Here is a 47341-nt window from a genome sequence, read left to right as displayed (position 1 = left end):
CTAGGGGTGGTTTATGAAGCGCTTGATATTCGCCATAAGGGAGCGCACATTGAAAGAGGAAACACGGGCGTCATCGGAGTGGTTTTTTTGGCTGACTTGAGCGTCCGAGGTGAGGCATCCCGCTATGGTCCTGGTGTTGCAAACGTAACGCGCAGCAGGGGAGTGCGAGCCGGGGTTTCTGAGTTCTTGGGCGTGCAAAAGGATCAACTTGCGGTTAATCACGATGAGCCATCGGAGCTGCAAATGTCCAAAGCGGAGAAATTAGTCCAAACTTTGATCGAATTTTTTCCTATCAAACGGCTTGGAGGGCATCGGGAATTTGCGCAAGCTGCGGGCAGTAGCAGGGCATGCCCAGGAATTTACGGAATAATCATTGCGGAGCAATTGCGTAAAAAATTTGGTCTTGCAAAACCTTGATATGACAAAAAAATCTTATTTTTTGTCGGCACACTTTCTTTGTTTCTGACTGCATGGCTTTTTGTTGGGTTTGATCGATACGTCGGAGACCATGAAGTGGGGAGTGCATGGAATCCTTTTATAAAGACAGTCCCAACGTTTCAAGTTCTTTTCAGGAACCCTGCGCAATATACCCTCGACCGCGATCCATTTGATTCACTTGACAGCATCCGAAAAAATCGATTTTTGGAGTATTGCGGTATCCGATATGGAATTCAAGATCCTCACCGCTGTGAGGAATATATTGAACAAACGCGGGTCAAGTAATAACTAGACGAGCGCCCTTGAAATAGACATACAGTATTCAGTGCAGACGACTGGGCGCCCGGCCGCCTCATCGTCGCACTGCGCCAGCCAGCGGCGCACCGCGCTGTCAACCAGATCCAGATCCTTGCTGACCTGAGCCACGCTCAGATTCTGTTCTCGGACCATCTTGACCACTTGCAGCTTGAAGGCTGCATCAAACGCCCTGCGCGCTCTTTTGTCTACATGTTCGTCATTTCCTCTGGGGTCTAGGGGCTCCTATCGAGGTGTCCTATTTCTTTGGACCATTACAGGTTGGACCAACTCGGTCTATGGAGATGAGTAGCCACCAATAGGTGGCCCCGAGATGAGGGGCCGCGTAAGCGACTCCTTGCAGCCGCTCCGAGTGGCTCACATCCCGAATGCCCCCGGCTTTGCCGGGGGATGGCTACCTACTGGCGAGCGCTACGGGCAGGTGGGCCGCCTGCCGTACTCACCTTGCAATGGGTTGCACTCGCCCCACCACACCCGGCTGGCCGCACGCGCCAATACAGCCACCCCACAATCGACAGATTCAGCAGATTCCACCCCATGCCGTTGATGAACGCCGCCTGGTAACTGCCCGTCACGTCAAAAATCCAGCCCGACATCCAGCCCCCCAGCGCCATGCCGATCAGCGTGGCCATGATCACCGCGCCCACGCGGGCACCGGCCTCCTGCAGGGCAAAGTACTCGCGGATGATGATCGCGTAGGCCGGAACGATGCCGCCCTGGAACAGCCCGAACATGGCCGAGATCACATAAAGCGGCACCAGCCCGTCAAACGGAAGAAACAGCGCCAGCCCCACGCCCTGCAAGGCGGAGCCCAGCAGCAGCGTGCGAACGCCGCCAATGCGGTCGCAGATCACGCCCGACACCAGGCGGCTGACAATGCCGCACGCCAGCATTAGCGACAGCATCTCGGCCCCCCGCGCCGCGCCAAAACCCAGGTCGGTGCAATAGGCCACGATGTGCACCTGCGGCATCGCCATGGCCACGCAGCACGCTACCCCCGCCACGCACAGCAGCAGCTGCGCATGCAGCGGGCGCAGGCCAAACGGGCGGCTGCGGTCGAGCGACAGCGCTGTGGGCGCCACACCGGCTGCCGCACCATGCACCGACGCGGCCGGTGCAGGGGCTGCCTCCATCTGCACCACCGGCGCGCGCTGGCGCATGCGCAGCGCCAGCAGCAGCATGCCCACGCCACACACCAGCCCCATCAGCACATAGGTGTGGCGCCAGCCAATCGACTCGATGCCGTGCTGCACGATGGGCGGCCATAGCGCGCCCGCAATGTAGTTGCCGCTGGCACAGATCGCCACCGCAATGCCGCGCCGCCGGTTCCACCACAGCGCCGTGTCGGCCAACAGCGGCGCAAACGTGGCCGATGCACCAATCAGCCCCATCAACCCGTGCGCCAGCCCAAACCCCCAGATGCTGCCCGACAGCCCCGCCCACACAAACCCGCCACACACGGCCACCGCGCCCACGCACAGCACCGGCATCAACCCGTGCCGGTCGGCCATGCGCCCCGTCCAGATTCCGCCCAGCCCCAGGCACACCATCATCAGCGTGTAGGGCAGCGACGCATCGGCACGGCCCACGCCAAACTCGGCCTGCACGGCGGGCAGCACCACCGACACCACATACATGCTGCTGTTGCCCAGCACCACCAGGCCCAGCGTGGTCAGCAGGCGCCACGCGGCCGTGCGCGAATCAATCAGGGATGCGGGGGCGGCGACAGAGGAGGACGAAGAGGAGTTCGGCATGCGGGGCAATTTACTCCACGGGGCCGCAGAGGCGAGAAGCGTGCTGCCAAGGCGAGCGTGCTGCGGCGCTGCGTGGTAGGGGTTGATATGGTTTTGATAGCTGCTCGCGCTTGATGGATAAGCGCCAAAGGCCAATTTGGCTTGAAATTTTCACTGCGGGCCTTGCGCCACAGCAGTGAGCCAGCACACCGGCCGAATCCCCCGGCTTGGGTCTTCAAAGGTTGCGCCCTGCCTAACCAGCCCCTACAGTGCCTTACAAATGCATGCACGCTCAAGCATGGAGGCTACAACGAAGTCAAATCTGGGAGGCAACCGACGGCATGGCGACACTGATACCAGCACTGGGCGCATGCGTTTCGCGCATGACTAGTGGCGAGCGGCGCCTGGCAGAGCGGTTGGAGCAAAAGCTCGACGATGACTACGACTTTGACAACCACCTGTTTGAGCTGCACACCGGCACGCTCGCGCAGCGTCTGGCTCGGTGCGCGCAGGGGTAGGCGGTGGGGACCTGCAGCGTTGCCATCCGGTAAATTGCTTCTACTTTGATAGCTGTTTGCGCTGATTTTTAAAGCGCTAGCCGCCTATTTGACCAAAATGTAGGCGGTATTCCGTCCGCCACCTTCCAGCCGCGCAAGCACACCGTGGGTTAACAGGTCGTTGATGTCGCGCAGCGCCGTATCAGGTGAGCATTTGCCCATCGCCGCCCACTTGGCGTTGGTCAGCTTGCCTTCCATTCCATCGAGCACGCGGTTCAGCACCAGCGTTTGGCGGGCATTCATGGGCGTGCCTGCCCAGCGCTGCCAGAACTGGGCTTTGTCCAGCACGCCCGCCAGTGTGGCGTCTGTGCCTTGCACGGCGCGCAGCAGGCAGCCCAGAAACCAATGCAGCCACGGGGTGACGTCCAGCGGGCCCTTTTGGGTGGTCTCTAGCTGGTCGTAATAGTCTTTGCGCTCGCGCTGTATCTGGGCGCTGAAGCTGTAGAAGCGCTGGTGTGTTCCCTCCGCTCGGGCCAATGCCATGTCGCCCACAGCGCGGCTCAGGCGGCCGTTGCCGTCGTCAAACGGGTGCAGGGTGACCAGCCACAGGTGGGCCAGCCCGGCTTTGATGATGGCGTCGCCCGCTGGGGCGGCCTCAAACCAGTCAAAAAAGGCCTGGGTTTGCGCGGGCAGGGTGGCGGCGGGCGGGGCTTCAAAGTGCACTTTCTCTCTGCCCACAGGGCCGGACACCACTTGCATGGGGCCGCTGGCATCGGTGCGCCATGCGGCCACGGTGATGCGCGTGCGCCCGCTGTAGCCGGCGGGGAACAGTGCTGCGTGCCAGCCAAACAGGCGCTCGGGGGTCAGGGGTTGGTCAAAGTTGCGGGTGGCGTCCAGGACCACGTCCACCACGCCGTCCACATGGCGGTCGCTGGGGGCCAGTGCCCCGATGTCGAGGCCCAGCTTGCGGGCCACGGAGGAACGCACGGCGTCCAGGTCCAGCCGTTCGCCTTCGATGGCGCTGGTGGTGATGACTTCTTGCGTCAGCACTTGCAGGGTGGCCTGGTCGCGCTGCGCCAGCCCCAAGTCGGCCATACGCCCGGCCAGGCGGCCCTGTGCGCGGTGCACTTCAGCCAGCGGAGCGGCCAAGGCTGCCGCGTCAAAACGCCACTGCGGCCAGTCGGGGCGTTGCCACAGATAGGTGCGGCGGCGAGGTGCATTCTTTTCGGTCCACATGCGGTGATTATGGCGCTTATTCACCGCAAATTGTGCGGCTAATAAACGGGCTTTTCACCGCATGAACCTCAAGCGCTGGATCGTATTTCCCATTAGACGTGTTAACGACGCCCTGCGGGTGGGTTCGACAAGCTCAGCCCGAACGGATAGGGTCACATCTGACACGCATAGCCAGCAGTTACTCTTGTTTTGATAGCTGCTAGCGCTTATCCCATAGGTGCTGTCGGCCAATTTGGCTCCAAACATGGCGCTTGACCCCAGCCTCAAGCTGGCTGCGCACGGCCAGCACGAACGCCGTGTCCGGGCCATATGGAGTGGTACAGCGCCACGCAGGTGCGCGTGGCGGCGGGCCGATCACCCGTTTGCGCTCGCCGTCTTGCACGGGGCGGCCGATCTGATGGAGCCGACAGCGCCAGGCACGTGAAGCCCTCTGGTAAGGCAAGGGTGACATCGCCCCGGAGGCGCCGGACCCTGCAGGCGGGTTAAAGTGCCCGGCGGCGCAACAGGCGGCGCGAACCAGTCGCTTCCAAACCCATTCCACACGAGCCTGGCAGCCCTCGGCCTTTTGGCGCGACGGCACCCCTGGCTTTTCCCCTTTTCACCACTCACCGGACCACCCCATGACCAGCCCCATGTACTCCCACTCGGTTCCCGTCCTCAAGCAGATGCTGACCGCGTTGAAATCCATTCTTGCGCAAGCGAGCGAATACGCAACCACCAAGTCGATCGAGCCCGACGCCTTGCTGCAGGCACGGCTGGCGCCCGACATGTTTCCGCTGCTCAAGCAGGTGCAGATTGCCGCCGACTTTTCCCGCGGCATCGCGGCGCGGCTGGCGGGGGTGGATGTGCCGGTCTTTGCAGGCGAAGAAAAAAGCTTTGCCGATCTGGATGCGCTGCTGGCGCAGACCCTGGCCTTTTTGGACAGCGTGAACGCAGCACAGTTTGAAGGCAAAGAAGGTGTTGAGATCGTCCTGCGCCCTGGCACGCCGAAAGAGAAAAAGCTCAGTGGGCAGGCCTACCTGGCGAACTATGGTCTGCCGCAGTTCTTCTTTCATGTGACAACGGCCTACGACATCCTGCGCCACAACGGGCTGCCCATTGGCAAGCGCGACTACATGGGCGCTTATTGATGATCTGAACATGTTCGGCACGGCGCTTCACAGAACGTTGTGCTGGGCATTGCGGCCGGGCTTTGTGCAGGTGCTGCCCGCTATGCTCCCCCACCAACGAAACACGCTACACGGTGACCGCCATGCACGACATCATCTGCCCCCACTGCAACAAGGCGTTCAAGGTGGACGAAACCGGGTATGCCGACATCCTCAAGCAGGTGCGCGACGCGGATTTCGCAGCGCAGCTGCACGAGCGGCTGGAGCTGGCCGAGCAGGACAAGCGCAATGCGGTGGCGCTGGCACAGGCCCAGGTGGCCAATGAGCTGCAAAAGGCGGCAGCGGCCAAAGATGCCGAGATTCTGGCCCTGAAGGCCCAGCTGGGCGCGGGCGCGGTGGAGCGCGACCTGGCGGTGGCGCAGGCCCTGAGCGCAGTGGAAAAGCAGCGCGATGCGCTGGAAAACAAGCTGGTGAGTGAGCTGGAGCGCGCGCGGCAGGCGCAGCAGGCAGCGGACCAGCTGGCACAAGCACGGCTGGCGCAAGAGCTGCAGGGCGTGGCTGCCAAAAAAGACGCGGAGATTCAGCAGCTCAAATCACAGCTGGACGCTGCCGAAGTGGCGCGCAGATTGGCGGTGACCGAGGCGGTCACCGTGGTGGCCCGCGAGCGCGATGAGATCAAGAACGACCTGAACCTGGTGGTGGTGAAAAAGCAGCTGGAGGAGGCCGCCATCAAGGAGCAGTACGCCTTGCAGCTGCGCGACCGCGATGGCGAGATTGCGCGCCTCAGGGACATGAAGGCGCGCCTGTCCACCAAGATGGTGGGCGAGACGCTGGAGCAGCACTGCGAGACGGAGTTCAACCGCATCCGCGCCACGGCATTCCCCCGCGCGTATTTCGAGAAGGACAACGACGCACGCAGCGGCAGCAAGGGCGACTACATCTTTCGCGACGCGGACGAGGCGGGCAACGAGATCGTCTCGATCATGTTCGAGATGAAGAACGAGAGCGACGAAACCGCCACCAAGAAGCGCAACGAAGACTTCCTCAAAGAGCTGGACAAGGACCGCAACGAAAAAGGCTGCGAGTACGCGGTGCTGGTGTCGCTGCTGGAGCCCGAGAGCGAGCTGTACAACACCGGCATCGTGGACATGTTCTACCGCTACCCCAAGATGTACGTGGTGCGGCCGCAGTTCTTCATCCCCATCATCACGCTGCTGCGCAACGCTGCGATGAAGTCGTTGCAGTACAAGTCGGAGCTGGCGCTGGTGAAGGCGCAGAACCTGGACATCACCAGGTTCGAGTCGCAGCTGGAGGAGTTCAAGGGCGCGTTCGGGCGCAACTGGCGCCTGGCGTCCGATGGGTTTGAAGAAGCCATCAAGCGCATTGACGAGGCGATCAAGGACCTGGAGAAGACCAAGGAGGCGCTGCACAAGTCGGCCAACAACCTGCGCCTGGCCAACGACAAGGCCGAAGACCTCACGATCAAGAAGCTGACCCGCGGCAACCCGACGATGGCGGCCAAGTTTGCGGAGCTCAAGCAGTTGGGGATTGCGGACGGCCAGTGATGCAGGGCCGGGCACTCATTGCCAGCGCCCGCGGCACCCTACCAGGCACGCGGCACCTTGTCGGCCTTTTTTTCCACCGGGTTGGCCAGCAGCCAGTTGGCGGCGTACTGGCGCATGAATTCCTTGGCTTTTTCGGGCCGCGCTGTCAGCCAGGCGTCGTAGGCGCCTTCGTTCAGGATGGCGGGCATGTTCTTTTCGCTGCCCGGCTGGCCGTAGCGGTGCAGCAGGGCGTGGTTGTTGGCGTTTACCGTGAGCAGGCAGTAGCTGATGATGACCTCGCCATCGGAGTCCTGCCAGCGCGCCCACAGGCCCGCCACGCCCATGGGCTTGCCGTCCACGCGGGCGATGCGCGTGGGCACGGCCTTGCCGCCGTTGCGCAGGTCGTCTTCGTAGAACGCCATCATGGGCACGATGCAGCGCTGGCCGTTCAGCCACGCATCGCGGAACGCCGTGCCCGTGGATGCGGTGTCGGACTTGGCGTTGACCAGCTTGGGCGCGCGCAGCTTCGCGTCGGACGCCGACTTGACCCAGTGCGGCACCAGGCCCCACTGCCCAGTCACCAGCACGCGGCTGGGGTTGGCGTCTGCGGCAGCGGCCTCGGGCACTGTGGCCGAGGGCGGCTGCGCAATGGCGGCCGCCGTGGCCGCATGCACGATGAAGCAGCCCGGCTTGCGCGGCCACAGATGGCGTTCGACCGCCAGGTCGGCGGGCTCGACCGCGAAGGCCTCGCGGTAATTGTCGGCAGCGGGCAGGGTTTCGTAGTGGGTGGTCATGGGGCGATGGTAGCGCGTGGCGCACAAGCAATTTGCATCAAACAGGCCTCAAGCGCTTGTCTGACATGCGCGAACAGCTATGAATATCGTAGCTTTTGCAGCCGTGTGAACCCGCAGCACCGGCCGTTGCGTGATGTACATCAAGCCGGTTGTCGCCTGCGTTGTGACGTGCGTCGGCGGTGTTTTCACAATGGCTGCATGGACTTCGCACCTTCTCCCCTGGCCCGGCAACTGCGCGATCGCCTAGTGGCGTTCATGGACCGCTACCTTCTGCCCTACAACGCCGCCTGGCATGCCGCAGTGCAGGCCGGCGACTACCCGCCCCCGTTTCTGGAAGACCTCAAGGCGCTCGCGCGCGAGGAGGGGCTGTGGAACCTGTTTTTGCCCACGCTGCGCGATGACGAGCCCGGCACGCGCCTTGCCAACCTGGACTACGCGCCGCTGGCCGAGACCATGGGCCGCCTGCCCTGGGCGGCCGAGGTGTTCAACTGCCATGCGCCCGACACCGGCAACATCGAGCTGCTGCACCGCTTTGCCACGCCGGCACAGCGCGCCGCGTGGCTCACGCCGCTGCTGGAGGGGCGCATACGCTCGGCCTTTGCGATGAGCGAGCCCGATGTGGCCTCGTCCGACCCCACCAACCTGCAGACCACGGTGCGGCGCGATGGTGGCGACCTGGTGCTCAACGGCCGCAAGTGGTTCATCACCGGGGCCGCGCACCCGCAGTGCCGGCTGCTCATCGTGCTGTGCCGCAACGCCGATGCAGATAGCGCCGACAGCCACCGCCGCCACAGCATGGTGCTGGTGCCCGTGGACACGCCGGGCGTGCAGATCGTGCGCAACATCAGCGTGCTGCACCACCATGCGCCCGAGGGGCATTGCGAGATCCTGTTGCAGGGCGTGCGGGTGCCTGCGGACCACCTGCTGGGCGACTGGGGCGCGGGCTTTGCCATGGCGCAGGCGCGCCTGGGGCCGGGGCGCGTGCACCACTGCATGCGCACCATCGGACAGTGCGAGCTGGCCCTCACCCTGGCCACCGGCCGTGCGCTGGAGCGCACGGCGTTTGGCAAGCCGCTGGCCGAGCAGGCCAATGTGCAGGAGTGGATTGCCGAGTCGCGCATCGAGATCGACCAAGCGCGCCTCTTGGTGCTGCACGCGGCCTGGCTGCTGGACCAGGGCGAATCAGCCGATGGGGCCGATGCCCGGCAGGTGCGTGCCCAGGTGGCCGCCATCAAGGTGGTGGCCGCGCGCCTGCAGCAGCGTGTGGTAGACCGTGCCATGCAGATATTTGGCGCCATGGGCCTGTCGCCCGACACGCCGCTGGCGGCGTTCTGGACATGGGGCCGCGCGCTGCGGCTGATGGACGGGCCGGACGAGGTGCACCTGCGCACCGTGGCGCGGCACGAGCTGGCGCAGGCGCGTGCGCAGCTGGGCGGCTCGGCGGCTTGGTTCACCACGCCCGAGCAGTTGCGCGCGCCGCCGCACCTGAGCGCGTAGGTCAGGAGGGCCTTGCGCGCGCCCCCGCGCGGGTGTGGCAAACCGGGCAGACGTCAGGACTGTGCGCTGTGCGCGGCTGCAGCGCGCGGTGCCGAGGGCGCCAGCACCACCCGGTTGCGCCCCAGCGACTTGGCGGTGTACAGCGCCTGGTCAGCACGCTCCAGCGTGTGCTCGATCGTGTCACCGGGCAGGTGCAATGCCAGTCCTGCGGACACCGTCATGCGCAGCACGCCCGTGGCGTGCGGGATCTCCATGGCCGCCACGGCCTGGCGCACACGCTCGAGCAGCTCGCGCGCATCGGCAAGGCGGGTGTCGGACAACAGCAGCACGAACTCTTCGCCCCCCAGCGCGACAGCACATCGGTGTCGCGCACACTGGAGCGCACCACGCCCGCAAAGGCCTGCAGCGCGCGGTCGCCCGTGGCGTGGCCATGGTTGTCGTTCACGCGCTTGAAATGGTCGATATCGAGCTGCGCCAGCACCATGGGCCGCCCGCTGCGCTGGCTGCGGCGGCGCTCCAGGTCCATCAGGTCCTGCATGGCGCGGCGGTTGGCCAGGCCGGTGAGTTCGTCGCGGGTGGCCAGCTCGCGGTTGACGGCCAGCGCCTGGGCCAGTGCCTCACGCTTCTCGTGCAACCGTGCACGGATGCGCTGGATGCGCAGGTTCAGCGTGATGCTGCCGCCCAGCACGATCAGCACCATCAGGGCGTAGGCGGTATCCAGATAGCCTGATGGGCTGGCGTTGAAACGCATCGTGGCGGCCACCGCACACACGAAGGCGAGCAGCGCATACACACCGATGCCGATCACCTCCGCCACGGTCAGGCCGAACGTACCGAAGAAAAGAATCATGGCCAGCACGGCGGGCACCACCCCGCGCGCATCACCGGCAATCACGTAGGCCACGGCGCCGCTGGTGATGGTCCAGACCATCTGGGGCACGGTCAGGGACGGGTCGTTGAGCCGGGCGGTTGCGCCCGAACGGATGAACGCGGTCATCACCGCCAGGCCGCCCACGGACAAAGCCACCCACCAGTTGACCGCCACCGAACTCACGGAGCGGCTGTACGCCGCCACCATGAGCATGACCCCCGAGCTGCAGACCATCAGCACGAGGGCCAGCAGCGCCATGCCCACCAGCGTACGCCGCTGTGGATCGGTGGAGAGGATCACATCCGTGATGCGTTGCCAGCTGGAACGTGTGCGCAAGGGGTGCTCCTGTCGAAGCGGTGACGCCATGGGGGTCGGGGGGCTGGCACTGTGGGGCGGTGCGATAACCGACGGTTTTAGTCTGCCATTCTAGGCGCGGGGGTGGCCTGCGTACATCCCCACGCCTGCGGCGCGCTGCCTACGACTGCAGCGTGAGCGCCGCCAGGGCTGCCAGCGGCGCCGTCTCGGCACGCAGCACCCGCGGGCCCAGCGTGACCGGTGCAAAGCCATGCTGCAGCGCCAGGTCTTCTTCGGCCCCACTCAGCCCGCCTTCCGGGCCGGAGAGGAACACCACCGGCCCGGAAGGCGGGCTCAGGGCGGCCGCCGTGTGCAGCGGCGCCGTGCCCGCGCGCAGCGACAGCAGCAGGCGCTGCACGTCCAGCGCGGGAGCCTGGACCTGGGTGCGCATCCAGGCAGCCAGGTCCACCGCGTTGTGCACCACCGGCACGCGGTTGCGGCCGCACTGCTCGCAGGCGGCCACGGCCACGGCCTGCCAGTGGGCGATTTTTTTCTCGGCCCGCTCGCCCTTGAGCTTGAGCACGCTGCGCTCGGCCACCAGCGGGGTGATGCTGGCCACGCCAAGCTCGGTGGCTTTTTCCACCAGCCAGTCCATGCGCTCGTTGGCGGTGATGCCCGCCAGCAGGTGCACGGCACGGGGCGCCTCGCGCTCCACTGCGTGATGGGTGCCTACCAACACGCGCACGTCGCTGCGGCCCATCTTAAGCACGGTGGCCTCAAATTCGCCGCCCTCGCCGTTGAAGAGCATCAGCGCGTCGCCCGGCTGCAGGCGCAGCACCTGCACGTGGCGGGCGGAGCCCGGCGGCAGGTCCAGTTCGAGACCGGTGGCCAGGGGGGCGGGGCAGTGAAAGCGCGGCATGTGCTAGCTTATTGATAGCTTTAAGCGCTTGTCACATAAGCGCTGGAGCCTGATTTTTATTGAAACTGTGCTGGACCTTTGCCAGGCTACATGCGGCCGTAGGCAAAGCCGGTGACCGGCTCGGTGCCTTCGATCTGGTCGAGCATCTTGAGCAGCGGGCCCAGCTGGCGGTAGCGGTTGGCGGTGGCGCGGATGTAGGCCATGAACCGCGGCGCGTCGGCCAGGTACTTGGGCTTGCCGTCGCGCAGCGTGAGCCGCGCAAAGATGCCCGCCACTTTGAGGTGGCGCTGCAGGCCCATCCATTCCACCGCGCGGTAGAACTCGCCAAAGTCATCGCCCCAGCCGCTGGCGCTGCTCGCGCCCAGCAGGCCGGCCTTGCGCGCCTTTTCCCAGTAACGCACGGTGATGTCGATGACGAATTCTTCTTCCCAGCTGATGAAGGCATCGCGCAGCAGGCTGGCGATGTCATAAGTGATGGGGCCGTAGACGGCGTCCTGGAAGTCCAGCACGCCCAGGGGCCCGCCCTGTTCGGTGGGGGCCATCAGGTTCCGGGTCATGAAGTCGCGGTGCACATACACGCTGGGGGCAGCCAGGTTGTGCGCCACGATGGCGTCAAAGGCGCTGCTCAGGGTCGCCTGTTGCTTGTCATCCAGCGTGACGCTGCGGTGCTTGGCCAAGTACCAGTCGGGGAACAGCGCCAGTTCGCGGCGCAGCAGCGCCTCGTCGTAGGCGGGCAGCACGCCGGGTTGCGAGGCTTTTTGCCACTGCAGCAGCACATCGGTGGCCTGCTGGTACCAAGCGTAGGCGTCCTGGGGTCTTTCGGGGTTCAGCCGCTCGATCACGGTCTGGTGGCCCAGGTCGGTCAGCAGCATGAAGCCGGTGGGCTCATCCCAGGCCAGGATCTGCGGCACGTTCAGCCCGGCGGCGGCCATCAAGCCCTGCACCTGCACGAAGGGCTTGCAGTTCTCCTTGTCGGGCGGAGCATCCATCACGATGCGGCTGGCACCCGTGGCGCTGTCGATGCGCAGGTAGCGCCGAAAGCTCGCGTCCGCCGAGGCCGGGCGCAGGGTGGCGGGCAGCAGCTGGTGCGGGCCCGCCAGGGGCGCCAGCCAGGCCTCAAAGGCCGCCCGGCGCGCCGGGTCGGGCCAGGTGACGGAAGCTGCTGCAGGGGTTGCCACGGCCGTGCCCAAGGGCGGGCAGGCGGGAGAAGGTGAGGATGGGTGGCTCATGGATAATCTGATTTTACAAACCCGCTCCCCCAGCCTCTGGGGTGGGCGGGTTCCTCCGTTGATCTGCCCCTGCCCATCGCCCCACGTGCCACGCTGCCACCCCCCCACCGTGCAGACCTCCTTCCTCCGGCCCCGGCCCGCACGGCTGCGGCCACCCGTTCCCCAGGTTCTGGCCTGGGGCGTGGCGCTGGCCTGGTGTGGGCTGCCGGTGCAGGCCCTGGCACAGGCGGGGCAGGTGCCGCCCGCCAGCGCGTGGGATGCGCCCGTGGCGCTCAAAAGCTCGCCCCTGCTCCAGGAAAAGATTCCCGAGGCCGTACGCCCCCAGTTGCCGGTCTTCGTGACCGGTGACCGCATCGAAGGCCAGACCGACCTGAACGCCGTCATCGAGGGCAACGCCGAGCTGCGCCGGGGCGACACGGTGATCCGCGCGGACCGGCTGGACTACAACGTGCCCGAAGACCTGGCCCGGGCCCAGGGCAAGGTGCGCATCAACCGCGCCGGCAATGTGTATGAAGGCACAGCGCTCGAGCTGCGCGTGGACGCTTTCGAGGGCTTTTTCAGCGACGCGCGCTACCAGTTTCTGGCCACCCAGGCGCACGGCGACGCCACGCGCGTGGATTTCATCGACCGCGACCGGGCCGTGGTGCACAACGCCACCTACACCACCTGCGAACGCGGCAACGAGGCGAGCTGGCAGCCCGACTGGGTGCTGCGCGCCGCCACCATCCGCATCGACAACGTGGAAGAGGTGGGCACGGCCGAAGACGCCGTGCTGGAGTTCAAGGGCGTGCCGATCCTGCCCGTCCCGTACATCACGTTTCCGCTGTCGGAAAAGCGCAAGTCCGGCCTGCTGCCGCCCACCATTGCGCTCGACAGCCGCGACGGCCTGGCCTACCTGCAACCCTATTACTGGAACATTGCGCCCAACCGCGACGCCACGCTGCGCGCCGCAGTGATGACCAAGCGCGGCGCCAACCTGGGCGGCGAGTTCCGCTACCTGGAGCCCAGCTATACCGGCCAGATCAGCGGCGACGTCATGCCGTCTGACCGCTTGCGCGACCGCCTGCGCTGGAACTTCTCGGGCCAGCACCAGGGCCACTTTGACACCGCCATCGGCGCGCTGGGACTGAACCTGAACGTCAACCGCGTGAGCGACGACAACTACTGGCGCGACTTTGGCCGGGCCGCCGAGCCACTGCGCCAGCGCCTGCTGCCGGGCGATGCCTCGCTGCACTGGGGGCGCGATGACATGACGGCCTCGGTGCGCACCCTCAAGTGGCAGACCCTGCAGGACGTCAACTCACCCATCGTGCCGCCCTATGACCGGCTGCCGCAGCTGCGGTGGCGCTATGCGCCTTCGCAGCTCGGTGGCGGGCTGGATGCCAGCGTGGAGCTGGACACCACGCGATTCCAGGCGGCCCGCGAGCTGACGGGCCAGCCCAATGCGAACCGCAGCTATGCGATGGCGCAGGTCAGCCGGCCATTTCTGGCGCCTGCGGGTTTCATCACGCCGCGCCTGCAGGTGCACGCCACGCAGTACCAGTTTGATTCGGCACTGTCGAACGGGCAGCGTTCGGCCCAGCGCACCCTGCCCACCTTCAGCCTGGACAGCGGGCTGGTGTTCGAACGCGATGCCGCGTACTTTGGCCGTGCCTTCTTGCAGACGCTGGAGCCGCGCGCCTTCTACACCTACACGCCCTACCGCGACCAGAGCATGCTGCCCGTGTACGACACGGCCGCCAACGACTTCAACTTCGCCACCATCTACACCGAGAACGCCTTCGGCGGCAATGACCGGCTGGCCGACAACAACCTGCTCACCCTGGGCGTGACCACCCGCCTGCTGGACCCGGACACCGGTGCCGAGGCAGCGCGTTTTGGCATGGCGCAGCGGCTGCGGTTCTCGGACCAGAAGGTCACGCTGCCCGGCGGTGGGCCCGTGAGCGAGCGCCTGTCCGATTTGCTGCTGGGTGCCGGCATCAACTGGACGCCGCAGTGGGGCTTTGACTCCACCGTGCAGTACAACCCGAAGACGCGCCGCTCGATCCGCTCCACCATCGGCGCGCGCTACAGCCCGGGCAACTACCGCACCGTGAGCGCCGCCTACCGCCTGCAGCGTGGCACCAGCGAGCAGATCGACATCGGCTGGCAGTGGCCGCTGAACGACCTGTGGGGCGACAAGGGCAAGGATCTGGGTGCGGGCCGCGGGCAAGGTGGCGGGCGCTGGTACAGCGTGGGCCGCCTGAACTACAGCCTGCAGGACAGGAAGCTCGTGGACACCGTGGTGGGCCTGGAATACGACAGCTGCTGCTGGATTGGCCGTGTGGTGCTGGAGCGCCTGCAAAGCAGCGTTACCACCTCGAACACGCGCCTGCTGTTCCAGATCGAGTTTGTGGGCTTCTCGCGCCTGAGCCTGGGCGCAAGCCCGCTGGAAACCTTCAAGCAAAATGTGCCGCGCTACCAGAACCTGCGTGAGCAGGTCACCACGCCCAGCCGTTTCAGCAACTACAACTAACGCACAACGCCCAACGCCATGAATCACCGTGTCATTGCCCTGGCCCTTGCCACCCTGGCCTCCCTGCTGTCCCAGGGTGCCCTGGCCCAGGGCCTGCGTCCCTCTGGCGCTCCTTCGGCCTCCGGGCTGACCACGCGTCCGGCGGCCACGCCCTCCATCACGCTGCCAGCCCCCACCCAGGGCAGCAGCAGCTCGGCGCCACGGCAGGCGGATTACATCGTCGCTGTGGTCAACTCAGAGCCGGTGACCAACAACGAAGTGCGCGCGCGCCTGGCACGCGCCGAGGCACAGCTCGCACAGCAAGGCGGCGCCATGCCACCGCGCCAGTTGCTGGCCCGCGAGGTGCTGGAGCGCATCATCGTGGAACGCGTGCAGCTGCAGCAGGCGCGCGAGCTGGGCGTCAAGGTGGATGACTTTGCGATCTCGCAGACTGAGCAGGCCGTGGCGCGCCAGAACAACCTGTCGGTCGAGGACCTGCACCGCCGCCTGGCGCGCGATGGCATCACCCAGGAACGCTTTCGCGAGGACCTGCGCAACCAGCTGCTGCTGCAGCGCCTGCGCGAGCGTGAGGTGGAAGCCCGCGTGAAAGTGACCGACCTGGATGTCGACCAGTACCTGCGCGAACAGCAAAAGGGCACCGACGTCACGTCGATGGAAATCAACCTGGGCCATGTGCTCGTCCTGGTGCCGGAGAACGCCACCCCCGTGCAGGTGGCCGAGCGCCAGGCACGCGCCCAGAGCGCGGCCGACAAGGTGCGCGCAGGCGAAGACTTTGCGGCGGTGGCCCGCGAGTTTTCCGACGCGCCAGAAGGGCAGCGTGCGGGCGGCCAGCTGGGCCTGCGCCCGGCCGACCGGTACCCCGAGCTGTTTGTGACCTCCACGCTGGGCCTGCCCGTGGGCAGCATCGTTGGGCCCGTGCGTTCGCCTGCAGGGTTCCATGTGCTCAAGGTGATCGAGCGCGTCACGGCCGGCGTACCCTCCACGGTGGCGCAAAACCGTGCGCGCCACATCCTGCTGCGCACCGGCCCGCAACTGTCTGAATCGGCGGCCGCCGAGCGCCTGGCCGAATACCGCCGCCGCGTGCAAATGGGGCAGGCCGACTTCGCCACGCTGGCCCGCGAGCATTCGCAGGATGGAAGCTCCAAGGAGGGTGGGGACCTGGGCTGGGCCACGCCGGGCCGGTATGTGCCTGAATTCGAGCAGGCCCTGAACGCGCTCAAGCCCGGCGAGATCAGCGAACCCGTGGTGTCGCGCTTTGGCGTGCACCTGATCCAGCTGCTGGAGCGGCGCGAGGCCAGGCTGAGCCAGCGCGAACAGCGTGAGATGGTGCGCGACACGGTGCGCGAAAAGAAGCTCGACGAGGCCTACGCCACGTGGGCGCAGGAGCTGCGCGGACGGGCCTATGTCGAGTACCGCGACCCGCCACAATGAAGCATATTCCCCGCAAGCGCTTCGGGCAGCATTTCCTGTCCGACAAGGGCATCATTGAAGACATCGTGCAGGCCATTGCGCCCCAGCCCGGCCAGCCCATGGTCGAGATCGGGCCGGGCCTGGCGGCACTGACCCAGCCGCTGGTGGAGCGGCTGGGGCGGCTCACCGTCATTGAGCTGGACCGTGACCTGGCCTTGCGCCTGCGGCTGCATGGCCAGCTCGACGTGATCGAGTCCGATGTGCTGAAGGTCGATTTCACCGCGCTGGCACAGGTCATGCGGGAGAAAACCGCGCAGCCCGCCCTGCGGCTGCGGGTGGTGGGCAACCTGCCCTACAACATTTCCACACCCATCCTGTTCCATCTGCTGGACCATGTGCAGGTCATCGAAGACCAGCACTTCATGCTGCAAAAAGAAGTGATCGACCGCATGGTGGCAAAACCCGCCACCGGCGACTACGGGCGCCTGTCGGTGATGCTGCAGTGGCGCTACGCGATGGAAAACGTGCTCTTCGTGCCGCCCGAAAGCTTTGACCCGCCCCCGCGCGTGGACAGCGCCGTGGTGCGCATGGTCCCGCATGCCGAACCAGCACCGTTGTCGATGCCACTGCTGGAAGAACTGGTGCAGGTGGCCTTCAGCCAGCGCCGCAAGCTGCTGCGCCACACGCTGGGCCGCTGGCTCGAAGCCCGCCAGTTTGCCGGCCACTTCGACACCCAGCGCCGCGCCGAAGAAGTGCCCGTGGCCGAATTTGTGGCTCTGGCGCAGGAATGCTCATAAATCAATAGCTATCAGCGCTTACTGAATAAGCGATGAAGCCTAATTTGACCAAAAAGCGTAGCAACTAGCGCGCCCCAAGCCTGCGACCGCCGCGCAAGGGCCGCCCCGCCGCGCTGGCGGTGTCCCCCTTCCCGGCGAAGCCGAGAGAAGGGGGAAGGCGCAAAGCGCCTCAGGGGGATGGTCCGAGTTACGCGGCGTTCAGCCAGTAACTCGCATTGAATGGGCTGCTCATGCGCAGCGCCATGGGCGACACATCGACCAGTTTGTCGGTGGGCATCTTTTCCACGGGCTCTGCGCCCATATCGATACCCTGTACACCGTGGATGTCGCTAGCCTCATTCGCCCGTTCTGCTTGGCTGGTGGATGCAGAACGGGCTACAGAAAAGAATAGAAACACCTGAACGGTATCTTGCGGTCGCCCCAGTAATCGGCAGCGTCGCGGAAGATGTCGAGCAGCTGCTCGCGGGCTTCCTTGTCGAACTTGCCCGTGGCGGGGATCTGCTCCAGCACCACGATGAAACCGGGCTGCGGGCCCGATTTGTGCAGAGGGTCCGTCATGCAGTCGTACAGCGCATCGAAGTTCTTGCCGAAGTGCGACGGAAAAGTGAATTGCCCGGCAATCAGGTCCAGCACATCCTGCTTGGACTGCGCGTGGGCCAGATTGGCGTACAAGAAATGGTGACCCATGGAGGTGGCTGCATCCTGCAGGTCCTGCACGCGGAAGGCGCGAATGGACTGCACGATGTTGGTGCGCACGCCACGCAGTGGCGTTTCCTGGTCTTTACGAAGTGGCGTCTGCATCTCCGCTACTCTTTCTTTTTAAAGTCCACAAACTTCTGGCATTTCGCAGGACTGCGGGATGCAGCCTGCGGGTGGGGGATTCAAGGGGGCGCGCTGCCCGCTGCCAGCGTATCTCTGGCCTGCGTGCAGCGCAACGGGGTCACTCGACGATTTCGCGAAAACTGGCGTAGTGATCGCTGGTGTAGTAGCAGGCGTCCGGCGTCCGGGGCTTGCCGCCACACACAATGCGCCGGGCTCCCCGGTTGCGCGATCCTGGTGTTCTGACGGTGTACTCACGGTAGTAACCCCGCTTGTGGGCGGGCAACAGCCGCTCGCGATTGCCAAAAACCGTTCCGTCCTTGTCATACGGAAAGGGCCCTCCTTCATGAATCAGCGCGTAGGTTGCGCGCCCTTGGGGCGGCAACTCGGCCAATGCAATGGGGGGAATGGAGCCGGTGGTGGACGGGGAGTTCCGGGCATGCCCCGCAACCGGGGACAACACGAACGCAACACCCAGAACACACAAAAACCCTGCTTTGCGCGCCCGGGTGGCTACAGCCTTCAGCATCAACGAACCTTTCACACGACTTATGCAATTCGGGGACGGGCAGTCGCTCATCCTCTAAAAACGCACTTCATACGCCCTTGTTTGCATAAGTCCAGCGTCCAGAAACCTACGGGTTAACCCGAAATTTCGAGCCGCTAGTGTCGCTCAACAGCCCCCAAAAAGCAAGCGCCTGCACAAAGATTGGGCAGGCGCTGAAGGGAAAAGCAGGCACTTAAAGTTAGTGCTTGCTATTGTTCACAGGCTTATCTTGACGCGTTGGCGTCCGCCACCGTCAAAGCTGTCATGTTGACAATCCGGCGCACGGTGGTGCTGGCCGTCAGGATGTGCACCGGCTGGGCCGCACCCAGCAGCACCGGGCCGATGGCGATGTTGCCACCCGCCGCGGTCTTGAGCAGGTTGTAGGAGATGTTGGCGGCGTCAATGTTGGGCAGCACCAGCAGGTTGGCATCGCCAATGAGGTCACTGTGCGGCATGAGGACCGCGCGTGCCTTGCCGTCCAGGGCCACATCGCCATGCATTTCGCCATCCACCTCCAGCCAGGGCGCCTGCACGCGCAGGAGCTCCAGCGTCTGGCGCATCTTGACTGCGCTGGGCTGGTTGCTCGAGCCAAAATTGGAATGCGACAGCAACGCCGCCTTGGGCTTGATGCCAAAACGCATCATCTCCTCGGCCGCCATGACGGTGATCTCGGCCAGCTGCTCTGCGGTGGGATCGTAGTTGACGTGCGTGTCCACCAGGAACACCTGGCGGTCGGGCAGCAGCAAGCCATTCATGGCAGCGTAAACGTTCACGCCGGCGCGCTTGCCGATCACCTGGTCGATGTAATTGAGGTGCAGCGCCGTGTGGCCCCACGTGCCCACAATGAGGCCGTCCACCTCGCCCTTGTGCAGCAGCATGGCGCCGATGAGTGCCAGACGGCGGCGCATCTCGATCTTGGCAATGGAGACCGTCACACCCTTGCGCTCGGTCATGCGATGGTAGGTCTGCCAGAAATCGCGGTAGCGGTGGTCCTGCTCGACGTTGACGATGTCGTAGTCGCGCCCTTCCTGCAGGCGCAGGCCAAACTTTTCGATGCGCTGGGCAATGATGGCGGGGCGCCCGATGAGCGTTGGGCGGGCAATCTTCTCGTCCACCACGATCTGCGCGGCACGCAACACGCGCTCTTCCTCGCCCTCGGCATAGGCCACGCGCTTCTTCACGGCGGCCTTGGCAGCGGTGAAGATGGGCTTCATGGTGGTGCCCGAGGCATAGACGAAGGTCTGCAGGTGGTCGCGGTACGCATCCATGTCCGGGATGGGACGCAACGCCACGCCACTGTCTGCGGCCGCCTGGGCTACCGCGGGCGCAATCATCATCATCAGGCGCGGGTCAAACGGCTTGGGGATGAGGTAGTCGGACCCGAACGCCAGCGGTTCGCCCACGTAGGCGGCCGCCACCACCTCGCTCTGCTCGGCCTGGGCCAGCTCGGCGATGGCGTGCACCGCGGCGATCTCCATCTCGGGTGTGATGGTGGTGGCGCCACTGTCCAGCGCACCCCGGAAGATGTACGGGAAGCACAGCACGTTGTTCACCTGGTTGGGGTAGTCGGTGCGGCCGGTGGCCATGATGGCGTCGTCGCGCACAGCCTTCACATCCTCGGGCTGGATCTCGGGGTTGGGGTTGGCCAGTGCAAAGATCAGCGGGCGCGGGGCCATCTTGCGCACCATGTCCTGCTTGAGCACGCCACCGGCCGACAGGCCCAGGAACACGTCAGCGTCAGCGATCACCTCCGACAGCGTGCGCGCTTCGGTCTTCTGGGCAAAGACGATCTTGTCCTCGTCCATCAGCTCGGTGCGGCCCTCGTACACCACACCGGCCAGGTCGGTGACCCAGATGTTCTCGCGCGGAATGCCCAGCTTGACCAGCAGGCCCAGGCAGGCCAGTGCGGCGGCCCCGGCACCGGAGGTGACCAGCTTGACCTTACAAGGATCCTTGCCCGCCACCTTGAGCCCGTTCAGGATGGCCGCGCCCACCACGATGGCGGTGCCGTGCTGGTCGTCGTGGAAAACCGGGATCTTCATGCGCTCGCGCAGCTTGCGCTCCACGTAGAAGCAGTCGGGCGCCTTGATGTCTTCGAGGTTGATGCCGCCAAAGGTCGGCTCCAGGCTGGCAATGATCTCGACCAGCTTTTCGGGGTCTTTCTCGTTGATCTCGATGTCAAACACATCGATGCCCGAGAACTTCTTGAACAGGACGGCCTTGCCCTCCATCACCGGCTTGCCCGCCAGCGGGCCAATGTCGCCCAGGCCCAGCACGGCCGTGCCGTTGGTCACCACCCCTACCAGGTTGCCCCGGCTGGTGTATTTGAAGGCGGCATTGGGGTCCTTGACGATTTCTTCACACGGGGCCGCCACGCCGGGTGAATAGGCCAGCGCCAGATCGTGCTGGTTCACCATCTGCTTGGTGGCCGCAATGGCGATCTTTCCTGGCTTGGGGAATTCGTGGTACTCGAGAGCGGCACGGCGCAACTGGGCGCGCTTGTCGGGGTTATTGTTGTTGTTCTGGGCCGTGGTGTTCTCGGGCATTCAATGTCTCCAACTCAGGTGGGTGCGAAAACCGGTCTCCAAGTGGCGCTGCAGCGGGCAGAACGGCTTCGCTAGGGTCTGCGATTGTAGGACGCGGGTCGTGAAAACCCTAGTAAGCGAATCTGCTTACGCGGGTGGATCAGTGTTGACCTGTTGTGCACCAATCCGGCCGCCATGATGCGGCGCAATGCAAACGCCCCACAGCCTTTGGGGCTGTGGGGCGTTTGCAGGGGTGCGAAACGGCGGCCCCGCACTGCGGAGCCCACGCACGTCTTGGCCAGGTCTCAGCGGCTGCTCGGAAAGCTGAACACCGCCCCCTCGCGCACACCGGCACTCGGCCAGCGCTGGGTGATGGTCTTGCGCTTGGTGTAGAAGCGGACGGCGTCGGGACCGTAGGCGTGCAGGTCGCCAAACAGGCTGCGCTTCCAGCCGCCGAACGAGTGGTAGGCCACCGGAACGGGCAGGGGCACGTTCACGCCCACCATGCCCACCTGGATGTGGTCGGTGAAGTAGCGCGCGGCTTCGCCATCACGCGTGAAGATGCAGGTGCCGTTGCCGTACTCGTGGTCGTTGATGAGCTGCATCGCTTCCTGCAGCGTCTTCACGCGCACCACGCCAAGCACGGGGCCGAAGATTTCTTCCTGGTAGATCTTCATGCCGGGCTTGACGTGGTCGAACAGGCAGGCGCCCAAAAAGTAGCCTTCCTCATGGCCTGCCACCTTCACGCCACGGCCATCCACCACCAGCGTGGCGCCTTCAGCCACGCCCTGGTCCACATAGCCCTTCACCTTCTCGAAGTGCGGCTTCGTGACCAGCGGGCCCATGTCGTTGCTGTTGTCGGTGCCGGGGCCCACCTTCATCTTGGCGATTTCGGTCTTCAGGCCTGCGATCACGGCGTCACCCACTGCGTCGCCCACGGCCACCAGCAGCGGGATGGCCATGCAGCGTTCGCCGCACGATCCGTAGGCCGCGCCCATCAAGGCGCTCACGGCGTTGTCCACGTCCGCGTCGGGCATGAGCACCGCGTGGTTCTTGGCGCCGCCCAGGGCCTGCACGCGCTTGCCGTGTTTGCAGCCTTCGGCGTAGATGTATTCGGCAATGGGGGTGGAGCCGACAAAACTCACGGCCTTCACGCGCGGGTCGCGCAGCAGCGTGTCCACGGCTTCCTTGTCGCCGTTGACCACATTGAGCACGCCGGGCGGCAGGCCCGCCTCCAGCGCGAGCTGGGCGATGAACAGCGTGGAGGACGGGTCGCGCTCCGAAGGCTTGAGCACAAAGGTGTTGCCACACGCCACGGCCATGGGCCACATCCACAGCGGCACCATGGCCGGGAAGTTGAAGGGCGTGATGCCGGCGGTGACGCCCAGCGCCTGGAACTCGCTCCACGAGTCAATCGATGGACCCACGTTGCGGCTGTGCTCGCCCTTGAGCAGCTCGGGCGCGTAGCTCGCGTATTCCACGTTCTCGATGCCGCGCTGCAGCTCGCCGTGCGCATCGGCCAGCACCTTGCCGTGTTCGGCGGTGATCATCGCAGCGATCTTGTCCGCGTTTTCTTCAAGCAGCACCTTCAGCTTGCTCATCACCCGCGCGCGCTTCAGGGGCGGCGTGTTGCGCCAGGCGGGGAAGGCCGCTTCGGCAGAGGCAATGGCGGCCTCCACCGTTGCCTTGCTGGCCAGCGCCACGCTGGTGGTCGACTGGCCCGTGGCGGGGTTGAAGACGGGCTGCGTGCGCTCGGTGTCGGCAACGATCTGGCCATCGATCAGGTGGCCGACGGTGGTGGTGACGTTCTTGTCGTGGTTCATGGCAAAAATATGAATAAAAAGTGACTCTAGCTCTTATCCAATAAGCGCTAGCAGCTATTAATAAATGAGTAACTGGTGAGCAAGGTTGCTCAAGCGGTTTCGGCCAGGGCGTCGCCCAGCGCGTTGATCAGGCGGTCGATTTCGGCCTGCGTGCTGACGAACGGCGGCGCCAGCTGGATGGTGTCGCCGCCGTAGCGCACGTAAAAGCCCTTCTTCCAGCAGTTCATCGCGATCTCGTACGGGCGCTTGGCAGGTTCGCCTGGCACCGGTGCAATGGTGAAGCCCGCAGCCAGACCGAAGTTGCGGATGTCCAGCACATGCTTGGCGCCCTTCAGGCTGTGCACAGCCTGCTCAAAGTACGGCGCCAGCACCTTCACGCGGCCGATCATGTCTTCCTTTTGCAGGATGTCGAGCGCCGCAATGCCCGCCGCGCAGGCCACGGGGTGGGCCGAGTAGGTGTAGCCGTGCGGGAATTCGAGCATGTATTCAGGGCCGCCTGCGGCCATGAACGTGTCGTAGATCTCCTTGGTGGCCACCACGCCGCCCAGCGGCTGCGCGCCGTTGGTGACCTGCTTGGCAAAGTTCAGGATGTCGGGCGTCACGCCAAAGGCCTCGGCACCCGTCCAGGCGCCGCTGCGGCCAAAACCGCTGATCACCTCGTCAAAAATCAGCAGGATGTTGTTCTGCGTGCAGATTTCGCGCAGGCGCTGCAGGTAGCCCACGGGCGGGATCACCACACCGGCCGAGCCCGAGAAGGGCTCGACGATCACCGCGGCGATGTTGCTGGCATCGTGCAGCGCAATCACGTCCAGCAGGCGGTCGGCCAGCTCTTTGCCGGTGGGAGGCATGCCTTTGTGGAACGAGCCTGCGGGCGGCTGGGTGTGGGGCAGGTGGTCGGCCTCCACACCTTGGCCAAACAGCTTGCGGTTGGCCACGATGCCGCCCACCGAGATACCGCCAAAGTTCACGCCGTGGTAGCCCTTTTCGCGGCCAATCAGGCGCGTCTTGGTGCCCTGGCCCTTGGCGCGCCAGTAAGCGCGCGCCATCTTCAGGGAGGTGTCGGCCGACTCGGAGCCCGAACCGGTGAAGAACACATAGTCCAGCCCCGCAGGCGTCAGTTCCTTGATTCGGTTGGCCAGCTCGAATGACAGGGGGTGGCCGAACTGGAAGGCGGGCGCGTAATCGAGCTTCATCGCCTGCTTGCCAATGGCCTCGGCGATTTCGCGGCGGCCATGGCCCAGGCCCGCGCACCACAGGCCCGAGAGGCCATCAAAAATCTTGCGACCGTCCGCGTCGGTGTAGTAGGCGCCGCTGCCCTCCACGATCATGCGCGGGTTGGCCTTGAACTGGCGGTTGGCCGTGTAGGGCATCCAGTGCGCGTCCAGCCATTCGGCGTCCATGCGGGGGCCTTCGGCGCCAGCGGCGGGTTTTTCGATGTTGACGAAGCTCATGGGGTTCTCCAGTGCAAAGACGGGGGCAAAGGCGGGCAGCCCCCGCAGGCAGGGGCAGGGCGTCGGCCATTGTTGCGCTGCCTGTTAATCTCTCCAATACTCCAATATCAATGTTTACTTGACGGTTTATGCAAGTAAAAACACCTTCGCCCCACCCTTCCCCCAAACACCGCGCCGTGCTTGGCCAGCTCAGCGACATGGACCTGCGCCTCTTGCAGGTGTTCAAGGCCGTGGTGGAGTGCGGCGGCATGTCGGCCGCCGAGCTGGAGCTGAACATCGGCACCAGCACCGTCAGCCGCCACATGAAAGACCTGGAAACCCGCCTGGGCCTCACCCTGTGCCGCCGGGGCCGCGCGGGCTTCGCGCTCACGGCCGAGGGCCAGCGGGTGTATGACGAAACCCTGCGCCTGCTGTCGGCCGTGGACGCCTTTCGCAGCAGCATCGACGACATCCACCGGCGCATGGGCGGGCGGCTGGAGGTGGCGGTGTTCGACAAGACGGCCAGCAACCCGGCCGCGCACATTGGCGATGCGATTGCGCTCTTTGCCAGCCAGGCGCCCGAAGTCAGCCTGCAGATGCACGTGGCGTCCATCCCGGCCATCGAGCGCGGGCTCATCGACGGCAGTTTCCATGTGGGCATCATCCCGGCGCACCGCACTTCGCAAAGCCTGGTCTATGCCGATCTGTTCACCGAAACCATGCTGCTGTACTGCGGCGCGCGCCACCCGCTGTATGGCACCGACCATGCTGCGCTCACCTGGGAATCGCTGCGCGCCTACCAGTTTGCAGGCCTGGGCTACCACTCGCCCAACATGGAGCTGAGCCACAGCACCCGCCTGCCGCGCAAGGCCACGGGCTTCGACCAGGAGTCGATTGCCACGCTGATCCTGTCAGGCCGCTACCTGGGCTTTTTACCCGACCACTACGCCGAAAGCTTCGAGCGGCAGGGGCTCATGCAGGCGGTGCTGCCCGCACAGTTCCACTACCGCTGCCAGTTTGTGAGCGTGCTGCGCAAGTCGCCCCAGCCGCCGCGCGCGGCGCAGGCGTTTGCGCAATGCCTGCTGCAGGCGCATGGTTGATGGCTTGTCCGCGCCGCAGCGCAGGCAGACAATGCCAGCTCTTTCGGCGCATTTTTTGTGGGGCACACATGGCAAACATCTCTTCGATTGGCAGCTCTGGCCTGCAGGCCGCGCAGTTGCGGCTGGATGCCTCGGCCAACAACGTGGCCAACATGAACACGCCCAGCTACCGCCGCCAGGTAGTGCAGCAGGAAGCGGCTGCCGACAGCGCGGGCGTGCGTGCCACGGTGCAGCGCCAGCAAGAGGCCGAAGCGGTGGCGCTGGAGAAAGAAGCGGTGGAGCAGATGTCGGCCACCTACGCCTTCAAGGCCAACCTGCAGACCATCAAGACGCAGGACGACATGATGGGCTCGCTGCTGAACATCAAAGTTTGATTCGGCCCGCCCCGGAGCCAACCAACGAGTCAATGCCCCGCATGCTGGGCATTGCTGTTTTTGCGGCAGGGGCAGTGCGTCAGGCAGTCGGCGCAAGCCCTGCTAGGCGCCGGACCAGCCAGCGCTGAAAGGCCAGCCCCGTCGCCGTGCGGCTGTGCAGTGGAATCGTGAACATGGTGTTCTCCTTGACGGCAAAAAGATTCACGCCGCCTGCGGGGCATTGCGGCCGGAGGCACGGCGCGCTGCGCGGTCCCAGGCTTTTTCATGGAAGAAGAAGGCCACGGCCTGCACCGTGGGTTCGAGCAGGCTGAGCGTGAGCGAAGCCCACAGGTTGCCAGTGACGGCATAAGCGACCAGTGCCGCCACACAGATGTGGATGATGTAGTAGCTGCCGGTTTTCATCAGCATCGTTTTGTTCTGGCGGGCGGCGCGGCGGATGTGGGACATGGCGTATTCCTTTTCTTCTCAACCTCCCTGCCGTGGCGGGAAGGGCTGTTGAAATGATAGTGATTCTCAATAGAAATAGCCAATTGATACTCACTAATCCGCAGATAGCAGCTATCAAAAGGCGCCGCAGCCGCCCATGCAGATACGCCGTGCCGCATGCGTGAAACAGTTCACACAATGCGCCCAAATTTTGCCGGGGTGCGCCATGCCCTCGTTGCTATGATGGCCGCTCTTTTGCCCAACCCCTTACTACCAACGGGAGCACCGCATGGCCCTCATGGACTTCATCAAGAAACAGTTCATCGACATCCTGGAGTGGACCGAGGACGGCGATGGCACCCTGGCCTGGCGCTATCCGATGGCGGGGATGGAAATCCAGAACGGCGGCACGCTGGTGGTGCGCGAGTCGCAAATGGCGGTGTTCGTCAACGAAGGCCAGGTGGCCGACGTGTTCGGCCCCGGCACCTACAAGCTGACCACGCAGACCCTGCCGGTGCTGACCTACCTGAAGAACTGGGACAAGCTGTTCCAGTCGCCCTTCAAGAGCGACGTGTACTTCTTCAGCACGCGCCAGCAGATCGACCAGAAATGGGGCACACCCCAGCCCATCACCATCCGCGACAAGGACTTTGGCGCGGTGCGCCTGCGTGCGTTTGGCAACTACGCCTACCGCATCGCCGACCCCAAGCTGTTCCACACCGAAATCTCGGGCACGCGCGACAGCTACCCCGTGGCCGATCTCGAAGGCCAGCTGCGCGGCATGGTGCTGCAGAACATCAGCAATGCCATTGCGGGCAGCGGCCTGCCCTTCCTCGACCTGGCCGCCAACCAGGTGATGTTTGCCGAGGCGCTTGCCAAGGAACTCACCCCGCACTTTGCCAAGATTGGCCTGGTCATCGAGAGCCTGACGGTGCAGAACGTCTCGCTGCCCGAAGAACTGCAGAAGATCCTCGACCAGAAGATCGGCATGGGCATGGTCGGCAACGACATGGCCAAGTTCATGCAATACCAGACGGCGCAGGCCATTCCCAAGTTCGCCGAAGGCGGCGCGGGCGGTGGCGGCAGCGGTATTGCGGGCGATGCGATGGGCCTGGGCGCGGGTGTGGCGCTGGGCCAGGTGCTGGCGCAGAACCTGGCACAAGGCCTGCAGACCCCCGTGGCACCCGCAGCGGCAGCGGCCGCCCAGGCCGCGGCGGCCCCGGTGGGCGTGAAGCCCGAGGACGTGATGGCCACGCTGGAGAAGCTGGGCGAGCTCAAGTCCAAAGGCATCCTCACGCAGGAAGAGTTCGACGCCAAGAAGGCCGAACTGCTCAAGAAGCTGGTCTGAACCCGGTCACTATAAAAACAATAGCTGCTTGCGCTTGAGGGATAAGCGCCAGAGGCCAATTTGGCTTCAAACCGACCGTGCTGAACGGTGCAGGCAGCCCCCGCCCGATGGCCACCGACCCCACCCAGCGTACTTACCGGGCGCCCTGCCCGGGCTGCGGCGCGCCGGTTGAATTCCGCAGCGCGCAGAGCACCCACGCCGTCTGCGGCTACTGCCAGAGCACCGTCGTGCGCAGCGGCGAGGTGCTCACGCGCCTGGGCAAGATGGCCGAGCTGTTTGACGACCACAGCCCGCTGCAGCTCATGGCCAGCGGGCGCATCCAGCTCGATGGCAAAGACCTGCCCTTCTCGCTAATTGGCCGCCTGCAATACAAGAGCGATGCAGGCGTGTGGACCGAATGGGTGGCTTTTCTGCAAGACGGCAGCATGGCCACGCTGGGCGAGGACAACGGCGCCTACGTCTTCACCCGGCCCATCGACCCCGGGCGCGAACTGCCCGAAGCCGCGCGCTTTCGCATCGGCACCACCACCGCCATCAACGGCAAGCCCTACAGCGTGGCCTACACGGGCCAGGCGCAACTCATCTCGGCCCAGGGCGAGCTGCCCAAGCTGCCGCCGCTGGGCCAGCCGTTCGGCATGGTGGAGCTGCGCAGCAGCGATGGCGAGGTGGTCAGCATCGACTACAGCCACACCCCGCCCGGCGTGGAGCGCGGCAAGGCCGTGCTGCTGGACGACCTGCAGCTCCAGGGCCTGAAAGACGAATCGGCCAAGGACGAGAAAGGCCGCCAGTTCAACTGCCCGCACTGCGGCGCGCCGGTGCAGGTGCAACTGGCCACCACCAAAAGCCTCACCTGCGGCTCGTGCGCCAGCATCATCGACCTCAGCAGTGGCGTGGGCGGAGAGCTGCGCTCGGCCGAGCAGGACGAGCCCGTGCGCCCCATCATTCCGCTCGGGGCCAAGGGCCAGTTGCAGGGCGTGCACTGGCAGGTGGTGGGCTTTCAGCACCGCATGGGTGTGGAACCGGGCGATGACGAACACTTTGGCTGGAGCGAATACCTGCTCTACAACCAGAAGCGCGGCTTTGCCTTCCTGGTCGATTCGGAAGAAGGCTGGAGCATGGTGCGCCCCACCACCGGCGCACCGCAGATGGCCGCCAACGGGCGCAGCGCCACCTACCTGGGCACCCAATACGACCTCAAGTACCACTACGAGGCGGAAACCACCTACGTGCTGGGCGAGTTCTACTGGCAGGTCACGCGCGGGCAGAAAACCAGCAACCGCGACTTTGCCAGCGCCAAAGGCCTGCTGTCGATGGAGCAGACCCCGAACGAGGTCACCTGGTCAAGCGGCGACAAACTGGCCAGCGACACCGTGGTTCAGGCCTTCAAGCTCCAGGACAAAAAAGACGTGCTCCAGCGCGACGACCCCGGCCCCTTTGTGGCCGCCAAGGGTGTGGGCTGTGCCACCATCATCCTGATCGCTGTGGTCATCCTCATCCTGCTCATCATCCTGAGCAATTGCTCCGGCTCGTCGGGCAGCGGCTACCGCAGCTCGGGCGGCTCTTTCGGCGGCTACTCGTCCGGCGGCAGCCACAAGTAGCGTGCATCCATGTACACCAACGTTTTCAAGGAGATCACACCATGATGGGAATCGAATGGCTCCGGCCCGCAGCCTTCCTCGGGTCCATGCTGTATGCGCTGATCGGCGTGGTCATCTTCTGGGTGTGCTTTGTCATTATCGACAAGATCACCCCCGCCGACCTGTGGCGCGAAATCGTAGAAAAGCAGAACCAGGCCCTGGCCATGGTGGTGGCCGCGATGTGCCTGGGGATCAGCATCATCGTGGCGGCGGCAATTCACTGATGCAGCAACCCCCTGAGCGGCTGCGCCGCATGGCCGCGGCCGCGGTCATGGCATGCGCCCATCCATGAAGGACAACGACGCCCCTACCGGTCCCCGCCCCATCGAAGTCGCCCTGCTCATCAGCGTTTTCGTGGTGGCCGCGTGCGGCCTGCTGTACGAGCTGGCGGCGGGCGCGCTGGCTTCCTATGTGCTGGGCGACTCGGTGCTGCAGTTCAGCACCATCATCGGCACCTACCTGTTTGCCATGGGCGTGGGCTCGTGGCTGTCTCGGTATTTTGAGCGGCAACTGCCCGCGCACTTTCTGCGCATCGAGCTGCTGGTGGCGTTGATTGGCGGGCTGCTGCCGGCCACGCTGTTTCTGGCCAATGCGTACACGCCCGGCGCCTTCCGGTTTCTGCTGTACGGCATGGTGCTGATGGTGGGCACGCTGGTGGGGCTGGAGATCCCGCTGGTCATGCGCATCTTGAAGCGCAACGTGGCGCTCAAGGACCTGGTCTCGCAGGTGCTCACGTTTGACTACCTGGGCGCGCTGGCGGTGTCGATGGCGTTTCCGCTGCTGCTGGTGCCGCACCTGGGGCTCATCCGCACGGGGCTGCTGTTTGGCGTGATGAACGCGGCCGTGGCGGTGTGGGCGGTGTGGCTGTTTCGGCACGAGCTGCGGCGCGTGAAGGCGCATGTGGCGGCCTGTGTGATGGTGCTGGGCATTCTTCTTGCAGCCCTGGCGGGCGCCGAGCACATCACGAGTTTTGCCGAAGACAAGTTTTACCAGGACCGCATCGTGTTCAGCACCGCGTCGCCCTACCAGCGGATTGTGGTCACGCAGGGGCGTGCGGGGCACCGGCTGTACCTGAACGGCAACCTGCAGTTTGCGCAGGCCGACGAGTACCGTTACCACGAGGCGCTGGTCCACCCCGCGATGGCGGCCCACGGCGCGCCAAAGAAGGTGGCAGTACTGGGCGGCGGCGACGGCATGGCGGTGCGCGAGATATTGAAGTACCCCTCGGTCGAATCCGTGACGCTGGTGGAGCTGGACCCGGCGATGACGACGATCTTCAGCGAGAACCCCACGCTCGCGCGGCTCAACGGCCATGCCCTGCAAAACCCCAAGGTGAAGATCGTCAACACCGACGCGTTTGGCTGGCTGCAGGAAGGCCAGGACATGTTTGATGTGATCGTGGTGGACTTCCCCGACCCGACCAACTTCTCGATCGGCAAGCTCTACACCAACAGCTTTTATGCGCTGCTGGACAAGCGCCTGGCCGCCAGCGGCTATGCGGTGGTGCAGACCACTTCGCCACTGGTCGCGCGCCAGAGTTACTGGACAGTGGCGCAGACGATCGAATCCGTGGGCCTGCGGGCAGCGCCCTACCACGCGCACGTGCCCAGTTTTGGCGAATGGGGTTTCATCATCGCCAGCCGCAGGCCCTGGCGCTTGCCTGATGCGCTGCCCGCAGACCTCCGGTTTCTGAGTGCCGACACGTTGCCGCTGCTCTTTGACTTTCCGCTCGACATGGCGCGCGTGCCTGCCGAGGTGAACCGGCTGTCGAACCAGGCGCTGGTGCACACCTACGAACGGGAATGGGGGAAACACTGAGAAGCCTCCCTGAGCCGCTGTGTGTCGCCGTTATCAGCGAGCGTATGAAGGACGCGGCCGAATGCCAACGCCCGGAAATCCAACAATCCGTTCACGCTGAGCTTGTCGAAGCGCGGCGCAAGGCTTCGACAAGCTCAGCCCGAACGGTGGTGGGTGGTTCAAGGCACTCAGCCCCCACGGTGTTGGATGATTGACTGCAGATCCCTTTAAAAAAGACACTCCACGCCATGCAACGCCGCCATTTTCTCGCCACCGCTGCCGCCTCGGCCGCCATGGGCGTGCTGCTGCCAGGCTGCGAGCGCGCACCGCGCGCGCTGCAGGGCCGCTTCACCGGCATCGACATGGCGCGCGGCCACCAGTTGCGTGATTGGCTCCAAACCGGCAACTTGCCGGCGCCCACCGTGGTGCGCCGCGCGCCGGTCATCATCGCGGGCGGTGGAGTGGCGGGGCTCGCTGCGGCACGGTCGTTGCGGCTGGCGGGGGTGAACGACTTTGCACTGCTGGAGCTGGAAGACACCGCCGGGGGCAACAGCCGCGGCGGCGTGGTCAGCGGCATTGCCTGCCCGCTGGGCGCGCACTACCTGCCCGTGCCTGGCGACGATGCTCGCGAGGTGCAGGACCTGCTGGAAGAACTGGGTCTGCGCCGCCGGGTGGCCGGGCGCTGGCAGTACGACGAACGCCACCTGTGCCACAGCCCCCAGGAACGGCTGTTTTTTGACGGCGAGTGGCAGGAAGGCCTGCTCCCCGTGCAGGGCGTGGGTGAGGCCACACTGGCGCAGTACCGGCGCTTTGCCCTGGCGGTAGAGCGTGAGTCGAAGGCCGCGCGGTTTGCCATGCCCGCACTCAAGCTTTGGGGCACAAAACAGCCGCTGGCGCCCGCCCATCAAGCGCTGGACGCTATCACTTTCAGTGTTTGGCTGGCGCAAGAAGGCTTGGACGACGAGCACCTGCTGTGGTACCTGAACTACTGCTGCCGCGACGACTACGGCGCGGGCACCGACCGGGTATCGGCCTGGGCGGGCATCCACTACTTTGCCAGTCGCCACGGCTTTCACGCGCCCGGCGATGCGGTGGACGAAGCGCGCGAGAGCGTGCTGACCTGGCCCGAGGGCAACGGCTGGATCACGCACCGGCTGGCCGAACCACTGCGCACCGGGGGGCAGTTGCGCACCGCCACCAGCGTGCTGCGCATCACCGAAAGCCGCCATGGCGTGCACGTGGACGCCTTCAACCACGCCACTGGCAGCGTGGAACGCTGGCAGGCGCCGCGCTGCATCGTGGCGCTGCCGGTGTTTGTGGCGGCGCGGGTGGTGCAGAGCCCGCCCGCGTTCCTCGCCGCCGCCGCGCAGCGCCTGCAGTGGGCGCCCTGGCTGGTGGCCAACATCCACATCGACAGCCCGCTGACCGACCGCCCCGGCGCAGCGCCTGCATGGGACAACGTGCTCTACGCCGACCCCACCGCAGGCGGCCTGGGCTACGTGAACGCCGGGCACCAGCGGCTGGACGTGGGCGCCGCCATTGCCGGGCCCACGGTGCTCAGCTACTACCAGGCGCTGGGCGATGTGCCCGATGCTCGCCAGCAACTGGCCACAGCGCCCTGGCAACAGTGGGCCGACGCGGCGTTGACCGCCCTGGCCGTGCCGCACCCCGACCTGCGCCAGCGCGCCACGCGCGTGGACATCACCCGCTACGGGCATGCCATGTCCATCCCGGTGCAGGGTACGCAGAGTTTTTTAAGCCAAATTGGCCTCCAGCGCTTATCCGGCAAGCGCAAACAGCTATCAAATGGTGAGCAAGCTGCCTGGATACCCACCCCCGCCACAGCGCGGCTGGCGTTTGCGCACAGCGACTGGTCGGGCTACTCGGTGTTTGAAGAGGCCTTCACGCGCGGGCATGGGGCGGGGCTGGTGGCAGCATCGGCCTGACGGGCACCACCGCGCCCGCGCGCGTGACGACGCCGCGCCGCGTGGGCGTCAGAGTCGCGGTGAGAGTTGCGTCATGGCAGCGTCACGCAGCATCGGCATCGTGGCGGCTTTCCATCTGCCGTCATCCACCACCATGTCCCGACTCTCTGCCCTTGCCGCCTGCGCCTTGCTGGCGTGCACCGCCACCAGCCCCGCAGCCATCGCCCAACAGGCCTACCCGGCCACGTTGTCAGGCCACGCCCTGCTGCCCGCCCTCACCATGATCGCCGCACCCCAGGACGCACCGCCGGATCTGCGGGTGGCGGGCAAGTTCACCACGCCCCGCCGTGTGGACGCCGTGGGTTCGGTACCCGGTCTCTCGGGTGGGCGCAACACCGGTGTTGCGCTGCCTTTCCAGGGGCAGCCTGTGCAGGGCCACTCGGGCATCAAGCGCATGGCCGATGGCAGCTTCTGGCTGCTGACCGACAACGGGGCCGGCAGCAAGGCCAACTCGCCCGACTTCATGCTGCACCTGAGCCACTACACCGTGGACTTCCAAAGCGGCCAGTTCCAGCGCAAGAACACGGTGTTCCTGCACGACCCCGACAAGAAGGTGCCGTTTCGCATCACCCACGAAGGCACCGACAAGCGCTACCTGACGGGCGCCGACTTTGACCCCGAAAGCTTCCAGTTCGCCGGGGGCGCGCTGTGGATCGGCGAAGAGTTTGGCCCCTTCCTGATCAAGGCCGACCTGAACGGCAAGGTGCTGGCCGTGTTCGAAACCCAGGTGGACGGCAAGGTGGTGCGCTCGCCCGACGCCCCCGGCGTGTTGATGCCCGGCGCGCCCGATGCCAAACCCACACCGTTCGCGGTCAAGCGCTCCAAGGGTTACGAAGGCATGGCAGCGTCCAAGGACGGCAGCAAGCTGTATGCGATGCTGGAAGGCGCGCTGTGGAACGAGGACGCCAAAGCGTATGAAAACGTGGGCGGCAAGCAGTACCTGCGCGTGCTGGAGTTCGACGTGAAAAGCGAACAATGGACCGGCCGCCACTGGAAGTATGTGATGGAGGCCAACCACCACGCCATCGGCGACTTCAACATGATCGATCAGACCACCGGTTTGATCATCGAGCGCGACAACGGCGAAGGCACGGCCGACAAGGCATGTCCTGCAGACCAAAAGCGCACAGACTGCTTCCACGACCTGGCCAGGTTCAAGCGCGTCTACAAGGTCGAAATGAGCGACGCCAACGTGGGCGGCGAAATCCGCAAGGTGGGCTACATCGACCTCATGAACATCCAGGACCCCAAGCGCCTGGCCAGGAAGCCGCTGAACAACGGCGTGTTGACCTTCCCGTTCTTCACCATCGAGAACGTGGACATCGTGGACGGCACCCACATCGTGGTGGGCAACGACAACAACCTGCCCTTCAGCAGCAGCCGCGACCCCAACAAGGCGGATGACAACGAGCTGGTGCTGCTGGAAGTGGGCGGGCTGCTGCAAGCCAAGTAACCCGGCGCCAGCGCGCGGCGGGGGCCGGGTGGCAAAATTCCCGGTTCCCGTTCCAACGCTCCACAAGCCGCGCCACCATGTTCACAGGCATCGTCCAAGCCACGGCAGGCATTGCTGCCATCCACGACCGCGCAGGCCTGCGCACCTTCACGCTCGACTTCCCCGAGGGCTTCTGCCAGGACCTGGCCATTGGCGCCAGCGTGGCCACCGATGGCGTGTGCCTCACGGTCACCGAGATCCTGTCGCCCACGCAGGCCAACTTCGATGTGATGCTGCAGAGCCTGAACATCACCACGCTGGGCAGCTACGGCGAGGGCGACCGTGTGAACGTGGAGCGCGCGGCCAAGGACGGTGCCGAGATCGGCGGCCACCCGCTGTCGGGCCATGTGGACTTCACCGGCACGCTCATCGAGCGGCGCGAGTTCGACAACAACCTGGTGTGGCGCGTGGCCGTGCCCGAGGCGTTTCGCCGCTACATCTTTGCCAAGGGCTACATCGCCATCCACGGCGCCAGCCTGACTGTGGCCGAGGTGAACCGGCAGGAGGGCTGGTTCGAGATCTGGATGATCCCCGAGACCCGCCGCGCCACTGTGTTTGAAGCCAAGAAGGTGGGCGACCGCCTGAACATCGAAATCGAGCGCAGCACCCAGGTGGTGGTGGACACCGTGCGCGAGGCCGTGCAGGAAAGCCTGGGCCGCCTGCAACCGGTGCTGGAGGCGCTGCTCAAAGAAAAGGGCCTGTCGCTGGACGACTTCGTGCAGGCGCCCGTGCTGCCGCACTGATCGGTCGCTACGTTTCCATGTCTGCAGTGGTGCGCCCGCTGGCGCTGAGCGATCTGGCCGACCTGCTGGCCGTGCAGTTGGCCTGCTATGGCGAGGGGTTTGTGGAAAGTGTCGAGGTGTTTGCGCGCCGCCTGGCCAGCCCCGCCAATTGCTCGCTGGTGCTGGAGCAGGATGGCAGCGTGTGTGCCTACCTGGCGGCCTACCGCAGCGTGCGCGGCAAGGTCACCCCGCTGCATGGCGACTTCGAGGCCGCGGCCCAGCCCGACACGCTGTACCTGCACGACATGGCGGTATTGCCTGCCCATGCGGGCCAGGGCCTTGCCCGCGCCCTGCTTCAGCCGCTGTGGGAGCAGGCCCGGTCCAGCGGCCTGCAGCAAACGTCGCTGGTGTCGGTGCAGGGCTCGCAGGTGTACTGGGAGCGGCACGGCTATGCGGTGCAGCCCCTGCCAGACGCCACCCAGCAGGCCCGCCTCGCCAGCTACGGCGAAGGCGCCGTGTACATGGCGCGCACGCTGTAGGAACGGGGATGGCCGGCATAACTCCCTGCGGTCGGTGGCAGCACGGCCACGGACGGGTCGCTGCGTGGCTTTCTTGCCAATAGCCGACATCCCTCGTGTCACCCGCCCTCGTCATAATGCGCGCCATGCCCCACCGCTGGAAACCCAACGTCACCGTGGCCGCCCTCATCGAGCGCGATGGCCGCTTTCTGCTGGTCGAGGAAGAAACCACCGATGGCCTCAAGCTCAACAACCCGGCCGGCCACCTGGACCCTGGCGAGTCGCCCATCCAGGCCTGCGCCCGCGAGGTGCTGGAAGAAACCGCGCACGACTTCGAACCCACGGCGCTGATCGGTGTGTACCTCAACCGCTTTACCAAGACGCGCACCGGCGACGACATCACCTACCTGCGGTTTGCCTTTGCAGGCACGCTGGGCACGCACCATGACTGGCGCAGCCTGGACGCGGGCATCGTGCGCACCCTGTGGCTCACGCCCGACGAAATCCGCGCCTGCCCCGAACGCCACCGCAGCCCCTTGCTGCTGCGCTGCCTGGAGGATCATCTGGCGGGGCAGCGGTTTCCGCTGCATCTGGTGCACACGGATGTGAGCGTCACCAGCCCGGCCGACTGAACATCACTGCGCCGGCAGCACCGCCACCTGCGGAATGAGCCGGTGGTAGAAGCGGATGGCGTCCTGGTAGTTGGCCACGCTCAGCCGCTCGTTGGTGCCGTGGAAGCGCTTGAGATCCTCTGCGTTCGCGCGGATGGGCGAAAACTTGAAGATGTGGTCGCTGATGGCGCCGTAGTGGATGGAGTCCGTGCCCGCCACCATCAGCCCCGGGGCCACCAGCGCGTCGGGGAACACCTCGCGGATGGTCTGGTTCAACACCCGGTATTGCGCCGAATCGGTGGGCGCCACCTTGGACGCATCCACCGCCCCGGGCAGCGCCACCAGTTCGAATTTGCCGCCCGGCGCCGCATCGGCCACATGGCTGTGCACATGCGCCAGCACGCCCTCTTTGGTGTCGCCCGGCAGGATGCGGAAGTTCACCGTGGCCTCGGCGCGGCCGGGCAGCACGTTCTCTTTGTTGCCCGCGTTGACGATGGTCAGCGCCGTGGTGGTGCGCAGCATGGCGTTGGTGCTGGCCGCGCCTTCCAGCTGCTTTTGCACCACGGGGCCGAACAACCACAGGTTGGACAGTGCCACGCGCGCAAAGCCGCTCATCTCGGGCGCCAGGGTGTCGAACATTTCAAACGCCACGCCCCGGATGCCGGCCGGCAACTGTTTGTCCTCCAGGCGCGCGAGCGCCGCACTCATCATGGCAATGGCGCTGGTGCCCTTGGGCGGCGGCATGGACGAATGGCCCGGCGTGGCCGACACCTTGAGCACCACCGACATGTAGCCCTTCTCGGCCACGCCGATGAGCGCCGTGGGCTTGGCAATGCCGGGCATCACCCCTTCGAGCACCAGCAGCCCCTCGTCAAGCACAAAGTCGAGCCGCACGCCGCGCTGTTGCAGCAGCGCGGCAATCTGCTGGGCACCGCGCGCACCACCCACCTCCTCGTCAGCGCCGTAGGCCAGGTAAATGGTGCGCGGCGGCTGGTAGCCGCTGGCCAGCAGCATCTCGACGGCCTCCATTTGCGAAAGCAGGTTGCCCTTGTCGTCCCACGAGCCACGGCCCCAGATGAAGCCGTCTTTCACCTCCCCGGCAAACGGCGGCACCTCCCAGTCGCCCTCGGTCCCGGGCGCCACGGGCACCACGTCCTGGTGCGCCATCAGCAGGATGGGCCGGGCCTGCTGGTCGGCGCCCTTCCAGGTGTAGAGCAGGCTCAGGTCGCCCACCACCTCGCGCTGCAGGGTGGCATGCACGCGCGGAAAGCGCTCCTGCAGCAAGGCGTGCAGGGCCTTGAACTGGTCGGCACTGAGCTGCGCGTCGTCGCGCGAGGAAAGGGTCTGCAGGCGCACCGCCTCGGCCAGGCGCGCGGCCACAGCCGTCGCATCCACGGCCACGGGCGCAAGCGGCTCCACCGGCAACTGGCGCGAGCCTTTGCGCACGGTGTTGATGGCCACAGCGGTCGCCAGCAGCACAAGCAGGGCCAGCAGGCCCCACAGGGTTTTCTTGAGCATGGGGTTGTCTCCTGGAAGCGCATCGTAAACCGCACCGGCACGGCGGGTCGTGCCGACCAGCGCTACACCCCGCGCAGCACACTGAACTCTCTGAACAGCCGCGCCGGCAGCGGCGTGTCAAGCCGCCAGACGATGCTCATCGGTCGGTCACCCTCTGCCGACTCCAGCGTGACAGGGCCACAGGCACGGTAAGCCTCGCCTTTGCGCGGCCGCACGAAGAGCTGGAACTGCCAGCCATTGGTCGCGCTTTCGAGGTATCGCCGGCCACCTGGCGTATCCGGGCCAGCGCTGTTCTGGCTTTGCCAATGGAATCGCTCCGCGCTGATCGCATAGTCGTGGTACGCGATGCGGTCGTGGTACCCCTCGCTCTTGTCGAGCGTGACAAAAAGCAGCTCGGTTTTGCGGCTGAGCAGCGACAAAGTACCGGCCTGGAACGGTACGCGGCGCGACGCTGTCAGCCAGCCCACGGCGGTGAGTATTTCGCGCACACCATACGCAGCGTGCAGGCACAAGGGCGTGTCTTCGAGACCGGGCACCGGATGCGCGCCCAAGGTGCTGCGGGCCTGCAGCAGAGCAGACAACTCCACCAACTCGGCCGCAATGGCGGGATGCTGCACCATGCGCTCCATAAAAGCCTCGTGCCCGGCGGCTTGGTCATGGCGTCCGTCAATCTGGTAGGCCAGCATCTGCACCGCCAACGCTTCTTCTGCCTGCAACGCCGGTGCGTCTTCTTGGGGCACACCGACTGCGGTCATCACGTCGAGCCGACGTGGATCGTCCACATGCAGCAGGTCGCCAAAGCGGCGGCTGAAGTAGTCCTCCTCCGGACCTGGCTCTGCCACCATCAGGCCTGCATCGCGCTTCAGTGCCGTCCAACCACTGCGGCCTTGGCCGGTGGCAGCGCGGTAGACGTCTTCCAGTTCCAATGCCTGGTCGTGCAGAAAATCGGCCAACTGCACCGCAGACCGGCCACGCAAGGCGGCGTAGGCCTGCAGCTCGGTTTTCAGGCGCCGCCAGTTCTGCGATATCAAGGCCCGCAATCCTTGCAGCACCTGCTCGCGCGTCTGGCGCTGCAGATGAATATGACAGCCGGGCGGCAAACTGCCGAAGCCGTTCTCCACACCGTCCGTCAGCTCGCGGCGAGACAAGCCGGTCAGACTGGACAACAGACGGTCAAACCGAAACTCCGTGCGGTGCTGACCGACAAAATCGAGCACCAGACAGCTTTCCTTGCCGGGCGCCAGACGCAGGCCGCGGCCAATCTGCTGCTGAAACAGCACCGGGCTTTGCGTGGGCCGCAGCAACAACAGCGTATCCACCATCGGCAGGTCAATGCCTTCGTTATAGAGATCGACCGTCACCAACGCGCACAACTCGCCGCTCAGCAGGCGCTGCGGCGCCCGGCGCCGCTCTTCGCTGGCCGTTGCACCGACCACACAAGCGGCAGGAAGCCCCGCGCGATTGAGCCAATCGGTCATGAATTCGGCGTGGGCCACCGACACACAGAAAACGATGGCCCGCGACTGCCTTGCGTCAGACGCCAAGCGGCGCCATTCATTGATGACGAGTCGGGCGCGCACGTCGTTGCCCGTGACCAGGTTGTCCACCGCCTCCCGTTCCCCCGGCCGGTCCCAAGGCACTTCCGAGAAGTCGGTGGCATCGTCGCAGGCGTAGTACTCAAACGGCGCCAACAGTTGCAGGTCCAGCGCATGCCACAACCGCAGCTCGACCGCCGGGCTGCCGTCTGGCCGTGCATCGAAATACTGCGCGATGGGTTGGCCGTCGCTGCGCTCAGGCGTGGCTGTCAGCCCAAGCAACACGCTGGGGCGAACTGCTTTGGCAAAAGTATCAAACCGGTCAGCAGCCAAGCGGTGGCATTCGTCCACCACCACCGTGTGCCAGTGATCGGCACCCACGGTGGCCACAAGATTGCGGCTGGTCAGGCTGTCGATGGTGGCAAACAGGTGATCCCAGCGCTCGGGTTGGTGGCTCCCGGTGAGCAGCTCACCGAAATCAGGGGCGCGCAACACTTCACGGTAGGTGCGCAGGGCCTGGCGCAGGATTTCCTCGCGATGGGCAACAAACAGAAGGCGCGGGCGCCCGCCTTGCCTGCGGCAGGTGTTGCGGTAGTCGAACGCCGCGACCACCGTCTTGCCGGTACCCGTGGCCGCCACCAAGAGGTTGCGGCTACGGCCATGGGCACGCTCGGTGGCCAGCTGCTCCAGCATCTCCTGCTGATACGTCTTGGGCTGGAGGTCAAAAAAGCTGCTGGTGGTCGAGGGTTCGCCGCCAAACGACTCGCGGCCCAGCGCTGCCGCCAGGGCTTGCCGGTGTTCAACGTTGCCCGGGTCGTAGCGCTGAAACTCGCTGTCCGCCCATAGCGTCTCGAAATGGGCCACGGCTCGGGCAAACAGGGCCTCTTGCGCACGCTGGGTCAGTTTGACGGTCCACTCCAGCCCGCCGGTCAGCGCCGCACCCGAAAGGTTGGCACTGCCCACATACGCCGAACCGAAGCCGCTCTTGCGCTGGAACAGCCAGGCCTTGGCATGCAGACGGGTGCGCCGGCCATCGAGCGACACGCGCACTTCGCACCCAGGCAGGCGCGCCAGCTCGTCCAGCGCACGCGCCTCGGTCGCGCCGGTGTAGGTGGTGGTGAGGATGCGCAGGCGGGTCTTGCGTGGCGCCTGCCCTGTTGGTTGCGCGCCCATGGCCGTGATCTGCTGCAACACGTCCTGCAACTTGCGCACGCCGGAGACGGTGATGAAGCTGACCAGAATATCCACCTGGTCGCTGGATGCCAGCTCACGGCGGATTTCCTGCAGCAACGAAGGTGAACCCTTGCCGGCGGTAAAGAGCCAGGGAACCGCCAGACCGATCTCCGGCGACGCCGGAAACTGCTGGTCACGCTGGACCGCTCGAAGGACCCGCAACGGAGAGGCAATCAGGTCAATGACATCCGCGGATGGACCGGTGCCCACCGCGCCATCGCCACCCGCGAGGCGCTGCCGCAGCATCACCAGCAGCCCGTTGACCAGTTCCAGTTGCGCTTTGACTTTGTCTGCATCGTCGCCGGACATGTCGCCAAGGAGGGTCGCGAGCTGGCGCGTGATAGCGTCGATCAGGAGATCGGCCGCTCCGCCCTTTATCGCCGACACATTGGCCCGGGACGGGTCCAGCTCAGCGAGAGATCGGGCCAGGCCCTCTGTCAATAGCAGGTCGTACAAACCATCGGGCAATGCCATCGTCGTCCTTGGTGTGGGTGCGGCTGCCTTGATTGTCCTGGCAAGACGCCCTCTGGAGCCTGTCGCCGCAGAACCATCGCAAGCATGGGGGAAAGTTGTTGTGCTATTTGGCATAAAAACAGCCTCCAGCCCAATACCAGAATGCGTTAAAAGCTATTTTTACAATAGCGCTCTGCTCCCCATTCGTACAGCGATAGCCGGATAATCCTGCCCATGAAAAAGCAACGCGTTGTCGTGGGCCTCTCGGGCGGGGTGGATTCCGCCGTCACCGCCCACCTATTGAAGCAACAGGGCCACGAGGTGGTCGGCATCTTCATGAAGAACTGGGAAGACGATGACGACAGCGAATACTGCTCGTCGAACGTCGATTTCGTGGACGCCGCCGCCGTGGCCGATGTGATCGGCATCGAGATCGAGCACGTCAACTTCGCCGCCGAGTACAAGGACCGCGTGTTTGCCGAGTTCCTGCGCGAGTACCAGGCCGGGCGCACGCCCAACCCCGATGTGCTGTGCAATGCCGAGATCAAGTTCAAGGCCTTTCTGGACCACGCCATGCGCCTGGGCGCCGAGAAGATTGCCACGGGCCACTATGCCCGTGTGCGGCAGAACGCGGCCACGGGCCTGTTCGAACTGCTCAAGGGGCTCGACCCCTCGAAAGACCAGAGCTACTTCTTGCACCGCCTGAACCAGGCGCAGCTGGCCAAAACGCTGTTCCCCGTGGGGGAGCTGCACAAGACCGAGGTGCGCCGCATTGCCGAGGAGATCGGCCTGCCCAACGCGAAGAAGAAGGATTCGACCGGCATCTGCTTCATTGGCGAGCGGCCGTTTCGCGAATTCCTCAACCGCTACATCAGCCACGCGCCCGGCCCCATTCAGGATGACCGGGGGCGCACGCTGGGCCGGCATGTGGGTCTGAGCTTCTACACCCTGGGCCAGCGCCAGGGCCTGGGCATCGGCGGTGTGAAAGAGAAGGGCGCGCAGCGCGGTGCTGGCGACCATGCGCCCTGGTTTGTGGCCCGCAAGGATCTGGAGAAAAACACCCTTCGTGTGGTGCAGGGGCATGACCACCCTTGGCTGCTGTCCCACCAGCTGGATGCTCAGGACGCGAGCTGGTGCTCTGGTCAGGCGCCGCTGCCGGGCGCGTACGCAGCCAAGACCCGCTACCGCCAGCAGGATGCCGCCTGCACCGTGGTCAGCGCCGATGGCGTGGGTTTTCGTTTGGATTTTCCGCAGGCGCAGTGGGCGGTCACCCCCGGTCAGAGCGCGGTGCTGTATGACGGTGAGGTGTGCCTGGGCGGGGGTGTCATCGTGGATGCCACGCAATGACGGCGCCTTAAGCCCTATGGGCATCGGGGCGCGGCAACCTCGACAACAAGCAGGCACTCAACAGAAAGCAGAAAGGGCGACCGGAGTCGCCCTTTTTTGAGTGCTTCAGGCGCTTATTTCACCGCATCGAACAGTGCGCGGGCCTGTGCATGGCAGAACGGAGGCTCGTAGGTGCCGTGGTAGGCGCCATAGTAGGTTGCAAACGCTGCCGATGTCGGGTCGGTCGGGGCCTGGCCACCCGGCCCGAAGGTGGCCTGGATGGCGGCATCGACGTCCACCGACGTCACATTGGTGAGGCCGCGGCTGTCGAAGTCGGCCTTCATCACCTGCTGGTGCACCGCCGGCGGAACGGTGGGATCACCAGCACCACCGCACAGCAACACGCGCGCCTTGGGGTTCCAGCCCAGCAGGTCGTTCTTCTTGGCGGCCAGATACAGGGGGTGGGTGGTGCTGGTCTGTGAGCCCTGGATGAACTCGGGCTGGAACAGTGCGTCACGGGCCTGGTTGGGAGTCCCGCCGGGCAAAGTGCCGGACGTGACCAGGGTGGTGTAGTTCAGCGTGGGGCTGGGCAGCAGGTTTTCGATATAGCCCGAATACGGGGCCTTGAAAACCTGCTTGACGTCGGTGTAGACGTTGCCATAGACCTTCTGCCAAGCTGTTACCAGGTAGGGTACGAAGAACTGCACCCCGGCAATGGCGTCGGGAATGCGCAGGGAACCTGAGAGGTTGTAGGGGCCCGCGAGGTGAGCGCCCGCAACCACGTTGAATTCGGTGCCGTAGTCGCGCTCAGCGGCACGGTGGGCCGCCATGGACGAGTGCCCGCCTTGCGAGTAGCCCGTGAACATGACCTTGCCGGAAAGATTGGCGCCCACCGCTCCTGCGGCGTTGCGGGCCGCACGCACCGAGTCGATGACGGTGGTGGCTTCCGAATCAGCGTGCAGGTAGGGGTGGTAGCCGTAGCCCGATTTGGCAAATCCCAGGTAGTCGGTGGCTACCACCGCATAGCCTTGGGCCGCATACATGGCAGCGAGGAGAAAGGTCTCGCTGTCCTGGGGGTTGGCCAGGGTGCGCAGCTTTTGCACGTCGGTGCCCTTGGCATAGGCCACCAGGGGCGCCGCTGTGGTGCAGCTGCCTGCGGGCACCAGCATCACGCCGGAGGCGTTCGTGTTTTCTCCGGCTTTGGCGCCCACCGTGGCGTAATTGAGCGCAACGACCTTCACATCGCATTTGGCCTTGCCGCTGATGGCTTGCAGACCACTGCTGGCGGTGCCCGCGTCAATTTGCGCTGCGGTGAGGGTGGTGAGAACGACCGCAGGGTCGACCAGCTCACCGCGGTCCGGGTCGTCGGAGCCGCCGCAGGCGACGAGCATTGCCGCAGCAGCGGCGACACAGGTAAGACGGAAATAGTTCATGGATGGATACCTCAGTGCAAGAAACAACGCCGCATCGTGCGCGCACCTGCACTGCAGCATCCATTGGGGATAACGCGGGCCACACCCCACCGCAGACACCTAGGTGACAGCGATTGGCCGCCAGCCTTCAATGGCGTTTGCGTGCTCCGTACGCCAGCTTCATGCCCAGGATGGTGCCCGCCAGCACCAGCGTGATGGCGTTGGCCACCACGATGGGCCAGGCCGACAGCGCGAGGCCATACACCAGCCACAGCGCAATGCCGACCGTGAACACGCTGTACATGCCCAGCGAAATGCCGCTCACATCCCGCGTGCGAAACGTGTGCAGCGCCTGTGGCACGAAGCTGCAGGTCGTGAGGGCGGCGGCCAGATAGCCGATCAGGTCAGAGATTTGCATGGGTGGTGACGGTCGAACGCTCGCTGCGCGGCAGGGTGGGCCTGGATTTTCACTGGTCGCGGGCTGCCCAGTCGGTCAGAGCATCCAGCACGGGCCGGGCGCCACCCGCATTGGCGTGATTGACCACGGCGACCAGCACGTACCGGCGCCCGCTGGCTCCGTGCACGTAGCCCGCCACGGCCATCACATCGCGCAGGCTGCCCGTCTTGAGGTGAGCGGTACCCGCACGGCTCTGGCTGCGGCGAAGGGTGCCATCCACCCCCGCTATGGGCAGCGAGGCCACCAGCTCCGGCATCACCGGGGACGCCCAGGCCACCTGCAGCATGCGGGCTAGCGCCTGTGCCGTGATGCGCGCGTCGCGGCTCAGCCCCGCACCGTTGTCGGCCAGGGGCAGCTCCGCATCGCCCATGCGGGCCACCCACCACTGGCGCAGGGCCTCGCGGGCACCGTCAAAGGTGGCGACCCCGTTTTTTTGCAGCGCAAGGCTCAGGAACACATGCTGCGCCATCACGTTGTTACTGTATTTGTTCACGTCGCGCACCACCTCGGCCAGCGCTGGCGAGGTGACCACAAACGCAGGCTTGAGGCCCGCTGGCACCTTCCCATCGCGCACGCTGCCGGTGAGCTTGCCGCCCAGCTCACGCCACATGCCTTCCACCGCCCGCACTGCAAACGCGCGGGGGTCGGCAGCGGCCACGGGCCATGCCCGCTCCCCGCAGGCCGCCGGATAGACACCCTGAAAGGCCACCTTCACCGGGTCGCCCAGCTCGGCACGCAGCCCACCCCGCCAGTCGCCACACTCGGTGCCCGGCGCCGCCAGAGCCACCGTGGCCTGGCGCTGCACACCCGCCAGCGGCGGGTCGTACTGGATGCGTGCCAGCCCCGCTGCGGCATCGGGCACAAAGGTCATCACCGACGACTTGTAGTTGAGAAGCAGCGCATCGGGCGCGGCGTTGTAGGGGCGCAGGGGCTCGCCGTCAAAACGGGCCGGGTCGTGTTCGGGCACGTCAAAAGCCGACCGGTCGAGCACGATGTCGCCCACGATCACCTGGATGCCCTGGCCCTGCAGGCGCCGCATCAGCAGCCACAGGCGCTCCATGACCAGCTTCGGGTCCCCCTGGCCCTGGATGTAGACATTGCCGCGCAGGCTGCCCTCCTGCACCGTGCCCTGCAGGTACACCGGCGTATTCCACACGTATGCAGGGCCCAGTTGTTCAAGGGCGGCATAGGTGGTCACCAGCTTCATCACGGACGCAGGGTTGACGGGCACCTGCGCCCGGTGCGCAAGGCGCGGGGACGCGCGCCCGCCTTGGGCGTCGACCACAAGCACCGACAGCGCATCGCGCGGCAGCCTGGCGCGCGCGAGTGCTGCTTCCACTTCAGCGGGCAGCGGGCCGGAAGCAGCGGTGGCGGTGGCGGTTTGGGCCGCGGCGGGGAGTGTGATGGCGGCGGCCATTGCAGAGATACCGCAGACGCCGCACCGCAGGAGCTGGCGCCAGAAATCAGGAAAAGGCAACATGGCGGAAGTCTATCGTCCGCCCCGCCACCCGGCCCCCGTCCAACCCGCAGCCTGCACAGCCCGGGGCAGGCACCGATAATCCCCCGATGCGTTTTTCTCCCCGCGCCATCGGCCTGCTGGCGGCTGTTGTCACCGTCATCATCTGGACGGGCTTCATCGTCATCGCCCGCGCCTCGGCCCAGCGCACGCTCACCCCTTTCGATATTGCCCTGCTGCGCATCACCGGCGCCAGCCTGGTGCTGGTGCCGTGGGGGTGGTGGATGGTGCGGCGGCGCCAGGCCTCCCAAGGCGCTCAGGCACCGGCTTCCAGCCTCTTTGGCATCTCCCCGTTGCCGCTGCGCACCACCGCGCTGCTGGGCACCTTTGGCGGTCTGCTTTACGCACTGCTGGCGTATGCGGGCTTCTTTCACGCCCCGGCCACCCATGCCGCCGTGCTCATGCCCGGCAGCCTGCCGCTGTGGACAGCGCTGTTGGCCGCCGTGGTGCTGCGCGACCACATCACCCCGCTGCGTGCCGCCGGGCTGGCGCTCATCGTGGCGGGCGACCTGCTGGTAGGGGGGCGCAGCCTGCTGGCTGCGTTTTCAGGCGGCGATGTGTGGAAGGGCGACGTACTCTTCATGCTGGCCGCGTCGTGCTGGGCCACCTACAGCGTGCTGGCCCGGCGCCACGCAGTGGATGCCGTGCAGGCCACCATCGCGATTACCGCCTTCGCCTGCCTGGTGTATGTGCCCGGCTATGCGCTGCTGGTGGCGCTGGGTGCAGTGACCAGCCACCTGTCCATCGCCCCCTGGAGCGAGATCGTCTTTCAGATGGTGTTCCAGGGCGGCGGCTCGGTGGTGATCTCGGGCATCAGCTTCACGCGCATGATCCAGCACTTTGGTCCCGTGAAGTCCACCATGATCACGGCACTGGTACCCGGGCTTTCGGCCATTGGTGCGGTGGTGTTTCTGGATGAGCCGATGTACTGGAACCTGTTTGCCGGGCTGCTGCTGGTGACCGCCGGAATCCTGCTGGGCGTGCTGCGCAAAAGCCAGGGCCCTCGCCCCGCTGGATCTGCCGCACCAGCCGTACCGTCCCCGCAACCATCGTCCTCTGCCCCATGAACCTGCTTGCCTTCGACACCAGCACCGACACACTCTCCATCGCCGTGCAACATGGCGACGCCGTGGTGCAGCACACGGGCCCGGGCGGGGCCCAGGCTTCGGCCACGCTGATCCCCGAGGTGCGCCGCCTGCTGGCGCTGGCGGGTCTGTCGTTCGACACGCTGGACGCCATCGTGTTCGGGCGCGGCCCGGGCTCGTTCACCGGCCTGCGTACCGCGTGTGCAGTGGCGCAGGGCCTGGCGTTTGGCGCGCGCGGGGGCCAGGGGGTGCCGGTGCTGCCGGTGGACACCCTGCTCGCCGTGGCCGAAGAGGCGCGCCATCAAACCGGCTGCACGCAGGTGGTGGCCGTGCTGGATGCACGCATGGACGAGGTCTACCACGCCCGGTGCGAGTTGCGGGGTAGCGATCATGTCTGGCAGACCGATGCCGATTTCGGGCTGGGCGCGCCTGAGACGGTGTTGCCCCCCGCCGG

The 47341-nt window shown here is 65.5% G+C and carries 36 protein-coding genes and 5 pseudogenes (1 of these 41 only partly in view); 23 read left to right on the top strand and 18 right to left on the bottom strand.

Annotation, left to right across the window (positions count from 1 at the left end; translation table 11 throughout):
* A pseudogene (locus KYG_RS24625) lies at positions 1–417 on the top strand (N-acetylmuramoyl-L-alanine amidase); the annotation flags it as partial.
* A gap of 357 nt (positions 418–774) precedes the next feature.
* Here the strand turns inward: KYG_RS24625 and KYG_RS25425 are convergent.
* Together KYG_RS25425 and KYG_RS01420 are read right to left on the bottom strand one after the other, a co-directional pair.
* Positions 775–930 (bottom strand): annotated as a pseudogene (locus KYG_RS25425) (transposase); the annotation flags it as partial.
* A 221-nt stretch (positions 931–1151) separates the two neighbouring features.
* Positions 1152–2507 carry an MFS transporter gene (locus tag KYG_RS01420; protein ID WP_008903018.1) on the bottom strand — a complete coding sequence of 452 codons (1356 nt, stop codon included), beginning with the start codon at positions 2505–2507 and terminating at the stop codon, positions 1152–1154.
* A gap of 320 nt (positions 2508–2827) precedes the next feature.
* On the opposite strand from KYG_RS01420, the pseudogene KYG_RS24800 reads away from it, so the two are divergent.
* Both KYG_RS24800 and KYG_RS24795 read left to right on the top strand, forming a co-directional pair.
* Positions 2828–2929, top strand: a pseudogene (locus KYG_RS24800) (NERD domain-containing protein); the annotation flags it as partial.
* Positions 2927–3004, top strand: a pseudogene (locus KYG_RS24795) (FosX/FosE/FosI family fosfomycin resistance thiol transferase); the annotation flags it as partial. The pseudogenes KYG_RS24800 and KYG_RS24795, both read left to right, overlap by 3 nt.
* A gap of 84 nt (positions 3005–3088) precedes the next feature.
* Here the strand turns inward: KYG_RS24795 and KYG_RS01415 are convergent.
* Positions 3089–4219, bottom strand: coding sequence for a Fic family protein (locus KYG_RS01415; RefSeq protein WP_008903016.1), 1131 nt, complete (start codon positions 4217–4219; stop codon positions 3089–3091).
* A gap of 620 nt (positions 4220–4839) precedes the next feature.
* On the opposite strand from KYG_RS01415, the gene KYG_RS01410 reads away from it, so the two are divergent.
* Positions 4840–5349: a DUF1993 family protein gene (locus KYG_RS01410; RefSeq protein WP_008903015.1), complete on the top strand. Its 510-nt coding sequence runs from the start codon at positions 4840–4842 to the stop codon at positions 5347–5349.
* Positions 5350–5471: 122 nt separating this feature from the next.
* Complete coding sequence (locus KYG_RS01405) at positions 5472–6893, top strand: DUF2130 domain-containing protein (protein ID WP_034692577.1); 1422 nt, start codon at positions 5472–5474, stop codon at positions 6891–6893.
* A gap of 38 nt (positions 6894–6931) precedes the next feature.
* Here KYG_RS01405 and KYG_RS01400 read toward each other — a convergent pair whose 3' ends face one another.
* The gene (locus KYG_RS01400) at positions 6932–7666 is read right to left on the bottom strand and encodes an SOS response-associated peptidase (RefSeq protein ID WP_034692556.1); all 735 of its coding nucleotides are present in this window, start codon (positions 7664–7666) and stop codon (positions 6932–6934) included.
* Positions 7667–7864: 198 nt separating this feature from the next.
* Here KYG_RS01400 and KYG_RS01395 point away from each other — a divergent pair, with 198 nt between their 5' ends.
* The gene (locus KYG_RS01395) at positions 7865–9163 is read left to right on the top strand and encodes an acyl-CoA dehydrogenase family protein (protein ID WP_008903012.1); all 1299 of its coding nucleotides are present in this window, start codon (positions 7865–7867) and stop codon (positions 9161–9163) included.
* A gap of 53 nt (positions 9164–9216) precedes the next feature.
* On the opposite strand, the pseudogene KYG_RS24980 reads toward KYG_RS01395, so the two are convergent.
* The 3 genes and pseudogenes from KYG_RS24980 to KYG_RS01380 all read right to left on the bottom strand — a co-directional run bounded on the left by KYG_RS24980 (position 9217) and on the right by KYG_RS01380 (position 12476).
* A pseudogene (locus KYG_RS24980) lies at positions 9217–9689 on the bottom strand (GGDEF domain-containing protein).
* 820 nt (positions 9690–10509) lie between these two features.
* The gene (locus tag KYG_RS01385) at positions 10510–11247 is read right to left on the bottom strand and encodes a 16S rRNA (uracil(1498)-N(3))-methyltransferase (protein ID WP_008903011.1); all 738 of its coding nucleotides are present in this window, start codon (positions 11245–11247) and stop codon (positions 10510–10512) included.
* Between the two features lie 86 nt (positions 11248–11333).
* Complete coding sequence (locus KYG_RS01380; RefSeq protein ID WP_034692553.1) at positions 11334–12476, bottom strand: aminoglycoside phosphotransferase family protein; 1143 nt, start codon at positions 12474–12476, stop codon at positions 11334–11336.
* Between KYG_RS01380 and KYG_RS01375 the strand changes: the two genes are divergently transcribed.
* From KYG_RS01375 to rsmA, 3 genes are read left to right on the top strand one after another with little or no spacing between them, the layout of a single operon-like run.
* A complete protein-coding gene (locus KYG_RS01375; RefSeq protein ID WP_369749625.1) occupies positions 12475–14991 on the top strand; it encodes an LPS-assembly protein LptD in 2517 nt (838 codons plus the stop codon). The genes KYG_RS01380 and KYG_RS01375 overlap by 2 nt on opposite strands.
* 18 nt (positions 14992–15009) lie before the next feature.
* A complete protein-coding gene (locus KYG_RS01370; protein WP_008903008.1) occupies positions 15010–16422 on the top strand; it encodes a peptidylprolyl isomerase in 1413 nt (470 codons plus the stop codon).
* Positions 16419–17198 (top strand): 16S rRNA (adenine(1518)-N(6)/adenine(1519)-N(6))-dimethyltransferase RsmA, encoded by a 780-nt coding sequence (gene rsmA / locus KYG_RS01365; RefSeq protein WP_008903007.1) that lies wholly within the window; start codon positions 16419–16421, stop codon positions 17196–17198. Before KYG_RS01370 ends, rsmA begins: the two co-directional genes overlap by 4 nt.
* A gap of 375 nt (positions 17199–17573) precedes the next feature.
* On the opposite strand, the gene KYG_RS01360 is transcribed toward rsmA, so the two are convergent.
* The 5 genes from KYG_RS01360 to KYG_RS01345 all read right to left on the bottom strand — a co-directional run bounded on the left by KYG_RS01360 (position 17574) and on the right by KYG_RS01345 (position 24363).
* Positions 17574–17999 carry a barstar family protein gene (locus KYG_RS01360; protein ID WP_008903005.1) on the bottom strand — a complete coding sequence of 142 codons (426 nt, stop codon included), beginning with the start codon at positions 17997–17999 and terminating at the stop codon, positions 17574–17576.
* 139 nt (positions 18000–18138) lie between these two features.
* Positions 18139–18546 (bottom strand): ribonuclease domain-containing protein, encoded by a 408-nt coding sequence (locus KYG_RS23430; RefSeq protein ID WP_008903004.1) that lies wholly within the window; start codon positions 18544–18546, stop codon positions 18139–18141.
* Positions 18547–18788: 242 nt separating this feature from the next.
* Positions 18789–21110: an NADP-dependent malic enzyme gene (locus tag KYG_RS01355; protein WP_008903003.1), complete on the bottom strand. Its 2322-nt coding sequence runs from the start codon at positions 21108–21110 to the stop codon at positions 18789–18791.
* Between the two features lie 284 nt (positions 21111–21394).
* Positions 21395–22912, bottom strand: a complete 1518-nt coding sequence (locus tag KYG_RS01350; RefSeq protein WP_008903002.1) for a CoA-acylating methylmalonate-semialdehyde dehydrogenase — start codon at positions 22910–22912, stop codon at positions 21395–21397.
* An 89-nt stretch (positions 22913–23001) separates the two neighbouring features.
* Positions 23002–24363, bottom strand: coding sequence for an aspartate aminotransferase family protein (locus KYG_RS01345; protein WP_008903001.1), 1362 nt, complete (start codon positions 24361–24363; stop codon positions 23002–23004).
* Positions 24364–24491: 128 nt separating this feature from the next.
* Here KYG_RS01345 and KYG_RS01340 point away from each other — a divergent pair, with 128 nt between their 5' ends.
* Positions 24492–25442, top strand: a complete 951-nt coding sequence (locus KYG_RS01340; RefSeq protein ID WP_192810305.1) for a LysR family transcriptional regulator — start codon at positions 24492–24494, stop codon at positions 25440–25442.
* Positions 25443–25510: 68 nt separating this feature from the next.
* Positions 25511–25816, top strand: a complete 306-nt coding sequence (locus KYG_RS01335; RefSeq protein ID WP_008902999.1) for a flagellar basal body rod protein FlgC — start codon at positions 25511–25513, stop codon at positions 25814–25816.
* Positions 25817–26017: 201 nt separating this feature from the next.
* On the opposite strand, the gene KYG_RS01330 is transcribed toward KYG_RS01335, so the two are convergent.
* The gene (locus KYG_RS01330; protein ID WP_008902998.1) at positions 26018–26263 is read right to left on the bottom strand and encodes a DUF2061 domain-containing protein; all 246 of its coding nucleotides are present in this window, start codon (positions 26261–26263) and stop codon (positions 26018–26020) included.
* 268 nt (positions 26264–26531) lie between these two features.
* On the opposite strand from KYG_RS01330, the gene KYG_RS01325 reads away from it, so the two are divergent.
* The 9 genes from KYG_RS01325 (at position 26532) to KYG_RS01285 (ending at position 36373) form a co-directional block, all read left to right on the top strand.
* The gene (locus KYG_RS01325; RefSeq protein WP_008902997.1) at positions 26532–27590 is read left to right on the top strand and encodes an SPFH domain-containing protein; all 1059 of its coding nucleotides are present in this window, start codon (positions 26532–26534) and stop codon (positions 27588–27590) included.
* A 107-nt stretch (positions 27591–27697) separates the two neighbouring features.
* A complete protein-coding gene (locus tag KYG_RS01320; protein ID WP_008902996.1) occupies positions 27698–29188 on the top strand; it encodes a DUF4178 domain-containing protein in 1491 nt (496 codons plus the stop codon).
* 41 nt (positions 29189–29229) lie between these two features.
* On the top strand, positions 29230–29451 hold the full coding sequence (locus tag KYG_RS01315; RefSeq protein WP_034692548.1) for a DUF350 domain-containing protein: 222 nt from the start codon (positions 29230–29232) through the stop codon (positions 29449–29451).
* 64 nt (positions 29452–29515) lie between these two features.
* Complete coding sequence (locus KYG_RS01310; protein ID WP_008902994.1) at positions 29516–31045, top strand: polyamine aminopropyltransferase; 1530 nt, start codon at positions 29516–29518, stop codon at positions 31043–31045.
* A gap of 227 nt (positions 31046–31272) precedes the next feature.
* Positions 31273–32970 (top strand): NAD(P)-binding protein, encoded by a 1698-nt coding sequence (locus tag KYG_RS01305; protein ID WP_008902993.1) that lies wholly within the window; start codon positions 31273–31275, stop codon positions 32968–32970.
* 133 nt (positions 32971–33103) lie between these two features.
* Positions 33104–34462, top strand: coding sequence for an esterase-like activity of phytase family protein (locus tag KYG_RS01300; protein WP_034692574.1), 1359 nt, complete (start codon positions 33104–33106; stop codon positions 34460–34462).
* Positions 34463–34539: 77 nt separating this feature from the next.
* The gene (locus KYG_RS01295; RefSeq protein ID WP_008902991.1) at positions 34540–35244 is read left to right on the top strand and encodes a riboflavin synthase; all 705 of its coding nucleotides are present in this window, start codon (positions 34540–34542) and stop codon (positions 35242–35244) included.
* Positions 35245–35261: 17 nt separating this feature from the next.
* Complete coding sequence (locus KYG_RS01290; RefSeq protein WP_008902990.1) at positions 35262–35762, top strand: GNAT family N-acetyltransferase; 501 nt, start codon at positions 35262–35264, stop codon at positions 35760–35762.
* Between the two features lie 125 nt (positions 35763–35887).
* The gene (locus KYG_RS01285; RefSeq protein ID WP_008902989.1) at positions 35888–36373 is read left to right on the top strand and encodes an NUDIX hydrolase; all 486 of its coding nucleotides are present in this window, start codon (positions 35888–35890) and stop codon (positions 36371–36373) included.
* A 3-nt stretch (positions 36374–36376) separates the two neighbouring features.
* Here the strand turns inward: KYG_RS01285 and KYG_RS01280 are convergent, their stop codons facing one another.
* Positions 36377–37870, bottom strand: coding sequence for a M20 family peptidase (locus KYG_RS01280; RefSeq protein ID WP_008902988.1), 1494 nt, complete (start codon positions 37868–37870; stop codon positions 36377–36379).
* 62 nt (positions 37871–37932) lie between these two features.
* Positions 37933–41112 carry a DUF3427 domain-containing protein gene (locus KYG_RS01275; RefSeq protein ID WP_008902987.1) on the bottom strand — a complete coding sequence of 1060 codons (3180 nt, stop codon included), beginning with the start codon at positions 41110–41112 and terminating at the stop codon, positions 37933–37935.
* A gap of 213 nt (positions 41113–41325) precedes the next feature.
* On the opposite strand from KYG_RS01275, the gene mnmA reads away from it, so the two are divergent.
* Complete coding sequence (mnmA, locus tag KYG_RS01270) at positions 41326–42438, top strand: tRNA 2-thiouridine(34) synthase MnmA (protein WP_008902986.1); 1113 nt, start codon at positions 41326–41328, stop codon at positions 42436–42438.
* 113 nt (positions 42439–42551) lie between these two features.
* Here the strand turns inward: mnmA and KYG_RS01265 are convergent, their stop codons facing one another.
* From KYG_RS01265 to dacB, 3 genes are all read right to left on the bottom strand, one after another.
* A complete protein-coding gene (locus tag KYG_RS01265; protein WP_034692544.1) occupies positions 42552–43850 on the bottom strand; it encodes a lipase family protein in 1299 nt (432 codons plus the stop codon).
* 127 nt (positions 43851–43977) lie between these two features.
* The gene (locus tag KYG_RS01260; protein ID WP_008902984.1) at positions 43978–44247 is read right to left on the bottom strand and encodes a SemiSWEET transporter; all 270 of its coding nucleotides are present in this window, start codon (positions 44245–44247) and stop codon (positions 43978–43980) included.
* 49 nt (positions 44248–44296) lie between these two features.
* Positions 44297–45766 (bottom strand): D-alanyl-D-alanine carboxypeptidase/D-alanyl-D-alanine-endopeptidase, encoded by a 1470-nt coding sequence (gene dacB, locus KYG_RS01255; protein ID WP_008902983.1) that lies wholly within the window; start codon positions 45764–45766, stop codon positions 44297–44299.
* Between the two features lie 86 nt (positions 45767–45852).
* On the opposite strand from dacB, the gene KYG_RS01250 reads away from it, so the two are divergent.
* Both KYG_RS01250 and tsaB read left to right on the top strand, forming a co-directional pair.
* Positions 45853–46869: a DMT family transporter gene (locus tag KYG_RS01250; protein WP_008902982.1), complete on the top strand. Its 1017-nt coding sequence runs from the start codon at positions 45853–45855 to the stop codon at positions 46867–46869.
* Positions 46866–47341, top strand: the 5' portion of a protein-coding gene (gene tsaB / locus KYG_RS01245) for a tRNA (adenosine(37)-N6)-threonylcarbamoyltransferase complex dimerization subunit type 1 TsaB (protein ID WP_008902981.1). 238 nt of this gene lie beyond the right edge of the window; the window shows 476 of its 714 coding nt (coding positions 1–476); its start codon is at positions 46866–46868; the stop codon falls past the right edge of the window. Before KYG_RS01250 ends, tsaB begins: the two co-directional genes overlap by 4 nt.

Origin of the sequence: Acidovorax sp. NO-1 (assembly GCF_000238595.1) — a bacterium.
Taxonomy (GTDB): Bacteria; Pseudomonadota; Gammaproteobacteria; order Burkholderiales; family Burkholderiaceae_C; genus Acidovorax.
Note: the sequence above shows the minus strand (reverse complement) of the source record. Positions and strands in the feature narration are given on the sequence as shown.

Excerpts from the sequence above, each read along its gene's own strand:
- KYG_RS01420 (WP_008903018.1), bottom strand. The coding sequence starts at position 2,507 with ATGCCGAACTCCTCTTCGTCCTCCTCTGTCGCCGCCCCCGCATCCCTG.
- KYG_RS01415 (WP_008903016.1), bottom strand. The coding sequence starts at position 4,219 with ATGTGGACCGAAAAGAATGCACCTCGCCGCCGCACCTATCTGTGGCAA.
- KYG_RS01410 (WP_008903015.1), top strand. The coding sequence starts at position 4,840 with ATGACCAGCCCCATGTACTCCCACTCGGTTCCCGTCCTCAAGCAGATG.
- KYG_RS01405 (WP_034692577.1), top strand. The coding sequence starts at position 5,472 with ATGCACGACATCATCTGCCCCCACTGCAACAAGGCGTTCAAGGTGGAC.
- KYG_RS01400 (WP_034692556.1), bottom strand. The coding sequence starts at position 7,666 with ATGACCACCCACTACGAAACCCTGCCCGCTGCCGACAATTACCGCGAG.
- KYG_RS01395 (WP_008903012.1), top strand. The coding sequence starts at position 7,865 with ATGGACTTCGCACCTTCTCCCCTGGCCCGGCAACTGCGCGATCGCCTA.
- KYG_RS01385 (WP_008903011.1), bottom strand. The coding sequence starts at position 11,247 with ATGCCGCGCTTTCACTGCCCCGCCCCCCTGGCCACCGGTCTCGAACTG.
- KYG_RS01375 (WP_369749625.1), top strand. The coding sequence starts at position 12,475 with ATGGATAATCTGATTTTACAAACCCGCTCCCCCAGCCTCTGGGGTGGG.
- KYG_RS01380 (WP_034692553.1), bottom strand. The coding sequence starts at position 12,476 with ATGAGCCACCCATCCTCACCTTCTCCCGCCTGCCCGCCCTTGGGCACG.
- KYG_RS01370 (WP_008903008.1), top strand. The coding sequence starts at position 15,010 with ATGAATCACCGTGTCATTGCCCTGGCCCTTGCCACCCTGGCCTCCCTG.
- rsmA (WP_008903007.1), top strand. The coding sequence starts at position 16,419 with ATGAAGCATATTCCCCGCAAGCGCTTCGGGCAGCATTTCCTGTCCGAC.
- KYG_RS01360 (WP_008903005.1), bottom strand. The coding sequence starts at position 17,999 with ATGCAGACGCCACTTCGTAAAGACCAGGAAACGCCACTGCGTGGCGTG.
- KYG_RS23430 (WP_008903004.1), bottom strand. The coding sequence starts at position 18,546 with ATGCTGAAGGCTGTAGCCACCCGGGCGCGCAAAGCAGGGTTTTTGTGT.
- KYG_RS01355 (WP_008903003.1), bottom strand. The coding sequence starts at position 21,110 with ATGCCCGAGAACACCACGGCCCAGAACAACAACAATAACCCCGACAAG.
- KYG_RS01350 (WP_008903002.1), bottom strand. The coding sequence starts at position 22,912 with ATGAACCACGACAAGAACGTCACCACCACCGTCGGCCACCTGATCGAT.
- KYG_RS01345 (WP_008903001.1), bottom strand. The coding sequence starts at position 24,363 with ATGAGCTTCGTCAACATCGAAAAACCCGCCGCTGGCGCCGAAGGCCCC.
- KYG_RS01340 (WP_192810305.1), top strand. The coding sequence starts at position 24,492 with ATGCAAGTAAAAACACCTTCGCCCCACCCTTCCCCCAAACACCGCGCC.
- KYG_RS01335 (WP_008902999.1), top strand. The coding sequence starts at position 25,511 with ATGGCAAACATCTCTTCGATTGGCAGCTCTGGCCTGCAGGCCGCGCAG.
- KYG_RS01330 (WP_008902998.1), bottom strand. The coding sequence starts at position 26,263 with ATGTCCCACATCCGCCGCGCCGCCCGCCAGAACAAAACGATGCTGATG.
- KYG_RS01325 (WP_008902997.1), top strand. The coding sequence starts at position 26,532 with ATGGCCCTCATGGACTTCATCAAGAAACAGTTCATCGACATCCTGGAG.
- KYG_RS01320 (WP_008902996.1), top strand. The coding sequence starts at position 27,698 with ATGGCCACCGACCCCACCCAGCGTACTTACCGGGCGCCCTGCCCGGGC.
- KYG_RS01315 (WP_034692548.1), top strand. The coding sequence starts at position 29,230 with ATGATGGGAATCGAATGGCTCCGGCCCGCAGCCTTCCTCGGGTCCATG.
- KYG_RS01310 (WP_008902994.1), top strand. The coding sequence starts at position 29,516 with ATGAAGGACAACGACGCCCCTACCGGTCCCCGCCCCATCGAAGTCGCC.
- KYG_RS01305 (WP_008902993.1), top strand. The coding sequence starts at position 31,273 with ATGCAACGCCGCCATTTTCTCGCCACCGCTGCCGCCTCGGCCGCCATG.
- KYG_RS01300 (WP_034692574.1), top strand. The coding sequence starts at position 33,104 with ATGTCCCGACTCTCTGCCCTTGCCGCCTGCGCCTTGCTGGCGTGCACC.
- KYG_RS01295 (WP_008902991.1), top strand. The coding sequence starts at position 34,540 with ATGTTCACAGGCATCGTCCAAGCCACGGCAGGCATTGCTGCCATCCAC.
- KYG_RS01290 (WP_008902990.1), top strand. The coding sequence starts at position 35,262 with ATGTCTGCAGTGGTGCGCCCGCTGGCGCTGAGCGATCTGGCCGACCTG.
- KYG_RS01285 (WP_008902989.1), top strand. The coding sequence starts at position 35,888 with ATGCCCCACCGCTGGAAACCCAACGTCACCGTGGCCGCCCTCATCGAG.
- KYG_RS01280 (WP_008902988.1), bottom strand. The coding sequence starts at position 37,870 with ATGCTCAAGAAAACCCTGTGGGGCCTGCTGGCCCTGCTTGTGCTGCTG.
- KYG_RS01275 (WP_008902987.1), bottom strand. The coding sequence starts at position 41,112 with ATGGCATTGCCCGATGGTTTGTACGACCTGCTATTGACAGAGGGCCTG.
- mnmA (WP_008902986.1), top strand. The coding sequence starts at position 41,326 with ATGAAAAAGCAACGCGTTGTCGTGGGCCTCTCGGGCGGGGTGGATTCC.
- KYG_RS01265 (WP_034692544.1), bottom strand. The coding sequence starts at position 43,850 with ATGAACTATTTCCGTCTTACCTGTGTCGCCGCTGCTGCGGCAATGCTC.
- KYG_RS01260 (WP_008902984.1), bottom strand. The coding sequence starts at position 44,247 with ATGCAAATCTCTGACCTGATCGGCTATCTGGCCGCCGCCCTCACGACC.
- dacB (WP_008902983.1), bottom strand. The coding sequence starts at position 45,766 with ATGTTGCCTTTTCCTGATTTCTGGCGCCAGCTCCTGCGGTGCGGCGTC.
- KYG_RS01250 (WP_008902982.1), top strand. The coding sequence starts at position 45,853 with ATGCGTTTTTCTCCCCGCGCCATCGGCCTGCTGGCGGCTGTTGTCACC.